Here is a 57671-nt window from a genome sequence, read left to right on the forward strand (position 1 = left end):
GGCCGACATGGCCGAGCTGCTCGGCAAGCCGGACGAGGCGAGCCGCTATCGCGAAGGAGCAACCCAGCTGGCTGGTTACATCAACAGCTGCCTGTTCGATGAGGCCTCCGGCTTCTATTACGACCGCCAGATAGCCCAGGGGGATCTGCCCGACGCCAACAGCTGCGTCGGCAAGCTGTTGACCGCCCGCGGCCGTGGCCCGGAAGGGTGGAGCCCGCTCTGGGCCGAGGTGGCGGACCAGGATAAGGCGGCGCGGGTGCGCGAGGTGATGCTCAATGCCCAGGAGTTCAACACCAAGGTGCCGCTCGGCACGGCGGCGCTGACCAACCCGGCCTATGACCCCGACATCTACTGGCGCGGCCGGGTCTGGCTGGATCAGTTCTACTTCGGGGTGAAGGGGCTGGAGAACTACGGCTATCGCAGCGATGCCCAGACGCTGGTCAACAAGCTGTTTGCCAACGCCGAGGGGCTGGCGGGCAGCGGCCCCATCCGCGAGAACTACAACCCGGAGACCGGCGCCATGCAGGGGGCCAGCAACTTCAGCTGGAGCTCGGCCCACCTCTACATGCTCTACCGCAACTTCCTGAAAACAGAGGGTTGATCCCTCTTTGCAGGAATGAGCCAACAAAAAGGCCTCCGCAAGGGAGGCCTTTCTTATGGCGGCACCGGAGATGGCGACTTACTTGACGGTCACCCGGGCAAACTTGCGCTTGCCGACCTGGTAGACGGCGGTACCGGCACCGATGAGTGCCTTGCCATCTTCCAGCTTCTCGCCGTCAACCTTGACCGCGCCCTGCTTGATCATCCGCAGTGCTTCGGAGGTGGTGGCCACCAGATCGGCATCTTTCAGCAGGTTGGCAATCGCCAGCCCTTCGCCTTCCAGTGCCAGCTCGACTTCCGGCATTTCGTCCGGAATGGCGTTCTTGGAGAAGCGCTGGGTGAAATCTTCGTGGGCTGCTTCGGCCGCCGCTTCGTCGTGATAACGGGCGATGATCTCTTTGGCCAGCCAGATCTTCACGTCGCGCGGGTTGAGAGTGCCGGCAGCGATACCTGCCTTGAACTCTTCGATTTCAGCCAGTGGACGGAAGGAGAGCAGTTCGTAGTAGTTCCACATCAGATCGTCGGTGATGGACATGATCTTGCCGAACATCTCGCCCGGGACATCGTGCACGCCGATGTAGTTGGCAGCGGACTTGGACATCTTCTTGACGCCGTCCAGGCCCACCAAGAGCGGCATCATCAGCACGCACTGGGTCGCCATGCCGGCATCTTTTTGCAGCTCGCGGCCCATCAGCAGGTTGAACTTCTGGTCGGTACCGCCCAGCTCGACGTCCGCCTTCAGCGCGACCGAGTCATAGCCTTGCAGCAGCGGATAGAGGAATTCGTGAATGGCGATGGACTGGCCGTTGCTGTAGCGCTTTTTGAAGTCGTCGCGCTCCATCATGCGGGCTACGGTCTGCTTGGCCGCCAGCTTGATCATGCCGGTCGCGCCCAGCTCGCTCAGCCAGGTGGAGTTGTACTCGATGCGGGTCTTGGCGGGATCGAGGATCTTGAACGCCTGCTCGGCATAGGTGAGGGCGTTGTGCTTGATGGCCTCTTCGGAGAGCGGCGGACGGGTGGCGTTCTTGCCGGAGGGATCACCCACCATGGCGGTGAAGTCACCGATCAGCAGGATCACTTCATGGCCCAGATCCTGGAAGGTCTTCAGCTTGTTGAGGATCACGGTATGACCCAGATGAATGTCGGGAGCCGTCGGGTCCATCCCCAACTTGATGCGCAGCGGGCGCCCTTCCTTCAACTTGGCGACCAGTTCTTCTTCCACCAGAATTTCTTCCGCTCCGCGCTTGATCTCGGCTAGCGCCACCTCGAGCTGGGACATTTTTTGACTCTCCAATCACGATTCCACAGGGCCAGACATATTACTGGAATGGCGGGCCAATTGGAAAGGCGGTAAACTCCGACATTCTTCCCGGCTCAACTTCGTCTGCTTCTCATGGTCATTTGGCACGCCTTCAACTCTCTCCCTCACTGGCACCGAAAAATGGTGCTGATCCTGAGCATCATGGTGATGATGCTGGCGGCCTGGCCGAGCGAACAGGCAGTCGCTACCCGGGTCGATGACAACGGCAACGAGCTGGCCATCGAGCAGCAGGTCGACGAGGAGGCGCGGCTGGCCGAAGCCAAGCCCGTCGCCCCGCCCAAGCCGAGCTACATCACCAAGCAGGTTAAGGTACGCAGCGGTGACAACATGGGGATCATCTTCCAGCGCCTCGGCCTCAGCACCACGGATCTGCACCTCATCGACCAGCTCGAGGGCACGGATACCCTGCGCCTGCTCAAGCCAGGCCAGGAGCTCACCTTCAAGCTCACCAAGGGCGGCAAGCTGCACAGCCTCTACTACCCCCACAGCCTGGAGCAGGCGCTCAAGGTGAGCCGCAAGGCCGACAGCTTCGTGGCCAGACCGGTCAAACTCGAACTCGACACCCGCGAGCAGGTGGCCAAGGGCGAGATCCGCTCCAGCTTCTGGGGCGCAGCCGTCGACGCCGGCATGACCGAGGATCAGATCATGGACTTGGCCGCCATCTTCGGCTGGGACATCGACTTCGCTCAGGACCTGCAGCCGGGCGACAGCTTCCGGGTGGTCTACGAAGAGAAGTACCAGGATGACGAGCGGGTTGCCTCCGGCGACATCCTGGCCGCCGAGTTCATCAACCAGGGCACCGCCTATCGCGCCGTGCTGAACGAGGATGGCAACTACTACACCCCGGATGGCAAGGCGATGCGCAAGAGCTTCCTGCGCGCACCGGTCAACTTCAAGTACATCAGCTCCAACTTCAATCCGCGCCGGCTGCACCCGGTCACCGGCAAGGTGCGCCCCCACAACGGCATCGACTACGTGGCGCCGGTGGGGACCCCCATCATGGCGGCGGGCGGCGGCAGCGTGGTGGCCGCCGGCTACAACCAGTTCAACGGCAACTACGTCTTCATCAAGCACGCTGGCAACTACGTGACCAAGTACCTGCACCTCTCCAAGCGCACCGTCAACAAGGGGCAGCGAGTGAAGCAGGGCCAGACCATCGGCCTGCTCGGCGGCACCGGCAGGGTCACCGGCCCACACCTGCACTATGAGTTCGTGGTGGGCGGCGTGCACAAGAACCCGCGCACCCTCAACCTGCCCCAGGCGGAGTCTCTCAGCGGGCGGGCGCTGGCCAACTTCAAGGCCCAGGCCATGCCCCAGCTGGCCAAGCTGGACAGCCCGGAGCTGCAGCTGGCACAGAACAAGCGGGCCAACGGCGGCAGCTGAGCCACCATGCCAGAGACCCACAAGGAGCAGTCATGAGCGAGCGTTATATAGGCTTGATGTCGGGCACCAGAATACGGCATGGGATCGAGGCCGCTCCCTCTCTCACGTGCGTTTTCCCGCTCTGCAAGTAAGGAAGCCCCATGACTGAACGCTATATAGGCTTGATGTCCGGTACCAGAATACGGCATGGGATCGAGGCCGCCCCCTCTCTCACGTACGTTTTCCCGCGCTGCAAGTAAGGAAGCCTGATGACTGAACGCTATATAGGCTTGATGTCCGGTACCAGCATGGATGGTATCGACACCGTGCTGGTGACGATGGATAGGGAAGCACTTCGAGTAGAGGCGGCGCTGTGCCACCCCTGGCCAGCGGAGACCGCCCACGAGCTGCACGCTCTCTGCACCCCGGGCGACAACGAGATCGACCGCATGGGGGTCGCCGACAACCTGGTCGCCCGCGAGTTTGCCGCCGCCACCCACGCCCTGCTGGCCAAAGCGGGGCTGACTCCCAAAGATATTCGCGCCCTCGGCAGCCACGGCCAGACCATCCGCCACCGCCCCCAGCTCGGCTTTACCCTGCAGATCGGCAACGCGGCCCTGCTGGCGGCGCTGACCGGCATCGATGTGGTGGCCGACTTTCGCACCATGGACATGGCCCTCGGCGGCCAGGGGGCGCCACTGGTGCCCGCCTTCCATCAGGCCTTCTTTGCCCGCCCCGGCGCCCTGCGGGTGGTGCTGAACCTCGGCGGCATCGCCAATATCTCGGTGCTGCCGGGCCAGGCCGATGGCGTCTATGGCTTTGATACCGGCCCGGCCAATACCCTGCTCGACGGCTGGTATCGCCGCCATCACCCCCAGGGAGCCGGTTACGATGCCGGCGGCCAGTGGGCGGCCAGCGGCCGGCTTATCCCTGCACTGCTGGAGCAGCTGCTGGCTCACCCCTACTTTGCCGCCCCCCACCCCAAGAGCACTGGGCGGGAGATGTTTACCCTCGACTGGCTCGATGGCGAGCTGGCCGGTCACGCCCATGCCCCGGCGGATGTGCAGCGCACCCTGCAGGCGCTCACCTGCCACAGCATCGCCCGCCAGCTGCCCACACTGGCGGATGCGCAGAGCCGGCCCGAGTTGTATGTCTGCGGCGGCGGCGCCCATAACACCCCGCTGCTGGCGGAGCTGGCCAGCCTGCTGCCCGGCTGGCGCATCGCCAACACGGCCGAGCTGGGGATCGCCCCCGACTGGATGGAAGGCGCAGCGTTTGCCTGGCTGGCGCAGCGCTTTATCCACCGCCAACCCGGCAACCTGCCGGCTGTCACCGGTGCCAGCCGCCCAGCGATACTGGGTGCTCTCTATCCCGCCTGAGCCAAGCCTGTTCCAGACCCAATAGAGCAGGGCCGTCACGCGACGGCCCTGCTCTATTTCCTGCCTGCTCTGCTCTGCCAGCCCCTCTTGCGAGGGACGTGACACTATTGGTGGCTCACCGCCTCCAGCAGGGTAGTGGCGGCCAGCTTGCCGAGCGGATTGCCGGCCAGCGGGCTGTCACCGGTCAGCAGATTGCGATCCCGGCACACCTCCCCCGAGATGCCGCTGTTGACGATCTCAAATCCCATCCCCTTGAGCCGCTCGCCAAACTTCCAGGTGAGCCGACCCGGCATGTAGCCGATCGCCGGCGTCTGCTCATCCAGCGCATCGGGGAAGGCGCAGATCCGGTAGCCGGCGAAGGTGTGCGGATTGGCCACCGCCAGCAAGGCCGCCGGCCCGTGGCAGAGGGTGATGATGAAACGCTCGTGGGCCATCGCCCACTCCAGCAGCGCCTTGATCTCGGCGCTCTCGGGCAGCCCCATCAGGGCGCCGTGCCCGCCGGGAATGAACACGCCGAGGTAGTCCGAATCAGGGGCCTGCACCTGGGCCAGCAGATCCGCCAGTTTGGCCGGCTGGCGGAATTGCCCCTGGTATTTGCCATAGAGCCCCACCACCGCCTCATCCTCCGTCGGCATGGCCCACCACTCGAACTTGACCGGATTGCCCGACAGGGTGGCCACCTCAAAGGCAAAGCCCGCCTTGTCGAGGTGATACATGGGCAGCAGGGTTTCCACCGGATGGTTGCCGGTAGAGAACAGGGTACCGTTGTCGGTGGGCAGATAGCGCTCATCGGCCCCGATCAGCAGGATCTTCCAGCGACCGCCCAGATAGGGGGCGGGATAATCGGCCCCCGCCAGATCCGACTTGCGCGAAGTGAACTGGCTCAATGAATAGGGGGAAGGGAAAAAGCATTCTGCTCCGCCGGATCCGGGGTCGGTTGCTTGTCGTCAATCAGCTTCTTGGTCATGGGACTCTCTCCATCATGGGTTGACTCGCTCACACAGTATTGGCTGCCAGGGGCCGGGTAAATGCGCCGTGCTCTTCCCTCTGACAGGGCGCTGACGCACGGCGCCCGCGCAGCCAGGTCCTGTTCGCGCCGCTGAAAATATATGGCATATGCAGGGTGGCGTCCTGTCCGCCTGGTTGCCGCATCCGGCAGTGAACGGCGCCCCTCATTTCCATCCGCTCCCACCACCTCAGCTTATTGCCATGCAGATGGGCTGAATGTTATTTCAATGGCCCTATTGCGGCTCACTTCAGGCATATTTTTGGCCTTATGAAAAGCCCTTCACCAGGCCGAAAAATAAATAGCTATGCAAAACCGGGATAATATCCTGCAAGTTGGTCAGAATCATTAACCTGGGATTTACAGCTGGTAACCTGAATTGACGCAAATAAAGGCGCCATCAGCCGCCTGCATGGCAAAAAGTGGGAGCGCCATCACCTTTATTGCTCTTTCTGGTCATGCATTGAATAGCAAAGTGAATATATTTCACTCTGTTGAGCCACCTCATAGAAACCGGATCCCGGTTTGCATCCGCTGGCGAACGCCCCCTAGAATCCTCCCGTCTGAATCATCAAGCCGATTTATTTCTCCCTTATCCGTTTGCACGCGCCGGCGGCACCGGCACAAGGCTTTACACAGTGATGACCATGGTCCCTTGCCCCGTCGCCCTGCGGCGGGAACGGGCAACTGTTGCCGCCATCATGGGTATCGCCCTGCGTGACGCATTCGGCCAGGGAAGAGCAACGCGGCCTGACCCTACATCAAAAACGAAAAAGGAGTATCGCCATGAGTGGTACCATCATCAAGTCAGCCAGAAATACCGCCAATGCACCGCAGGATCTGAGCCCCAGCACCCAGAGCGTGGCGTTCTCCCACTACAACAATATCTCCGCCCAGCTGCCGGTCGACCCGAAAACGGGCGCGCTGGTCGCAGGGGATATCAAGGCGCAGGCCAGACAGTGCCTCACCAATATCAAGGCCATCATCGAGAGCATCGATCATGTGATGGATGACGTGGTCAAAATCACGGTGTTTCTCAAAGAGATTACCGATCTCGACGCGGTCAACGCCGTCTATGGCGAGTTCTTCCCCCACCTGCTGCCGACCCGCACCGTGCTGGCGGTGGCCGGTCTGCCGCTCGGCGCCGCCGTGCAGATGGACGCGCTCATCTCCAACGGTGAAGGCACCTTCCCGCAGGCGCCCTGCCCGCTGCTGAAGCTCTCCCGCAACAGCGACAAGGCGCCGCAGGATCCGCTCTCGACCCATACCGTCGCCTTCTCCCACTACAACAATATCGGTGCCCAGCTGCCGGTCGATGCCGCATCGGGCCAGCTGGTCGCCGGTGGTATCCAGCAGCAGGCTGGCCAGTGCCTGCGCAACATCAAGCACGTGCTGGAGAGCATTGATGTGCCGTTTGACGATATCGTCAAGGTCACCGTCTATCTGACCAGCCTGGCCGATCTGGACGCCGTCAACGAGGTCTACACCACCTTCTTCCCGGACTCCGCCATTGCCCGCGCCGTCGCCTACCTGCCGGCGCGCAGCGTGATCGTGGCCTCCGCCCTGCCGCTGGGCGCCCGGGTGCAGATGGATGCGGTCATCTCCCACGGTGACGGCACCCCGCCACAACTGGTGGAAGACAGACACAATCTGGTGATCAGCGCCCGCAATACCGACAAGGCACCGCGCAGCCCGCTGCACACCCAGACCGTCGCCTTCTCTCACTACAACCATATCGCCGGCCAGCTGCCGGTTGATCTGGCCACCGGCAATATCCTGACCGGTTGTGTCAAGGAGCAGACCGCCCAGTGCCTCGGCCATATCAAGACCATCGTCGAGAGCATCGGCCACGTGATGGACGATATCGTCAAGGTGAATATCCAGCTTGCCAACATCGCGGATCTGGCGGACGTGGATGCCATCTACACCAAATACTTCCCGGCCTATCTGCCGGCCCGCACCGTGATTGGTGTGAGCGAGCTGCCCGCTGGCGCCGTGGTGCAGATTGATGCGGTGATGTCCAACGCCGAAAGCACCCCGCCTTTGGTTTAAAACATTGCTCTAGCATTAAAAATACACCGGCTTAGGCCGGTGTATTTTATATGAAATAATTTGCAAAACTACTCAGTTCAATTTCTATATGGAATCTCAGACAAAGATACAGGCACACTACCTAATGAGCATGTATCTAGCAGTACACAAATGGAATTCTTACAAAACATTTTATTAGGATTGGGTCCAACCTTGATTGAGGTGACAATGCTTCGTGGTTCTATGGAAATTTTCTTTATGGGTTTTATATACGACTCCTTAGCAAGAAAATCTATGTTGTTGCGCTCAAAATTCACTAACCGCCATTCTTTTTCCTCTTTAAATGAGGAGTCTTTAATAAGAGCGCATGCAACATTCAGTCTAGATATCAATGCAGAACCAGCCTCATTAATTGCATCCCAATACGGAAGCTCTGAAGGATCAATACAATTTGATTTGTCATGCTTACCCATTTCAGCAGTTTCATTAAATGTTTTTAAGGCCAAGTCAAAAAGATGCTTAACATAAGCCTCTTGCTCTTCCAATAAATATAAACATGGTAAGAGTTGAAACCCACTACTCTTTAAATTTGATGAGCGAAAACCAATACTTACACCAATACCATTTTTGGTGTAACCCCGCCATTGACTTAAAAGATCTCCTTCTTCAGTAAGGGAAAACGAGAAGGGGGGCTTTTTTAATAAAAGACCATCAATACTATCTAGGCTATTCAAAAAAATTAAAAACGGTGATGATTTATAAATTTCTTTTTGGATTCCAAGCTGTTTTTTGAACAAATCCAAACCTAGTTGATACTCTTTTTCATCATTTAAAAAAAAGAGATCACCCATCCATATCTGTTTATTTTTAATTATTCCTACTAATGCATTAAAATCTGAATAGTGAAAAAGCTCTTCTGGTGGAGTTCTATTCACAATATTCATTATATGTAACATAAACCCTCATGTTGTATATTATAAAATAATTGACATTATAATTACACTCGTTGTTTATAAAGGCAACTATTATAGGTGATTTTCAAGTCAGCTTTTTCGACTTTTATATCCAATAAAAAACGCCCTCCATCTTGCGATGGAGGGCGTTTTATCGTTCCGGCTATTGGGCCAGAGTGGCCCAACGTTCAGGAATTACAGGGGCTGTTACAGGGACTCTGCGGTCGCAACCACGTTTTCCACGGTAAAGCCGAATTCCTTGAACAGCAGCTCGGCCGGTGCAGACTCACCAAAGGTGGTCATACCGATGATCTTGCCGCCGAAACCGACGTACTTGTACCAGTAGTCGGCGATGCCGGCTTCGATGGCCACACGCTTGGTGACGGAGGCCGGCAGAACGGACTCTTTGTACTCGGCAGATTGAGCGTCGAACACGTCGGTGGCCGGCATGGAGACCACGCGCACGGCACGGCCCTTGGCAGTCAGCTGCTCATAGGCGGCAACGGCCAGTTCCACTTCGGAACCGGTGGCGATCAGGATCAGCTCAGGCTTGCCAGCGCAATCCTTCAGCACGTAGCCACCCTTGGCGGTATCGGCCAGTTGCTGGGCAGTACGGTCCATCTGGGCCAGGTTCTGACGAGAGAAGATCAGCGCAGTCGGGCCGTCGGTACGCTCGATGGCGTGCTTCCAGGCGATGGCGGATTCAACCTGGTCACAGGGACGCCAGGTGCTCATGTTCGGGGTCAGACGCAGGGAGGCGATCTGCTCGACCGGCTGGTGAGTCGGGCCATCTTCACCCAGACCGATGGAGTCGTGGGTGTAAACGAAGATGGCGCGCTGCTTCATCAGGGCGGCCATGCGCAGGGCGTTGCGGGCGTATTCCATGAACATCAGGAAGGTGGCGCCGTAGGGGATGAAACCACCGTGCAGGGCGATACCGTTCATGATGGCGGACATGCCGAACTCGCGTACACCGTAGTGGATGTAGTTGCCGGAGGCATCGTCGTTGGTCAGGGACTTGGAGCCGGACCACATGGTCAGGTTGGACGGTGCCAGGTCGGCAGAGCCACCCATGAATTCCGGCAGCAGCTTGCCGAAGGCTTCCAGCGAGTTCTGGGAGGCTTTGCGGGTAGCAATCTTGGCCGGGTTGGCTTGCAGGGTTTCGATGATCTTGGCGGATTCAGCAGCCCAGTTGGCCGGCAGCTCGCCAGCGGTACGACGCTTGAATTCGGCAGCCAGGGTCGGGTGAGCGGCTTCATAGGCGGCGAACTTGGCAGCCCAGTCGGCTTCCAGCTTGGCGCCCTTCTCCTGACCGTTCCACTCGGCAGCGATGTCGGACGGGATAACGAACGGCGCGTGGTCCCACTTCAGGAAGGCACGGGCGGCGGCGATCTCGTCGTTGCCCAGCGGTGAGCCGTGGCAGTCGTGGGAACCGGACTTGTTCGGGGAACCGTAACCGATGATGGTGCGGCAGCAAATCAGGGTCGGCTTGCCGGTCTCGGCCTTGGCGGCTTCGATGGCAGCGTTGATCGCTTCCGGGCTGTGGCCGTCAACGGCGGCAATCACGTGCCAGCCGTAAGCTTCGAAGCGCTTGACGGTGTCGTCGGTGAACCAGCCTTCCACGTGACCGTCGATGGAGATGCCGTTGTCATCCCAGAACGCGATCAGTTTGCCCAACTGCAGGGTACCGGCCAGGGAGCAGGCTTCGTGGGAGATACCTTCCATCAGGCAGCCGTCGCCCATGAAGGCGTAGGTGTAGTGGTCGACAATGTCGTGACCCGGCTGGTTGAACTGCTCGGCCATGGCCTTCTCGGCGATCGCCATGCCGACGGCATTGGTGATGCCCTGACCCAGCGGACCGGTAGTGGTTTCAACGCCCGGCGCGTAACCGTACTCCGGGTGACCCGGGGTGCGAGAGTGCAGCTGGCGGAAGTTTTTCAGATCGTCGATGGAGAGGTCATAACCGGAGAGGTGCAGCAGGGAGTACAGCAGCATGGAGCCGTGGCCGTTGGAGAGAATGAAACGGTCGCGGTCGGCCCACTTGGGGTTGTTCGGGTTATGTTTGAGGTGGCTGCGCCACAACACTTCGGCGATATCCGCCATTCCCATGGGGGCGCCCGGGTGACCGGAGTTGGCTTTTTGAACGGCATCCATACTCAATGCGCGAATGGCATTGGCAAGCTCTTTACGAGAAGGCATCTGTATCTCCTGCGATTGCTTCATTTGATGGCCAAGATTAAGGCGCGTTATTGTCCCAGCAGGGGGCGCGGCGTGCAAATATTATCTGGGCGAATAAAGTGGCTTTGGGAGCTCAATCGCTTTTCTTGACGGGGCAAACGATTGAGTCGTAACCGCTTTACACCCCAAATGGGGTAAAGCGCGGATCTTGTTCGGCCGGGGGGCGGTAAAACCAAAATAGTGCTGGCAATCGAGGGGGGCGCTAACTAAAATGGACGTCCAGATGTAGATACCTCTACAATCATCCTATCATCACCCGGTTATTGCTGCGGCGATAACCCCAGACAAGCTGAGAATCCCATCATGGCAAAGCTGTTTACTTCCGAGTCGGTCTCCGAAGGCCATCCCGACAAGATTGCGGACCAGATCTCCGATGCGGTCCTGGACGCCATCCTCAAGCAAGACACCAAGGCCCGCGTTGCCTGCGAGACCCTGGTCAAGACCGGCATGGTCATGGTGGCCGGTGAAGTAACCACCACCGCCTGGGTAGACATCGAGCAGATCGTCCGCGACACCGTGCGCGACATCGGCTACACCCACTCCGACATGGGCTTCGATGCCGACTCCTGCGCCGTGCTGAATGCCATCGGCAAGCAGTCCCCGGACATCAACCAGGGCGTTGACCGCAGCGATCCGCTGGAGCAGGGCGCGGGCGACCAGGGCCTGATGTTCGGCTACGCCACCAACGAAACCGACGTGCTGATGCCGGCCCCCATCACCTACTCTCACCTGCTGGTGAAGCGTCAGGCTGAAGTGCGCAAGAACGGCACCCTGCCGTGGCTGCGCCCGGATGCCAAGAGCCAGCTGACCTTCGCCTACGACGACGCCGGCAAGATCATCGGTGTGGATGCCGTGGTGCTCTCTACCCAGCACGCCGAATCCATCAGCCACAAGGATCTGGTGGAAGCGGTGCGCGAAGAGATCATCAAGCCGGTGCTGCCGGCCGAGTGGGTCAACAAGGACACCAAATACTTCATCAACCCGACCGGCCGTTTCGTCATCGGCGGCCCGATGGGTGACTGCGGTCTGACCGGTCGCAAGATCATCGTCGACACCTACGGCGGCATGGCCCGTCACGGTGGTGGCGCCTTCTCCGGCAAGGATCCGTCCAAGGTTGACCGCTCCGCCGCCTACGCCGCCCGCTACGTGGCCAAGAACATCGTCGCTGCCGGTCTGGCCGATCGCTGTGAAATCCAGATCTCCTACGCCATCGGCGTGGCCGAGCCGACCTCCATCAGCGTCGAAACTTTCGGCACTGCCAAGGTCGCCGAGGATCTGCTGGTCAAGCTGGTACGCGAGCACTTCGAACTGCGTCCGTACGGCCTGATCCAGATGCTGGATCTGAAGCGCCCGATCTACCAGGCCACTGCCGCCTACGGTCACTTCGGTCGCAACGAATTCCCGTGGGAACAGACCGACAAGGCCGAACTGCTGCGTTCCGCCGCCGGTCTGTAAGCGTCACGCTTGTGGTATAAAGGGGAGCCTGGCTCCCCTTTTGCTTGTCCGCCATTTGCCGAGAACCCGATGTCCGTCACCGCTACCCGCCTCGATCCCGCCCTGCACGATCAGTTGCTCGCCCGCGTCGACGCCTGTTTTGTGCAGGCCGAAGCACGCCTTGGCCGCCCCTTTCCCCGCCCACAAGTCCATTGCAACATGCGCGGCCGGGCGGCGGGGTCGGCGCGGCTGCAAACCTGGGAGCTGCGCTTCAACCCGGCCCTCTATCAGGCCAACCAGCAGGCGTTTCTGGCCGAGGTGGTGCCCCACGAGGTGGCCCACCTGCTGGTCTATGCCCTGTGGGGCGAAGGGCGCGGCAGATCGCGGGTGCTGCCCCACGGCCGCCAGTGGCAATCGGTGATGCGGGAGGTGTTCGGCCTTGAGCCCAGAACCACCCACAGCTTCGATCTGGCGGTCCTGGCGCAGCAGACCATCCCCTATCGCTGCCTCTGCCAGCAGCATCAGCTGTCGGTGCGCCGCCACAACAAGGTGATACGCGGCGAGGCCCGCTACCACTGCCGCCGCTGCAAGCAGCCGCTGGAGCGGGTTGGCTCGTCGCAGTAAGCCAGCCGGTGTCGCGTCCCTGTGCTAGGGTGCCTCTCTGCTTTTTCCGCCAACCATCTCATTGCCAAGGATCACCATGTTTCGTCCCCTGCTCTCTCTCGCCCTGACCCTGCTGGTCAGTCTGCCCCTGCATGCCCAGACCTTTCGCGCCGCCAAACAGGATCTGAACCGCCTCTATCAGGATCATCCGGTTACCTTCTACTGCGGCTGCAAGATTGACTATCAGGGCAAGAAAATGAGCCCGGATCTGGCCAGCTGCGGCTATGAGCCGCGCAAGCAGCCCAAGCGCGCCGCCCGTATCGAGTGGGAACACGTGGTGCCGGCCTGGGAGTTCGGCCACCAGCTGCAGTGCTGGCAACAGGGCGGTCGCAAGAATTGCGGCAAGAGCGACGAGTTCAACCAGATGGAGGGGGACATGCACAACCTCTTCCCCGCCATCGGCGAGGTGAACGGCGATCGGGCCAACTACCGCTTCTCCGACTGGAATGGCACCCCGGATCAATACGGCCAGTGCCGGATGCTGGTGGACTTCAAGAATCGCCAGGTGCAGCCGCCCAAGGGACCGGTACGCGGCCAGATCGCCCGCGCCTACCTCTACATGAGCCAGCAGTATGGGCTGCGTCTCGCGGCGCAACAGCGTAAACTGTTCGAAGCCTGGGACAGGCAGTACCCGGCCGACGGCTGGGAGTGCGAGCGCAACCGCCGCATCGGCAAGCTGCAGGGCAATACCAACCCCTTTATTGAAAAGCAGTGCCGATAACCCCATCTATGGACACAAGGGATTGAAAATCCCTCTTCTTGAACCAGAGACTGACACTGAGCCATGCGCATTCCACGTATCTATGAACCGGCCGCCCTGCAGGTGGGCCAGACCCTCGCCCTGTCGGAAGACGGTGCCAACCACATCGGCCGGGTGCTGCGCATGCAGCCGGGTCAGCAGCTCGAGCTGTTCAACGGCGACGGCAACCAGTACCCCGCCACCATCGCCAATGTGGGCAAGAAGTCGGTGGAGGTGACCATCGACAGCTGCGACACCCGCTCGGTGGAATCCCCACTGGCCATCCACCTCGGTCAGGTGATCAGCCGCGGCGACAAGATGGACTTCACCATCCAGAAATCGGTGGAGCTGGGCGTCACCTGCATCACCCCGCTCTTCTCCGAGCGCTGCGGCGTCAAGCTGCCGGCCGATCGGCTGGAGAAAAAACGCGAGCAGTGGCAGAAGGTAGTGATCAGCGCCTGCGAGCAGTGCGGCCGCAATACCGTGCCCGAGGTGCGCATGCCGATGGAGCTGGACGCCTGGCTGGCGGAAGAGACCCAGGAGCTCAAGCTCAACCTGCACCCGCGCGCCCCTTACAGCATCAACACCCTGCCCGTTCCTGAGCACGGCGTGCGCCTGCTGATCGGCCCGGAAGGGGGCTTGTCGAGCGACGAGATCGCCCGTACCGTGCAGGAAGATTTCAAAGAGATGCTGCTGGGGCCGCGGGTGCTGCGCACCGAAACCGCCGCCCTGACGGCGATTACTGCGCTGCAGTGTCGATTCGGCGATCTGGCCTAACTCCCGGAGCCTGCCAAGGCGGGCTCCTCTACAGAAGGAACAGCGGATGACCATTAAACTCGGCATCGTGATGGACCCCATCTCGGCCATCAACATCAAGAAGGACTCCAGCTTCGCCATGCTCGAAGAGGCGCAAAAGCGCGGCTACGAACTGTTCTATCTGGAGATGAAAGACCTCTACATGGAGGCCGGTCGCGCCTTCGGTACCATGCGTCCGCTCACCGTCAAATATGACTATGCCGACTGGTATAGCCTGGGCGAGGTGGTGGATCAGCCGCTCTCCAGCCTGGACGTGATCCTGATGCGCAAGGATCCCCCCTTCGACACCGAGTTCATCTACGCCACCTATATGCTGGAGCGGGCCGAGGATGAGGGTTGCCTCATCGTCAACAAACCGCAGAGCCTGCGCGACGCCAACGAGAAGCTCTACACTGCCTGGTTTGCCGAACACACCCCGACCACGCTCGTCACTCGCAGAGCCGACAAGCTGCGCGCCTTCCACGCCCAGCACAAGGACGTGATCCTCAAGCCGCTGGACGGCATGGGCGGCGCTTCCATCTTCCGCATGAAGGAGGATGACGCCAACGTCGGCGTCATCATCGAGACCCTCACCGAGCACGGCAGCCAGTACTGCATGGCGCAGACCTATCTGCCCGCCATCAAGGATGGCGACAAGCGGGTGCTGGTGGTGGACGGTGAGCCGGTGCCCTACTGCCTGGCCCGGATCCCGGCCCAGGGGGAGACCCGTGGTAACCTGGCGGCCGGCGGCCGTGGTGAAGCGCGTCCCCTGAGCGAAGCCGACTGGGCCATCGCCCGCGCGGTGGGCCCGACGCTGAAAGAGAAGGGTCTTATCTTCGTCGGCCTCGACATCATCGGCGATCGTCTGACCGAGATTAACGTCACCAGCCCGACCTGCATCCGCGAGATTGAAGCGGCCTTCAACGTGCACATCACCGGCATGCTGATGGATGCCATCGAGCGCCGGCTGGCCAAGGCTTAAGCTGCCCCAGCCACGACCACAGGCGATAAACAACAGAGGCGGCCCCGGGGCCGCCTCTTTTCTATCATGTTTTTGTTCTTTTCTACCTCTGCCCCGTCAACAGCGGAACTGCCCCACCTTCACCTTGAGTTCGCTCGATAGCTGTTCCAGCTCGTGGCAACTCTGGTTCAACTGGGAGGCGGCCTGTGTCGATTCGCTGGCGATGTGGGCGATATTGACCACATTGCGGCTGATGTCCTCGGCCACCTTGCTCTGCTCCTCTGCCGCCGTGGCGATGTGGGTATTCATTTCGTTGATCACGTTGACCGAGCTGACTATCTCGCCAAGCGCCTGACCACAGGCCAGCACGGTACGGTTGGACTGCTCCACTAGATCCAGTCCCAGCTCCATGCTGGACGCCGCCTGGGTGGCCCCCTGCTGCAACTTGACGATGGTCTTGCCGATCTCCTCGGTGGAGCGCTGGGTACGCTGGGCCAGGGTGCGCACCTCGTCGGCCACCACCGCAAAACCCCGGCCCTGATCACCGGCCCGCGCCGCCTCGATGGCGGCATTGAGCGCCAGCAGGTTGGTCTGCTCGGCGATGCCGCGAATGGCGTCCATCACGCTGCTGATATTGCGGCTGTCATCGGCCAGCTGGGTGATCATGGCGGCGGTGTTCTGGATCTGGGACGACAGGCCGGACATGCACTGGATGGCGTCCGCCACTATCTGGTGACCGTGCCGGGCACTCCCATCGGCATGGTGCGCCGCATCGGCAGCGTTGTTGGAGCTGTTGGCCACTTCTGCCACGGTCGCGCTCATCTGGTTCATGGCCGTCGCGGTCTGATCGGTCTCGGCCTGCTGCTGGGCGAAGCGGTGGCGGCTCTCGACACCGATATGGGCCAGCTGGGCCGACTCCCTGGCAAGCTGCTCCGCCATGCCGTTGATCTGGGTGATGAGCTCGCGAAAATGGCAGATCACCTCGTTGAGGGAGTGGGCCAGTCCGCCCATCTCGTCCTTACGCAGCACCGGTGCCAGCTTGCTCAGATCGAGATCCCGCTGCATGCCGCGCAAGATCCCGCCCATGGCAGCCAGGGGCTGGCTGACGCTGCGCCCGGCCCACACCCCGAAGAACAGGATGCAGGCGCCGCCGACCACCAGCAGCAAGATAAACAACCGGTTGAGCTGCACCCTGAGCCCGTTGAGCTCGGTCATGCTCTTCTCGGCCTCCTTCAGCTGATACTCCACCAGGGCGCTGATCCCGTCGCTGACCGGGTCGATCACCCGATAGAGCGGCATGATATGGGCGGCCAGCTGACCCTGATTGCTCCCCTGCATGTCGGCCAGGATCTGCATCACCGCCTCAATCTCCTGGTCTGCCGCCGCAAACAGCCCCTGCATCTGGTCGGCTTCCCGCTGCTCCGCCTGGCTCATCGGCTGACTGCGGTAGCCCTGCCAGATGCGCTTGATATCCTGCTGGGCGGCGCTCATGTCCGCGCGCGATCTGGCGGGGTCAAAGCCCCCCACATTGGCCTTGTTGGCTGCATCGATCACCTTGACCGCGTAGAGATCGGCGATCTGCTTGAGCTCCTTGAGCTGCACCACCTCCCCCTGATACATGGCGTTTATGCCGGTCATCAGCCGGGACATCGCCTGAGTTGCCCCGATGACCAACAACAACAGCGCCAGCAGGGGAACCACACAACCCAGAATCAACTTCTGTCTGATCGAAATACCTTCCATGGCGTTATCTCCATCCTGACTCTGGCGGGGAACCGGTCCGCAAGCGGTAAAAAGCGGTTTTGCCCGCCCCGGCTAACTGCCATAATTGACCCAAATACCTTTGCAATATTTGGCCCATATGCAAACACTGCAAAATCACTTCCTGCTCGCCATGCCGAGCCTCTCCGATCCCTATTTCGAGCGTTCGCTGGTCTACCTGTGCGAACACAGCGAAGAGGGTGCCATGGGGCTGGTGGTCAACATCCCGGTGGACATGTCGCTGGATACCATGCTGACCCAGCTCAAACTGGCGCCGCCTCCCAGTCCAGAGCTCAAGCAGCCGGTGCTGCAGGGAGGGCCGGTACATGCCGACCGCGGTTTCGTGCTGCACAGCTTCCGGCCCGGCTTCAACTCCACCCTGCAGGTGGGGGATGAGCTGATGGTCACCACCTCCAAGGACATACTGGAAACCCTGGGTACCGAGGAAGCACCGGACCACTGGCTGGTGGCGCTCGGTTATGCTGGCTGGAGCGCCGGCCAACTGGAGCAGGAACTGGTCGACGGCGCCTGGCTGGTGATCCCGCCCAATCCGGATCTGGTGTTCAAGACCCCGATCCATCAGCGCTGGCAGCAAGCCGCTGCCAGCATAGGGGTCAACCCCGTCCATCTATCTCGCGACATCGGCCACAGCTGATGCCGTTTGCCACGCATTTTGCGATGCATTTTGAGGAAACAATGCAATGTCATCACGCAGTATCATGGGCTTTGACTACGGCACCAAGAGCATAGGGGTGGCCATCGGTCAGGAGCTTACCGGCACGGCCCAGCCCCTGCGCGCCATCAAGGCCAACGACGGCATCCCCAACTGGGACGACATCGACAAACTGCTCAAGGAGTGGCAACCGGATCTGCTGGTTGTCGGCCTGCCGCTCAACATGGACGGCACCGAGCAGGAGATCACGGTGCGGGCCCGCAAATTCGGCAACCGGCTGCACGGCCGCTTCGGCAAGCAGGTGGAGTTCAAGGACGAGCGGCTCACCACCACGGATGCGCGGGCGCGCCTGTTCGAGCGGGGGGGTTATCGGGCGCTGGAGAAAGGCAGCGTGGACGGAGTCTCCGCCCAGTTGATCCTGGAAGCCTGGATGGAAGAGCAGTACGGTTGACAGACGGGGGAGAGGCAGGTCAATCCTGCCCCTCCCCCATGCCTGCATCAGGCCTTGGCCTGTTGCGAGAGCAGATCCTCCCCTTCTTCACCCTGACCGGCATGCATCATGCGGTTGAGCCAGGGCACCATCAGCGCCATCACCACCGCCACCAGCAGCGTCACCAGCCCAATCTTGCCAAACACGTCCGTGTAGATGGGCAGGGTCTGCAGCGGATCGGTGACCCCTTGCGGCACGGCGGTAAAGGTCGCCACATAGCCCCCCAGCAAGGAGGCCATCGCCTGGGTCAGGAACCACATCCCGAGGATGAAGCCCATCAGTCGCTGCGGCACCAATGCCGCCACCATGGCCAGCCCCAGGGCGCTGATCATCAGCTCTCCCAGACTCTGGAACAGATAAATGAGCACCATGAACCAGGGTGAGGTGAGCCCCTGAGCATCGGCAAACCAGATGCCGGAGGCCGCCGCAGTGAGAAAGCCGAGGGAGCAGAACAGCATGCCCAGGGTGAACTTGAGGGGCATGGTGAGATCGCGCCCCTTGCTGCCCAGCCGGGTATAGATCATTGCCAGCACCGGGCTGCCTACCACCACCCAGAAGGGGTTGAGCGCCTGGAAGCTGATGGGGTTGACGCTCATCCCCAGCATCTCGTGATGCATGTTGTTGATGGCAAAGAAGTTGAGCGAGGTCGGCATCTGGGCGTAGAGCACGTAGAACACCACGGCTTCCAGCATCAGCACGAAGGCCACGTACATCTTGTTGCGGGCCACCGCATCGAGCTTGAAGGCCTCGCGAAAGAAGAAGATCACCACGGCCAGGGTCACCGTCATCAGCACCATGTTGGCGATCACCACGTGGTGCATCAGCCAGGCGCAGAAGAAGACCAGCGCCACCGATCCCAGCAAGACCAGCAGCAGCTTGCCGTAATCAAGCGGCAGATGGTCGGGCTCGGAGCCGATGTCCCTGACCATGTGACGACAGGCGAAGAAGGTCAGCAGCGCGATGACCAGGCCCACCCCGCACAGGTTGTAGGTCACCGTATAGCCGTAGTGATCGGCGATGACCGGTGCCAGCGACAGCGAGATGAGCGAACCGATGTTGATCGACATGTAGAACAGGGTGAAGGCCCCATCCAGCCGGGGATCGCCACGCTCATAGCATTTGGCGAGCAGGCTGGCAGGGTTGGCCTTGAACAGGCAGTTGCCGACCGCGATGGTGCCCAGTGCATAGAAGATGAGGTCGGGATTGTAGATGGACATGCCGGTCATGAAATAGCCGATGACCAGCACGATGGCCCCCAGCACCATGGTGCGCTTGGTGCCCAGCACGTGGTCGCCCACATAGCCGCCCACCGAGATGAGGCCATATACCAGTGCCGAGAAGGCACCGAAAGTGATGAACGACTGCTCCTGTGAAAATCCCAGTTGCTGGACGAAGAACACCGCCAGGATCCCCTGGACGCCGTAATAACCGAAGCGCTCCCAGAGTTCGACGAAGAAGATCATGAAAAAGGGTTTGGGCTGTTGCAACAACCCGGTCGGGGCCGATGGACGCATGCTAACCTACCTGTCTTGGTGTTTTTATTGGTGTGATTGGGCCCCCCGCACGGATAAGTGTGCGCGGGCACCTCTGTCTGTGGTGGTCACCACTGTGCTCGCAGCGGCGGACGGTCAGCTGGCAGGGCTGGGAATAAGCCGGATGGCTCCTGACACGATAAGGTGGGGGATCGGGCGACTTCATGCCCGGCACAATATTCCGCAGGCGTTTGGCAACGGGCTGGCAGCCGTTTGCCCCCGTCATCGACACCGGACACTCTCGCGACAATTGTAAAAGCCGAAAAATCGACAGATGGCATGATAAGACACTGCTATTAGCGCAAACCAATAGCCGATCACACTTCACTTGTTGCAATAGGTAAAGCTTTCTAATGAAACCACATTAGTTTTATTGGTGCAAACGGATCTGTTTTTCCCGCGGCCAACCCTCTATGCATAAAAAAACGCCGGACTGGCCGGCGCTTTTCAATATGGTGTTGGCGACCCGTAGGCCGTCCGCCAAGTGCGGCGGATCAGGGGGCCAGCTGGCTCAAAATGGCATGGGCCGCGCTGATCCTGGCCTCGTTGGGGTAGTTGCGGTTAGCCAGCATGACGATGCCGATCCCTTTGGCGGGCACGAAGGCCACGTAGGCGCCAAAGCCGTTGGTCGAGCCGGTCTTGTTGTAGAGTCGCGCCCCCCCCGTCTCTTGGGACGCGGCAACAGGTTTGACCGGGTTGGCATTGTAAATCACCGCCGAGGAGTTGCCCGCCAGCAGCGTCTGCTCGCTGACGGGATAGGGGTAACTCTCCCAGCCCAGCCCCTGGGTCATCTCGCCTACCGAGTAGCACCCTTGGTGGGTCAGGGAGATGGCCTGCTGCAACGCCTTGTCATCAACCCCGCTGATGTTGGCCTTCACGAAGGCGAGCAGATCCGCCGAGCTGGTCTTGATGCCATAGGCCTCGTCGGCCAGCATGCCGGGATTGACCCTGATGGGCTTGTCCTCTTTCGAATAGCCATAGGCGTAGTCCCCCATGGCCTGCTTCGGCACATCGAGATAGGTGTGGTGCATACCCAGTCCGGGCAGAAGGGTCTGCTCCATCAACTGGGCAAACGGCTGCTGCAGGCTGCTCGCCGCCAGATAGCCGAACAGACCGATACTGGGGTTGGAGTACTGACGATGGCTGCCCGGCTGATAGGCCGGCGTCCACTGGCGATAGTAAGCCTGCATCTGCTCGACCGATTCCACCTCGTCGGGGAATTGCAGCGGCAGCCCGCCGGCACTGTAGGTGGCGAGCTCGGCCATGGTGATGCCATCAAAGGCGGAGCCCTTGAGCCAGGGCGCGTGCCGGCTCACCTTGTCCTCCAGCCCAATCGCCCCCTTGACCACGGCGTAGGCACCCAGGGTGGCGGTATAGGTCTTGCTGACCGAACCAATCTCGAACAGGGTCTGCTCGCTGACCTTCTTCCCGGCCGCCATATCGGCCAGCCCGTAGTTGAAGTAGTGGGCCTGCCCCCCCTTCAACACGGCGACCGCCATGCCCGGGATCCTGTGCTGCTTGAGCATGGGGCGGATGGCGTCATCCACCACAGCGTTCAGCGGATCGACGGGGGCCGCCAGGGAGAGCGGGGCAAGCAGCAGGGTGCCGAGGGCCAGCAGTGGCAGGGATCTGGTCTGTTTCATGGCAAAAATCTCAGTATGTTCAGGAGCTGTCAGCCTAACCGGCCAGCGTGTGCCGAGCATGAGCCTGTGTGAAGTCTGTGTGAAGTCGCCAGCCAAATCATCCAGATTCAATGAGTTATCCATGACTTACCCTCCTTGCCATGCGGCTGGCGTATAAGCTGTAGGGGCGGCATCACACAGGGAGGCGCACGTGCAGACACAACCACAAATAACCCGGCTGCTGACGGCACTGGAGCAGGTGATCCTCGGCAAGCCGTTGCAACTCAAGATAGCGCTGGTGACCCTGCTGGCCCGCGGCCACCTGCTGATCGAGGATCTGCCCGGCATGGGCAAGACCACCCTGGCCCACGCCCTGGCGCAGGTGCTGGGGCTCGACTGCCGGCGGGTGCAGTTCACCGCCGATCTGCTGCCAGCCGATCTGCTGGGGCTGCAGATCTTTGATCCCCACCAGCAGCAGTTTCGCTTTCACCCGGGCCCCGTCTTCGCCCAGGTGCTGCTGGCGGACGAGATCAACCGCGCCAGCCCCAAGGTGCAGAGCGCCCTGCTGGAGGCCATGGCCGAGGGCAAGGTGAGCATAGAGGGAGAGAGCCACCCGCTGCCCTCCCCCTTCTTCGTCATCGCCACCCAGAACCCGGCGGATCAGGCGGGTACCTACCCCCTGCCGGAATCCCAGCTCGATCGCTTCGCGGTGCGCCTCTCCCTCGGTTTTCCCACCCCGGAAGCGGAGCGTCGACTGCTGCGCGGGGCCAGCCAGAGCGCCCCCCTCGAGCGGCAGCTGGACGCCGCCGAGCTGGCCGCCCTGCAGGCCGAGGCGGCGCAGATCCACCTCTCCGATGCCAGCCTCGACTACCTGCTGGCGCTGGTGCAGCAGAGCCGCTTCGACGCCGAACTGCCGCAACCGCTCTCGCCCCGCGCCGCCCAGACCCTGCTGGCGGTGAGCCGGGCCTGGGCCCTGGTGGCGGGCCGCCGCTTCGTCAGCGTGGAGGATGTGCAGGCGGTCTTCCCCTACGTGGCCGAGCACAGGCTCAGGGGCAGCTTTGGGGTGCAGCGTGGCGAAGCCTGCCCGCTGAGCCAGCGCCTGCTGGCCCGGGTCGATCCGGATCGCCCCTGATGAACTGGCGCCAGCGCAGGGCCAGGTGGCAACAAGGCTGGCTGGCCCAGCGCATCCCGCCGACCCGCCAGATCACCCTGCAGGGGCGCTGCCTGTTCATCCTGCCCACCCGGCTCGGCCTCTGCTATCTGCTGGTGATGCTGGCCATCTATCTGCTCGGTACCAACTACCAGAACAACCTGGTGTTGCTGGTGGCCTACGGCCTCGGCAGCCTGTTCATGGTCACCATGTGGCTCACCCACCGCAACCTGCTGGGACTGGCCCTGCTGGGGGGGCCTGCCGTGCTGGGAGAGACGGGCAGCCCCCTGCCCATCCCCATCACGGTGCGCAGCGAACGGCCGCTGCAGGCACTGCAATTCTCCCTCAATGAAGGGCGGCTCTGGCTGGCGCAGGTGGATGCGGTGCCGCAACCCCTGCTCCTGCCGGTGCTGGGCCCCCGGCGCGGACGCCTGCCGCTGGAGAGGCTGCGGGTGGAGAGCCGCTACCCCCTCGGCCTGTTTCGCTGCTGGACGCTGCTGGACCTGCAGCTGGAGGGCTGGCTCGCTCCGGCCCCCGAGTATGGCCCCCTGCGCGGGGAGACAACGACCGATGCGACGGGCAACCGGGGGCAACCCACTCCGGCCTCGATGGGGGACTTCGACATGCTGCGGGCCCACCAGAGTGGGGAGCCGCTGAGCCGGGTCGCCTGGAAGCAGCTCGCCCAGGGACGCGGCCTGCTGGTGAAGCAGTTCTGCGAGCCGGGGCAGGATGATACCCACCTCAGCCTGCCGCGGGTCGGCGGTCGGGAGCTGGAGCAGCGGCTGGCGGTGCTCGCCTGGTGGTGTGACGACTATGCCAAGCGGGGCATTCCCTTCAGCCTGACGCTGGCGGGCCAGACGCTCGGGCCGGACAGCGGCGCCGTCTTTTTGCAGCGCTGCCGGCTGGCGCTGGCCCGCGTCGATGCCGTGGCGTCGCCGCAGGAGACCGACCTCGATGCTGCTCGATAACCGGCGTCTGCTGCCGCTGCTCGCCCTGCTGCAACTGCTGCTGATCCCGGCACTCTGGCCCCAGTTGCAACTCTGGGTGGTGGCCGTTTCACTGCTCACCCTGGGCGTGCGGGCCATGATGCTGTGGTGGGGCTGGCGTCCGCCGCCCGCTGCCGCGCTGGCACTGCTGGCCATGCTGGGCGTGGCGCTGCTTGGCTGGCAGTGGCGCCAGCTCGGCACCCTGCCGGCCCTCATCAACCTGCTCTGGCTCGGCTACGGCCTCAAGCTCATCGAGGTCCGGCGAGAGCGGGATGTGGAGCAGGTGCTGCTGCTCGCCTTCTTTCTCGTCGCGCTGGCGCTGGTGCAACGGCAAAGCATGGGGTGGGCCCTGGCGATGACGGGGGCGCTCTGGCTGGCGGTCACCACCTTGCTGGCGGCTGTGCAGCCTCTCGGCCAGCGGCTGTGGCGCCGGGCCGGGCTCATCCTGCTGCTGGCCATCCCCCTGCTGCTCACCCTGTTTCTGCTGCTGCCAAGGCTGGCGCCACTGTGGCAGATGCCGAGCAGCAGCCGCGCCCTCTCCGGCCTCTCGGAGGAGGTGGCCCCCGGCGACATCAGCGAGCTGGTCAACTCCTCCGAGCTGGCCTTTCGCATCACCTTCGCCGCCGCGCCGCCCCCGCCAAAGGAGCGCTACTTTCCGCTGATGCGCCAGGAGCTGTTCGATGGCCGGCGCTGGTTGCTCAGCAAGCAGGTGCGCCGCTGGCAACAATCCCAATCCGTGCAGATGCTGCCAGCGGCCAACCCGGCGACCCCGCTGCCCGCCGGCAGTTATCAGGTGATCGCCGAGCCCCAGCGCCTGCGCTGGACCCTGGCCCAGGCCAACCCCGAGGTGTTGAGCGGCCCGGTCACCTTGAGCCCCCTCGCCACCCTCTATCGCCAGGATCGGGGGGATGGCCGCGTCAGTTACCGGGTCAGCACGGCCGCCATAGCGCCACCTGCCGATGACACTGCCCGTCGCCTCAACCTGCAGTTGCCCGCCGGTGGCAACCCCAAGGCCCGGGCCCACGCCCTGGCCCTCAAGGCCCGCCATCCGACGCCAGAGGCGCTGGCCGCCGCCCTGCTGGGCGAGTTTCACCAGGGCGACTTCTACTACACCCTGCAGCCGCCGCGGCTGGGACAAGAGGGGGTGGATGACTTTCTGTTCGAGAGCCGGCGCGGCTTTTGCGGTCACTACGCCACGGCCACCGCCTTCGTGCTGCGGGCGGCCGGCATCCCGGCCCGGCTGGTGACCGGCTACCTCGGCGGCGAGTGGAATCCGAGGGGCAACTACCTGGAGGTGCATCAGTTCGATGCCCACGCCTGGGTGGAGTATCTGGATGAGCAGAACCGCTGGCAGCGGCTCGACCCCACCGCCGCAGTGGCCCCTCAGCGCATCGAAGGGGGCATGACGGCGGCCCTTGGCGGTGAGTTCGCCGCCGCCGACCCCCCATCTTTGCAGCGCTATCGCAACTGGGCTTTGCTCAACCAGTTGCGCTGGTGGGGGGCCAATCTCGACTACCAATGGACCCGCTGGGTGCTCAACTATGATGCCGCCAGCCTGTGGCAGCAGCTGGGACAACGCTGGCCGGTGCTGGCCGGCCATACCCACTGGCTGATCCTGGCCGCCCTGTTGGGGGTGGCCAGCCTGGTAGGTAGCCTGCTGATCTGGCGCGGCCCGGCTCCGCTCCCCCTGCGGCTATGGCAGCCTCTGCGCCGGCGCGCCGCCCGCCACGGCTGGCAGCCCTTGGCGGGAGAGAGCCTGGCCAGCTGGTGCGAACGCCTCGCCGGCCTCAGACCCTCTCTCGCGCGGCCGCTGCAACAGGGCGCCTGGCTCTACCGGCGCTGGCGTTATGCCCCCTTGTCGGCGGCGCAACGTCACCGCACCTTGCGCCAGCTACGGCGACGACTCCGTCAGATCTGCCAGCGCTGGGATGCCCACAGCTGACGGCGGTGCAGCGTCAACACACCTTGCACAAGGTGCGGCGACGGCAGCGCCAGATCTGCCGGCACTGGGATGCCCACAGCTGACGGCGGTGAAAACGGTGCCCAAACAAAAGGGGAGCCACTGGCTCCCCTTGTTGTCAGACAACGGCGACTGCGAGGCTTATGCCTGCTTGCTGCTTTGCGCCGGATTGTCCCAGATCCCCTCTTCCAGCTGGCTGCGGATCTCGGGGTACTTGTTGGCATCGAAGGTGGGCACCTTGCCCAGCTTGAGCTGGTCGTTGTAGTCCCGCGCCAGCTTGATGGCCACCCCGGAGAGCAGCAGAATCGCCACCAGGTTGACGATGGCCATCAGCCCCATGGAGACGTCCGCCATGGCCCACACGGTCGGCAGCTCGCCCACCGAACCGAACATCACCATGCCCAGCACGAACATCCGGAACAGCATCAGGCCGCCCTTGTGGTTGTGCTCGAGGAACACCAGGTTGGTCTCGGCGTAGGAGTAGTTCGCTACGATGGAGGTGAAGGCGAAGAAGAAGATGGCCGCCGCGATGAAGATGTTGCCACCGCCACCGATCTGGGAGGAGAGCGCCCGCTGGGTCAGCTCCACCCCGGTGATGCCGGAGCCCGGTTCGAACTGGCCGGACATCAGGATGATGGCGGCAGTACAGGTACAGATGACGATGGTGTCGAGGAACACCCCCAGCATCTGCACATACCCCTGGGAGGCCGGGTGCGGCGGATAGGGGGTCGCGGTCGCGGCGGCGTTGGGAGCGGAGCCCATACCCGCCTCGTTGGAGAAGAGACCGCGCTTGATGCCGTTGATCATCGCCTGGGAGATGGCGTAGCCCAGCGCACCGGAGCCGGCCTGCTCAAGACCGAAGGCGGACTTGATGATGAGGCTGAACACCCCCGGCAGCTCGCTGATGTTCATGGCCACTACGAACAGCGCCATCAGGATGTAGGCCAGCGCCATGAAGGGCACGACCAGCTCGGCGAAACGGGCGATGCCGCGAATGCCGCCGAAGATGATGAGACCGGAGAGCACCACCAGTGCCAGACCGCTGACCCAGTCGGGGATGCCGAAGGCCACGTTCATCGCCAGGCTGATGGAGTTGGCTTGTACTGCGTTGAACACCAGACCGAACGCCAGGATCAGGCAGAGCGAGAACAGCACCCCCATCCAGCGCATGCCGAGCCCCTTCTCCATGTAGTAGGCGGGGCCGCCACGGTAGTTGCCGTCCTCATCCTTGACCTTGTAGAGCTGGGCCAGGGTGCTCTCGACGAAGGCGGTCGCCATGCCGATGAAAGCGATCAGCCACATCCAGAAGATGGCACCCGGGCCACCCAGATAGATGGCCACCGCCACCCCGGCCAGATTGCCGGTACCCACGCGGGCGGCAAGGCTGGTACAGAGGGCCTGGAAGGAGGAGATGCCGGCGTTGTCTGATTTGCGGCTGTTGCGCAAGACGGAGAACATGTGGCCGAAGTGGCGGATCTGGATAAAACCCAGGCGGAAGGTGAAGAAGATGCCGACGCCGATGAGCAGGTAGATGAGCACGGCTCCCCACATCAGGTCGTTAATCATTGCGATCAAGGTGTCCATATTTCTCTCGTTGTTATCACATCCATGGTCAGTCTGCGCTGACCCCTTGCTGTCTGTTTCTGAATTTGCGGTTCACTAAAGGGGCGGAATCTAGCATAGCGAGGGAGTTCAGAATAGTGATCGGGATCACTGCGGAAACAAAAAACGAGCGATCCAGTGCATTAAAGCTTCATTTAACTCGCAAAATTTCAACAAAACTGAGAATCCAATCAATCAGCCGACAAATTAGACCCAAAAGAGCACTTTTTGGCAATTATCTACATAGAGGTAGAGCAAGCAGAGAAGGGGGCAAACCATTACGCAAGCGTTTATCCATCCGGGCAACCAAAACCCCCTTGTTTCGCCAAACGTTTTACACGTAATAAAATTTCAAGAGGCTGATCGGACAATTTTTGTGATCGATGCCACAAAACCGATAATCAACCAAAAAAGTTGTTTTTGGCAGCCGTTAAATTCACTCCGGCAAAAAGGATAAAAGTCGTTTTTTATCAAATACTTTTAACCACTCTTTCCCACTGCGGCCAGGGAGTGGCTGATAAGCATACAGCCCCCCCTATTGCAGGATGAGCCACATCCGTATTAATTAGGCAGGCAATGACGATGGGACACACCCATCGCGCTTTTCTGAGCCTGAGTCGCCGGGATTTTGTAATTTTATTTCAGAACTGTCGTCTCACGCCCGCCACCCCCGAGCCAGCACCCTCAGCAGGAGAGTGCGCCCTCATAAAGAGATGATATTTGCCATGGCCGATAAATTAACCCAGCTGAAAGCCCTGACCACAGTTGTCGCCGACACCGGTGATATCGAAGCCATCAAGCGCTACCAGCCCATCGATGCCACCACCAACCCCTCTCTGGTGTTGAAGGCATCCGAGATCCCCGAATACGCGGCGCTGATCGAAGACGCCATCAACTGGGCCAAAGCCCAGAGCCAGGACAAGGCACAGCAAATCATCGACGCGGGCGACAAGCTGGCGGTCAACATCGGCCTGGAAGTGCTGAAAATCGTCCCGGGCCGCATCTCCACCGAAGTGGATGCCCGTCTCTCCTTCGATACCCAGGCCAGCATCGCCAAGGCCCGCAAACTGATCCGTCTCTACAACGAAGCCGGTATCAGCAATGATCGCATCCTGATCAAGCTGGCCTCCACCTGGGAAGGCATCCGTGCCGCCGAGGTGCTGGAGAAAGAGGGTATCCAGTGCAACCTGACCCTGCTGTTCTCCTTCGCCCAGGCCCGTGCCTGTGCCGAAGCCGGCGCCTTCCTGATCTCCCCGTTCGTGGGTCGTATCCTCGACTGGTACAAGGCCAAGCACAACCGTGACTACACCGCCAGCGAAGATCCGGGCGTGGTTTCCGTCACCTCCATCTACGACTACTACAAGCAGCACGACTACCCGACCGTGGTGATGGGCGCCAGCTTCCGCAACACCGGCGAGATCCTGGAACTGGCCGGCTGCGACCGTCTGACCATTGGCCCGGCCCTGCTGGAAGAGCTGAGCAAGACCGAAGGCGCCGTGGTACGCAAGCTGAACTACACCGGCGAGCGCAAAGCCAAACCGGCTCCGATGACCGAAGCCGAATTCCGCTGGGAACTGAACCAGGACGCCATGGCCCACGAGAAGCTGGGCGAAGGCATCCGCATGTTTGCCATCGACCAGGGCAAGCTGGAAACCATGCTGGCCAGCCGCCTCTGATGAGAGCCGTCATGAGCCGATGAAAACCGGGTTCCCGCAAGGGAACCCGGTTTTTTTATGGGCGCCGGACCCTTGTCATGTGTTCGTCACGAAAACGTTTTATTTTCAATGCCGTTATGTTATACGGATGGTGAAAACGAGAATAACCAAGGAGGGAGCCATGGAAATGTTCAACTTCGAATATGACGATGTAGTTGAGCTCGGTTCACGTAGCCGCGGGACAACGGGAAAGAAACGTAAATGGCGTGAGATTGAGGCGTTGAAAGACAAGCACCGCCTGCAGAAGGAGCTGCAATCCATCGACATCGCCTACGAAGGTCTCTCAGACGAGATCGAACTGTAAAAACAAGGCCCCGGTTAACCGGGGCCTTGTTTTTTTAAGAGAGTGTTCCCCCTCAGGAAGAGAGCGGCAGCGACAGGCGCTTGGCCAGTGCCTGAAAGTGCTGGCTGATCTCGGGCCCGAACAGGGGATCCCCGATGGCGCGGTTCTGCCAGATCTGTTCGAGGTGACGCCAGTCATCCTCGGTCAGCGAATCGCGCAGATGGGGGAAGATGACCCCCTCCTCGTAGTTCATGTGCGCCTCCTGCAGCGCCACGAACTGCTCCAGCTTGGCGGTAAACTGATCGAGCGGGATCACCGCATCCATCAGGATCATCTCCACCATCTCCTTGAGTTCGGCACCGGCTTCCAGCAACTTGGCATGCTCCGCCTGCAGCCGGTTGGCGACGTCCCCCTCCACGACCCGGTACTTGAGGTAGTAGTCATAAATGATGTCTTCCTTCGGATGGTGATACTTGTCCGACACCTCCCTCAGGTAATCCACCACATCGCGGATCAGGAAATAGCTGACCCGCTGTTCGTCGCGAATGGCGGCGAGCTTGTGTTTGAGCAGATCCAGCAACCTGGCGATGTTGAGATGGTCCTTGTGCAGACTGGCTAGCATGGGCACTCCTTGCGCTGAAATGAGACGATCCTGTTTCGAGTATACGGTCATTTATCGCGCCAACTTTGCACTCAATCAAGTCATCTGCAGACAAAACAGCGGGTAACGCACAATGCCGCCCCCCTGTTCATGCCCCCGCTCGCCAGCCGCCGGGCCCCTCAGTCGCAGACCGAGTGCCAGTTGATGGGGCTCATCCCCTGCTGGCTCAGCAGCCGGTTGGTTTCGGAGAAGTGGCCGCAGCCGATGAAGCCGCGATGAGCAGAGAGCGGGCTGGGATGCGGTGCGCTCAGCACGTGATGCCGCTGCCTGTCGATGAAGCGACCCTTCTTCTGGGCATGGGCCCCCCACAGCAGGAAGACCACCCCCTGACAGCTGGCATTGATCTGCTCGATGACCCGGTCGGTGAAGGTCTCCCAGCCCAGGTGTGCATGGGAGTGGGCCTGGCCCGCCTGGACCGTCAGCACGGTATTGAGCAGCAGCACCCCCTGTTTGGCCCAGGACTCCAGAAAGCCGTGACTGGGTGTGACAAAACCCGGCAGGTCCCGCTGCATCTCCTTGTAGATGTTGACCAGCGAGGGGGGCGTGCGCACCCCCGGCAACACCGAGAAGCAGAGGCCGTGCGCCTGATTGGGGCCGTGATAGGGGTCCTGGCCCAGGATCACCACCTTGACCTGATCCAGCTCGGTCAGCTTGAAGGCATTGAACACGTCGGTCGCCGGCGGATAGATCACCTTGCCCGCCTCCCGCTCACTCCTGACGGTCGCCAGGGTCGCCTTGAAATAGTCCTGCTCCTTCTCGGAGCCAATTACATCAGTCCAGGTCTGCACCCCAATCTCCTCATTGAATCTGTCCGGATGGACGCCCTGTTACCCCGTGCAGGGTCACACCGCCTGATGCGGGTCGGCGCGCCACCATCCTCGATGAATACGGCGGTTTTTGCGGCATGCGGCTTGGCCCATTGCGAGCCAGCACGCCGTCATCCTCGCTGAATGCGGCAGGACATGGTGCTGGGCCCAGTGCTGGCATCACCATGCCCTCATTAATGCGGCAAGGGGCTCAGGATAGGGGGCCAGCCCCCGGGACGCAACCTTGGCACCCTCTACCGAGTCCCCTCGCCCCCGAATGGCAACTGCATGGCAACGGTATGACAAGCTCCCGCGCACCCAGCTCTCCCTGCCAGTGTGGGCAGCGGGGTCACGTTGACCGTGGCAATCGGCGGCTCGGCTGAGACAGCCTTATGCCAAGGCAACCTTATATAGATGTGTGAGCACCAGGGAGGGCAAACCTGGCCCAGCCACCTTCACCGCAGGCTTGGCCCTGATGTCCCCCACAAAGGAGATGAGGTCGGTTCATACATGACACAAACCTTAAAACATGTAGTTAAATTACTAGATTTAATTAATAGAAGATGCATAATTCAGATATCTTACATAATCAGAAAAATGACCTCTTTTTGATTAATCTCAATAATTTAATCCTTCCAAGCTCGCGCAAACCGCGTGTTTTTTGATTTAGATCAATTTTCGTAATATTACCATCGTGGTATATATGACCCAACAAAGTAAAGGTGTAAGGCAAGGGCCCTTTAAATCATCCCGGTGGTTTAAATACATCAGGGTAATTTCCTTACAGTTGAATCCGCTTTCCTATGAGGAGTCATACCATGATCAAGGGCATCCAAATCACCCAGTCTGCCAACGCCGCTCTGCTGAACTCGTTCTGGCTGCTGGACGAAGAGAAGCAACAGGCTCGTTGCATCTGCGCCAAAGGCGACACCTTCGCCGCCGATCAGGAAGTCAGCGTCTCTGACCTGGGCCAGTTCGAATACCGTGAACTGCCGGTACAAGCCGAGCCGGCTGTCGAAGGTGGCCAGCACCTGAACGTCAACGTCCTGCGTCGCGAGACCCTGGAAGACGCCATCGCCAACCCGGAAAAGTACCCGCAGCTGACCATCCGTGTCTCCGGCTACGCCGTGCGCTTCAACGCACTGACTCCGGAACAGCAGCGTGACGTGGTGACCCGCACCTTCACCCAGAGCCTGTAAGTCGCTCTGCAGCAACCGGTATCATGAAAAACGGCCCAAACGGGCCGTTTTTTTATGGCTGTAATTCACTCACCCGCATTGGTGGCCTTTGCTCGACAGGCTGGCGGCACACGGCGCAGACATCTGCGGCTCAATGCTGATCCAGCTTGACGGCTTGCGGCGGGTTGCTCAGCGCCTCGTGCATCTGCTGCTCATCGAGCTGATCGCAGTAACGGGCCACCACCAGGGTGGCCACCCCGTTGCCGATGAGGTTGGTCAGGGCGCGGGCCTCCGACATGAAGCGATCGATGCCGAGGATCAGCGCCAGCCCGGCCAGCGGCAGGTGGCCCACCGCCGAGATGGTGGCCGCCAGCACGATGAAGCCGCTGCCGGTCACCCCGGCGGCGCCCTTCGAGGAGATGAGCAGCACCACCAGCAGGGTGATCTGCTGGAACAGGTCGAGCGGGGTGTTGGTGGCCTGGGCGATGAAGATGGCTGCCATGGTCAGATAGATGGAGGTGCCGTCCAGGTTGAAGGAGTAACCGGTCGGGATCACCAGCCCCACCACCGACTTCTTGCAACCGAGCGCCTCCATCTTCACCAGCATGCGCGGCAATACGGATTCAGAAGAGGAAGTTCCCAGCACGATCAGCAGCTCTTCCCGGATATAGGAAATAAAGCGCAGGATGCTGAATCCATTCGCTCTGGCAATACTGCCCAGCACCAGGAAAATAAACAGCAGGCAGGTCATGTAGAAGCAGGCAATTAATTGTCCGAGCTGAACCAGCGAGCCGATACCATATTTTCCGATGGTAAAGGCCATCGCGCCAAATGCCCCAACCGGTGCCAGCCGCATGATCATGTTGATGATCCCGAAAATAACCTGGGAGAAGCTGTCGATGACATTGAATATCACTTTGCCCTTCTCGCCGATATGGTGCAGGGAGAAGCCGAACAACACCGCAAATAACAGCACCTGCAGAATGTTGCCGCTGGCGAAGGCGCCGATCACGCTGCCCGGGATCACGTCCAGCAGGAAGGGGATGATGCCTTGTGCCTTGGCCTGCTCGGCGTAGGCGGAGATGGCGCTGGCGTCCAGCGTGGCGGGGTCGACGTTCATGCCCGCCCCCGGTTGCAGCAGGTTGACCACGCACAGCCCGATGATGAGGGCGATGGTGCTGACCACTTCAAAATAGAGCAGCGCGATGGCGCCGGTTTTACCCACCGCTTTCATGCTCTCCATGCCGGCAATACCGGTCACTACGGTGCAGAATATAACCGGGGCGATGATCATTTTGATTAATTTAACGAAACCATCCCCAAGCGGTTTCATGTCCGCACCGAGGTCGGGATATATATGTCCCAGAATGACCCCGAGGGTGATCGCTAACAACACCTGAAAATACAGGCTGCTGACTATTCTTTTCTGCATTCTTAACGTCCTGTCAATTTAATGAGATGTGTCATGGCAGAAATACGCATGCAGCAATCCGTGACGAAATAGTGTTATTTCGCCCGGTTCGTGCCGTTCCCTCATCACAACAGGGGCTACTTTCCCATGTTAAAAAAAGCAATTAATAGACATCAATCACACAACAGATTTAACAACATTAACACCACGGAAACCTGGCTGTATTTATTCTGTGATTGATTTATGCTGGCCAAAGAAATAAAAACAGGCCGCAAACAAAAATGCCCCGCAGTGGGGGCATTTTTATTGGGCAAGCAAAGCCGGACTTAGATGGAAGTATCGAGCGGCTCGAAGCCCTTGATGAGATCGTCGATGGCCTTCATCTGCTTGAGGAAGCCTTCCAGCTTCTCCAGCGGCAGCGCGCTCGGACCGTCGCAACGGGCAATCTTGGGGTCCGGGTGGGATTCAATGAACAGACCGGCCAGACCGACCGCCATGCCGGCACGGGCCAGCTCGGTCACCTGCTCGCGGCGACCGCCGGAGGCAGCGCCCATGGGATCGCGGCACTGCAGGGAGTGGGTCACGTCGAAGATGACCGGGTAGCCGCCGGTGCTCTTCTTCATCACGCCCAGCCCCAGCATGTCCACCACCAGGTTGTCATACCCGAAGTTGGCACCGCGTTCGCACAGGATCAGACGGTCGTTGCCGCACTCCTCGAACTTGTCGGTGATGTTCTTCATCTGGCTTGGGCTCAGGAACTGCGGCTTCTTGATGTTGATGACGTTGCCGGTGCGGGCCATGGCCTCCACCAGATCGGTCTGGCGCGCCAGGAAGGCGGGCAGCTGGATGACGTCGACCACCTCGGCCACCGGTTTGGCCTGATGGGGCTCGTGCAGATCGGAGATCACCGGCATGCCGAAGGTCGCTTTCAGCTCCTGGAAGATCTTCATCCCCTCTTCCAGACCCGGACCGCGATAGGAGTGGATGGAGGAGCGGTTGGCCTTGTCCCAGCTCGCCTTGAACACGAACGGGATACCCAGCTTGGAGGTCACTTCCACGTACTTCTCGCACACCGCCATCGCCATGTCGCGCGATTCCAGCACGTTCATGCCGCCGAACAACACGAACGGTTTGTCGTTGGCGACGTCGATGCCATTGACCTTGATATTCTTCTGTTCCATCTCAGGCTTCCTTAGGTAAAAGGGCTTGCAGGGCTTGAATCCACATCCGGCCGCGCTGCCCAAAGCAGCGCGGTCTCGATACTCGTCGGTTGCATCTCCCAGGCCTTGCATGTAACGGCATGGGACTCTTCATTCGGCCAGGGCCTCGCCATGCAGCGGGGCCGTTACCCGCCCCTCAGTGGAGGGGCTTGGGGCTCAGATCCAGGGCGGCCAGCTGGGCCTTGAGCACGTCGGCCACCGGATCGTCCGGGCACTGTTCAATAAAGTATTCAAAATCGTCGGCGGCAAAACGCGGGCAGTCGAGCTGCTCGTAGATGAAGCCGCGATCCCGCGTCTCCAGCGGGTCGCCGGGCTTCATCCGCAGCAGCAGTTCGCTGCAGCGCAGCGCCTCGGTCATCCGGTCTTCCCGCAGCAGGGCGCCCTTGCTGACGTTGAGCAGCCGCTCGATGATCTCCCACTGGCCGGCAGGCTGCAGGTGATCCGAGCTGAGGGTGGCCAGATTGCCGAGGGCCCCGCGCAGCAGCAGCTCGATGTGGTGCAGGCTCAGCTCGTCGCCAGTGAAGGGGTCCACATAGACCTCTCCCTCGCTACCGGCAAAACTCACCAGGAAGTGGCCGGGGAAGCAGATCCCCTCCACGTCCAGCCCGAGCTTGCGCCCCAGCTGAATGATCAGGATGCCAAGGCTGACCGGAATGCCCTGCTTGCGGGCCAGAACCTCGGCCAGATCGCAGTTGGCCACCGAGAAGTAGTCCTGCCAGTCGCCGTGAAACCCTAAGGTCTGATAGAAGCCCTGCAGCAGCTGGCGGCGCACTTGGTCGCAATCCCCTTCCTCGATGGCCTCGTCCAGCCAGGCGTCGAGCCGGGCCAGCTCAGCTGTCCCGCGACCGCTGATGCCATGGATCTCGTCGCTCACCGACAGCGCCAGCTCGGCGATGTCATGGGCTTCGAAATCAGTCCATTCGTCTACGCGTATCATCGTCATCATCCTTAACCGAACAGGCTGGCCTGCTTGTAGACGGCCAGCTTGGCGATGAAGAAGACCCAGCCGAGGGCTCCCAGAAACGCAAACCAGCGGATGCCGTTACTGCGGGCCAGGCGCAGAGCCATCATGGCCAGAAAGGCCACCACCAGGATGGCGGTCAGCTTTTCGCTGAGCCAGGGGGTGGCGTTGTTGAGCGGGTTGAGATCCAGCACCATGCACAGCAGCACCCCGGAGAGCACCACCAGGCCGTTGAGCCAGCCGCTCAACCTGAGGGTGCGGGCGCTGGCGGCGCGGTTCGAGCCGGTCTGCAGCCAATAGAAGCGCAACATGAACATCAGCACGGCCAAGCCTATCAGCAGCAGGTGCAGATGTTTGATAGCAAAATACATAACGTGTCCTTGAACAAAGGCAGGCCCGGCCTGCCCGTCATCATCACTGAGCCAGCCGCCCCAGGGTCACCCGCTCGTTATCGCCGTAATCGCGCACGGTTTCCACCTGAAGGTAGCCCTGTTGCAGCAGGAGTTGACGCACCGCCTCTCCCTGTTGCCAGCTATGCTCCAGCAACAGCCAGCCGCCCGGCAGCAGATGGGCCGGCGCGCCCGCCACGATCAGCCGGATATCCGCCAGCCCCTGCTCATCCGCCACCAGGGCGGAGCGGGGTTCGAAGCGTACGTCCCCCTCATCGAGGTGCGGATCCGCCCCGTCGATGTAGGGCGGGTTGGAGACGATCATCGCAAAGCGCGGCGCCTTGCTTGACAAGGGATCGACCAGCGGCTCAAACCAGCTGCCATCGCGCACCTCGATGGGCAGACTAAGGGCGGCGCTGTTGGCACGGGCCAGGGCCGCCGCTGCCGGCATCCTGTCCACCGCCCATACATCGGCATCCGGTCGCTCCGACTTGAGCGCTAGAGCAATGGCGCCGGTGCCGGTGCCCAGATCCAGCACGGCGCAGGGGCCTGCTGGCAGCCGTGCCAGCGCCTGCTCGACCAGCACCTCGGTATCGGGGCGCGGGATCAGGGTAGCCGGGCTCACCTTGAGCGGCAGCGACCAGAACTCCCGCTCGCCGATCAGGTGAGCGATGGGTTCGCCATTGAGACGGCGTTCGAGCCAACCCTGCAAGGTCGCCTGCTGGGCGGCATCGAGCTCGCGCTCCGGCCAGGTCATCAGGTAGCTGCGCCGGCACTCCAGCAGATGGCAGAGCAGCGCATCGGCATCGGCACGGGGGGATTCCCCCCCGGCCAGGGTCGCCATGATGTGGGCGCGAGCCTGCTGGATCTGCATCAGTTGCTCTCGGCCAGGGAGGCGAGCTGATCGGCCTGGTACTCCTGGATCATCGGGCTGATGACGCAGTCCAGGTCCCCTTCCATGATCTCGCCGAGGCGATAGAGGGTGAGGTTGATGCGGTGCTCGGAGAGGCGCCCCTGCGGGTAGTTGTAGGTGCGAATACGCTCGGAGCGATCCCCCGACCCCACCAGATTGCGGCGGGTGCTCTGCTCGGCGGCGCGGTGGCGCTCATCCTCGGCCGCCTGCAGGCGGGCGGAGAGCACCGACATCGCCTTGGCGCGGTTCTTGTGCTGGGAGCGCTCATCCTGGCACTCCACCACCAGGCCGGTGGGCAGGTGGGTGATGCGGATGGCGGAGTCGGTCTTGTTGACGTGCTGACCACCGGCCCCGGAGGCGCGGAAGGTGTCGATCTTCAGCTCCGAGGGGTTGATCTCGATCTGCTCGGCTTCCGGCACTTCCGGCAGCACGGCGACGGTACAGGCGGAGGTGTGCACCCGGCCCTGGGATTCGGTTTCCGGCACCCGCTGCACCCGGTGACCACCGGATTCAAACTTGAGGCGGCCGTAGACGTGCTCGCCCTCCACCTTGGCGATCACCTCCTTGTAGCCGCCATGCTCGCCGTCGTTGCAGCTGACGATGGAAACCCGCCAGCCCTGGCGCTCGGCGTAGCGCGAATACATGCGAAACAGATCGCCCGCAAAGATCGCCGCCTCGTCACCACCGGCGCCGGCGCGGATCTCCAGGTAGCAGTTGTTGTCATCCTTGGGGTCGCGCGGCAGCAGCATCACCTGCAGCGCCTGCTCCTGCTCCTCGAAGGTCGCCTTGGCCAGCGGCAGCTCCTCCTGCGCCATCTCGCGCAGGTCGGCATCATCCTCTTCGAGCATCTGGCGGGTGGCGTCCAGGTTCTCTTCGGCCTGGCGGAATTGCTGGAAAGCATGAACGATATCTTCCAGCTGGGCATATTCCCGGGTCAGGGCGCGGTAGCGATCCTGATCCGAGGCCACGTCCGGCTCGCCGAGCATGGCCTGTACTTCTTCGTGGCGCTCGATGAGGCCTTCCAGCTTTCTGATCAGTGACGGGTTCATAAATCTTGTGTTCTCGATGGAGGACGGGACGACCGGCTGGTCGCCCCAAAACTATGACTCTTGTGACAACCCCAGCACCTGGCGCAACTGGGCCAGCTGGTGGTGATCCCCCTGGGCCGCGGCATGGCGCAGGGCCTGGGTCGGTGCGTGGATCAACTTGTTGGTGAGGCGGTGGGCCAGCGCCTTGAGCGCCTGCTCGGCATTCTCGCCCTGCTGCAGGGCCAGCAGGGCGCGCTGCAGCTCTTCGTCGGCCACCTGTTGGGACTGGTGGCGGTAATCGCGGATGAGATCCACCGAGTGCTGGCTGCGATACCAGCCCATGAAGTCGTCGCGCTCTTCCTGCACGATGAGCTCGGCCTCGGCGGCGGCCCGTTTGCGGGTCTCGAGATTCTGCTCGATGATGCCCTGCAGGTCGTCCACCGTGTAGAGATAGGCGTCCGAGAGCTCGTCCACCTCCGCCTCGATGTCGCGGGGCACCGCGATATCCACCAGGAACATGGGCTTGAAGCGGCGGGCCTTGAGGGCGCGCTCCACCATGCCCTTGCCGATGATGGGCAGGGGGCTCGCGGTAGAGCTGATGACGATGTCCGCCTCGTGCAGATAGTCCGGGATCTCTTCGAGCGTCATCACCTGGGCGCCGAACTCCTCGGCCAGCAGCTGGGCCCGCTGCAGGGTGCGGTTGGCCACCATCATCTGGGTGACGTTCTGCTCGCGCAGGTGGCGGGCCACCAGTTCGATGGTCTCGCCGGCGCCGACCAGCAGCACCTTGGTCTGGGAGAGATCGGAGAAGATCCGCCGCCCCAGGCTCACCGCGGCAAAGGCCACCGACACGGCGCTGGCACCAATCTCGGTATCGGTACGCACCCGCTTGGCCACCGAGAAGGATTTCTGGAACAGCCGCTCCAGCGATCCCTTCACCGCCTCGGACTGCTGGGCATGGGCGTAGGATTGCTTGATCTGCCCCAGGATCTGCGGCTCCCCCAGCACCAGGGAGTCGAGCCCGCAGGCCACCCGCATCAGGTGACGGACCGCCTCCTCGTCCTGATGCTGGTAGATGGCGGAGACCACCTCGGCCGCATCCAGACCGTGGAAACGCTGCAGCCACTGCAACACCTGCTCGCCCTGCCCCTGCGCCAGGCTGCAGTAAAGCTCGGTGCGGTTGCAGGTCGAGACGATCACCGCCTCGCTTACACCGGGTTGGGCGACCAGCTCACGCAAGGCGCGATCGATGCAGTCCGGGCCGAAGGCGACCCGCTCCCGCAAGGCGACACTGGCGGTGTTGTGGTTGATTCCGAGGGCAAGCAAACTCATGAGTGGGCGTGGATCGTATCTGTGCGCTGGGAGTAAAGGCTGCCAATTGTACGAGAAAGGGTAAGTCTTTAAAAGCAATACGGCCGCCCCGTATACTGTGGCAAATCACCTTTTCCGGAGCATGACCTTGTTGTTGCGTCTTTTCACCCTTGGCTGCCTGCTGTTGCTGGCCGGTTGCGCCACTACCCAACCCCAGCGTGATCAGGTCAACTGGCAGCAGGAACGTACCCGCCTCGAGCAGCTCAGCCACTGGCAGCTGTCGGGCAAGATGGCCATCATCACCGCCCAGCAGAAGGGCAGCGCCCGGGTCAACTGGCAGCAGGATGGCGACGACTACCGCCTCAACCTCACCAGCCTGATCGGCACTCACATCCTCGAGCTCTCCCGCAGCAAGGGCGAGATCACCCTGATCGACAACGAGGGCAACCCGCACCAGAGCCAGGATGCCGAGGCGCTCATCTATCAGCTCACTGGCTGGAACATTCCGGTGGCTGGGCTGCCGGAGTGGATCAAGGGCTTGCCGGGCCAGGCCGAATTCGAGCTCAACCCCGACCGCAGTCTGGCCAGCGTGCGGGACGGTCAGTGGCAAATCGTCTATGGCGACTACCGGGATCAGGACGGCTACCGCCTGCCGCACCTGCTCACCATGACCGGCCAGGGCAGTCGCCTCAAGCTGCAGATCAACCTGTGGACCATAACCCGCTGATGGCGGCCATCGACAAGGACTCCCCCATGAGCGCCATGCGCTGGCCGGCTCCGGCCAAACTGAATCTTTTTTTGCACGTCAACGGCCGTCGCCCGGACGGCTACCACGAGCTGCAGACCCTGTTCATCTTCCTCAACCACGGCGACTGGCTCGAGTTCGAGCCGCTCACCGATACCGACTTGCTCACCCTGAGCCCGGCCATTCCCGGCGTGCCCGACGAGCAGAACCTGATCATCCGTGCCGCCCGCCTGCTGCAGGCGAAACTGCCAAACCCGCAGGGAGCCCATATCCGGCTGGAGAAGGTGCTGCCCATGGGCGGCGGCATCGGCGGCGGCTCGTCGGACGCCGCCACTACCCTGGTCGCCCTCAACCACCTGTGGCAGGCGGGCTTGAGTGAAGACAAGCTGGCCGAACTCGGCGTCCAGCTGGGCGCCGACGTGCCGGTGTTCGTGCGCGGCAAGGCGGCCTTTGCCGAGGGGGTCGGTGAGCGACTGCAGCCGGTCGAGCTGCCGAGTGCCTGGTATCTGGTGCTCAAGCCCGATTGCCATGTGGCGACCGCCGCCGTGTTTCAGGATCCGGACCTGCCCAGAGATACCCCGAAAATGGCATTGCACAATCTGCTGGAAGGGGAGTGGAAAAACGATTGCGAATTGCTGGTGAAAAAGCGCCACCCCGAGGTTGCCAATGCGCTCGGCTGGTTGCTAGAATACGCGCCGTCAAGAATGACGGGCACAGGAGCCTGCGTCTTTGCTCAGTTTGAAGACGAAGTGGCTGCTCGGGAAGTGTTGGCAAAAGTGCCGAAAGGATGGGATGGGTTTGTCGCCAAGGGCGAGAACATATCACCACTCTTCGCTGCATTGCAACAAGTCAGTGATTGGGGTATCGCCAAGCGGTAAGGCAGCGGGTTTTGATCTCGCCATTCCTAGGTTCGAATCCTAGTACCCCAGCCATCTCCTGAACATCGAACAGGGTATATCGATTCACCTGCCGCAGCAGTCTTGCCGGGAGTGCACACTCCCCCTCGCCGGTTGCAGCACCCATCGTTACCCTCTCGTTGTCGGGAGGTCACTGGTCATCATGGATGACGGGGCGTCGACCAGCACGACGCTCAACCGACTTGCCACATGCAACGTAGGCACCTGGCCTGAAAGCAGCCTATAGTGGTCTGACCCGTCAACTTGATAAATCGTTTGCCCCAAAACGATAAGGGTCTGAATAAGACTCCCCACATACTGGATGCAACCCCGAGGTTTCAAACCGTGCCTGACATGAAGCTGTTTGCTGGTAACGCAACGCCGGAACTAGCCCAGAAGATCGCAGATCGCCTGTTTATCAAACTCGGCAATGCTGCCGTAGGTCGCTTTAGCGACGGCGAGATCAGCGTACAGATCAACGAGAATGTACGTGGTGGCGATATCTTCATCATTCAATCCACCTGTGCCCCGACCAACGACAATTTGATGGAATTGATCGTGATGGTGGATGCTCTGCGTCGTGCTTCAGCTGGCCGTATTACTGCCGTTATCCCCTACTTTGGTTATGCCCGTCAGGACCGCCGCGTCCGCTCCGCCCGTGTTCCCATCACCGCCAAGGTCGTCGCCGACTTCCTCTCCAGCGTCGGTGTGGATCGCGTGCTGACCGTTGACCTGCATGCCGAACAAATCCAGGGCTTCTTCGACGTCCCGGTCGACAACGTGTTCGGCAGCCCGGTGCTGCTGGAAGACATGAAGTCCAAGAACCTCGAATCCCCCGTGGTCGTGTCGCCGGACATCGGCGGCGTGGTACGTGCCCGTGCCATCGCCAAGCTGCTGGACGATACCGACATCGCCATCATCGACAAGCGTCGTCCCCGCCCGAACGTCTCCCAGGTCATGCACCTGATCGGTGACGTGGCTGGCCGCGACTGCATCATCGTCGACGACATGATCGACACCGGCGGCACCCTGTGCAAAGCCGCAGAAGCCCTGAAAGAGCGCGGCGCCAAGCGTGTATTCGCCTACGCCACTCACCCGGTCTTCTCCGGTTCCGCCGTGGAGAACATCAAGAACTCCGTGATCGACGAACTGATCATCACCGACTCCATCCCGCTCACCGCGGAGATGAAGGCGGTCGACAAGGTCAAGCAGCTGACGCTCTCTTCCGTGCTGGCCGAAGCCATTCGCCGCATCAGCAACGAAGAGTCCATCTCTGCCATGTTTGAGCATTGATAGACCCTGTTGTGACAAAAACCGCCAGCTGGCGGTTTTTGTCTTTTTAGTCCCAGTTACACCCGGTACTGCCCTGCCCCGTCGCAGGTTAAGGATTGTTCCATGAATCGCTTGCGCCCGCTGCTGCTCCTTGCCTTCTGCAGCTTCCTGTTCGCCTGTCAGCCCGGCAATGAAGGCCAGCCCTTCGTGCTGACCCTGGCTCACATGAACGACACTCACTCCCAGTTTGACCCGGTCAACGCCGAGCTGAAGGGGCCCATCTTTGGCAAGCAGGGGGAAACCGACACCCTCTACACCCGCTTCGGCGGCTATCCGCGCCTGCTCACCATGGCGAAATCCTTCCAGGCCGATGCGCTGGCCAAGAACCAGCCGATCCTGCTGCTGCATGGCGGCGATGCCTGGCAGGGTAGCGGCTACTTCAAGCTAAACGAGGGGATGGCCAACGCCGAGCTGCTGAGCCAGTTCGGCCTCGACGCCATGGCCCTTGGCAACCACGAGTTCGATCTTGACAACCAGAAGCTCGCCCGCTTCATCCAGGGGGTCAACTTCCCGGTGCTGGCCGCCAACCTGGATACCCGCGACGATCCGGATCTGCGCCACGCCGCCAATCTCAAGCCGTTCGTCATCTACGCCTTCGACGGCAACCAGAAGAGCCCGGTCAGCGATCTCAACAACCTGCCCCAGGGCAAACAGCTGGTCGCCGTGATGGGGCTGGTGCTGGAGGACATGGCCAACATCTCCCCCAACGTCGGCAAGCTGCGCTTTGGCAACGAAATCACTTCGGCCCAGGCGACGGTGGACCTGCTGCGCCAGCACGGTATCAACCAGATCGTGGCGCTCACCCACATCGGCAACCAGCGGGATCTGGCGCTGGCGGCCAAGGTGAACGGCATCGACGCCATCGTTGGCGGCCACTCCCACAGCCTGCTCGGCGATTTTCGCAACATCGGCTGGGGCAACACCGGCGAGTACGCCCAGCTGGTCACCAACCCGGACGGGGTCGGCATGACCTGCGTGGTGCAGGCCGGCTCCTATGCCCAGGCCATCGGACTGGCTCAGGTGAGCTTCGATGCCCAAGGCCGGGTCATCGCCTGCAAGGGCCAGAATCAGTTGCTGGCCAGCCGCGACTTCTTCGCCGATCCCGCCCGCAAGCAGGCACTGGACGAGGCCAGCAGCAAACAGGCAGCCAAGTTCATCGACGCCCAGCCCAACCTGGTGACCGTGGATGAGGATCCCCGCCTGCGCGGCATCATCGACAGCCACTACAAGCCCGCCCTCGAGCAGGCCTTCGGTCCCGTCATCGCCACCCTGCCGGCCGCCCTGCAAAATGCCCGTCGCCCCGGCGACAACGGCAGCGACAGCCATGGCTCCGACGTCGCCCCGCTGGTGGCCGAGGGTCAGTACTACTGGGCCAATACCCCAGCGGTGCAGGCGCTGACCGGCGGCCCGGTCCACTTCGCCCTGCTGGCGGTGGGCGGCGTGCGCGCCGATCTGCCGGCCGGCGAGCTGCGCGAAGGGGATGCGGCGCTCACCCTGCTGCCGTTCAAGAACCAGCTCTCGGTGCTCACCCTGACCGGCGCCGACGTGCGCGCCCTCTTGACCGAGACCATCACTGCCACCCTGCCCGCCAGCGCCCACGCCGGCAAGTTCCCCTACGGTGGTCACCTGCGCTATACCTTCACCGAGACCACACCGGGCAAGCGCGGCGCCCTGACCCAGCTGCAGTGGCAGGACGCTGACGGCCAGTGGCAGGATCTGGTGGATGCGACACGCTACCGGGTGGTGATGAACGCCTACAGCGCCAACGGCAACGACGGCTGGCAGGCGCTGGCCCGCGCCCAGGCACAGCACGCCGAGCGCCAGGATCTCGCCTGGCAGGATGGCAAGTTGACGGCGTTCCCGGTCGAGCGGGTGGAGCAGAGCGGCGATCAGCTGAGCGCCCGCTATGCCGCCGGCCATCAGCTTGACTGCAAGGCAAGCGGCATGGATTGCGGCACCGACGCCGCCTCCTTCGTGCAGTATGTGCGCGAACAGCGCCCGACCCTGACGGCACTGGCGGAAGAGACGGTCACCCTGGTGCGGGCCGCCCAGTAAGTCGGCTCTGCCACCGGCAAGCCACACCACGGGCCCCACGCAGGGGCCCGTTTTGCTGCCGTTGGCCACCGGTTCTCCCGCTTTTCCCCGGCACTGGCCGAGCTTTGGTTGAGTGATCGCCAGTCGGCGGCTAGAATATTGCGTCCCATTGCCCTGGGCAGTCGGCCCATTGCAAGCAGCGAGTGAAGAAATCAAGCGTGACAAGCCAAATCAAACTGATCGTGGGTCTGGGCAATCCCGGCCCGGAATATGCCAAGACCCGCCACAACGCCGGGGCCTGGTATGTGGAGCAACTGGCTCGCTGGCACAATGTCAGCCTGCGCGAAGAGCCCAAGTTCTTCGGCCACACGGCCCGCATTCAGGTGGAAGGTCAGGATGTGCGTCTGCTCATCCCGAACACCTACATGAATCTCTCCGGCAAGGCCGTGGCGGCGCTGGCCCGTTTCTACCAGATAGAACCGGAAGCCATGCTGGTGGCCCACGATGAACTGGACCTGCCCCCCGGCATCGCCAAGTTCAAGCAAGGTGGTGGTCACGGTGGTCACAATGGCCTCAAAGACATCATCGCCAGGATGGGCAACAACAATAACTTCTTCCGGCTGCGCCTCGGGATAGGCCATCCCGGCGCCAAGGAGCTGGTGGCTGGATTCGTCCTGACCAAGGCCCCAAGCAGTGAACAGAGCCTGATCGAGGCCGCATTGGATGAGTCCCTGCGCGCCACCGATATCCTGTTCAAGCAAGACATGACCAAGGCCATGAATCGCTTGCACAGCTTCAAGGCCGAAAAAGTCTGAATACAGATGCCTGACACGCGTCAGGCTCGCACAATATGACAGGGTCGCCCAAGAACCTGTCCACGCACTGTGACGAGAGGTCGTCAGCAAGGTAAAGCGCAGCGCAGGAACCGGAGCGTATAGTCATACGTGAGCGCTCTTGGTTTCACATAAGCGAGCAGCACATGAGCCTTGATCACAGCCTCGCAGCAAGAGCGTGGACAGGTTCTGCGGCCCTCACACAGCATCCATCACGTAAGGTAACAATCCATGGGTTTTAAATGCGGTATCGTGGGCCTGCCCAATGTAGGCAAATCCACCCTGTTCAACGCGCTGACCAAGGCCGGCATCGAAGCCGCCAACTTCCCGTTCTGCACCATCGAGCCGAACACCGGCGTGGTACCGATGCCGGATCCCCGCCTCGATCAGCTGGCGGCCATCATCAATCCGCAGCGCGTTGTGCCTACCACCATGGAATTCGTGGACATCGCCGGCCTGGTGGCCGGTGCCTCCAAGGGTGAAGGTCTGGGCAACCAGTTCCTGGCCAACATCCGTGAAACCGAGGCCATCGGTCACGTGGTGCGCTGCTTTGATGACGAGAACATCGTCCACGTCGCCGGCAAGGTCTCCCCGGCCGACGACATCGAGGTGATCAACACCGAGCTGGCCCTCTCCGACCTGGATGCCTGCGAGCGCGCCATCAACCGCCAGTCCAAGCGCGCCAAGGGCGGCGACAAGGATGCCAAGCTGGAAGTGGAAGTGCTGGAGAAGATCAAGGTGGCGCTGGAAAACGGCCAGATGATCCGCGGCATGAAGCTGGACAAGGATGAGCTGGCCGCCGTCAGCCACCTCAACTTCCTGACCCTCAAACCCACCATGTACATCGCCAACGTGGCGGAAGATGGCTTCGAGAACAACCCCTACCTCGACAAGGTGCGCGAAATCGCCGCCGCCGAGAACGCGGTTGTGGTGGTCGTCTGCTGCGCCATCGAGGCTGACATCGCCGAGCTGGACGATGCCGACCGCGCCGAGTTCATGGCTGACCTTGGCATCGAAGAGCCAGGCCTGAACCGGGTGATCCGCTCCGGTTACGAGCTGCTCAAGCTGCAGACCTACTTCACCGCCGGTGTGAAAGAGGTGCGTGCCTGGACCATCCCGGTCGGTGCCACCGCTCCGCAGGCGGCCGGCAAGATCCACACCGACTTCGAAAAAGGCTTTATTCGTGCCCAAACCATCGCCTTCGAAGACTTTATCACCTACAAGGGTGAGCAAGGTGCCAAGGAAGCGGGCAAGATGCGCGCCGAAGGGAAAGAGTACATCGTCAAAGATGGCGATATCATGAACTTCCTGTTCAACGTCTAATCCCATGAGAGGCCAGCATTTGCTGGCCTCTTTTTTAACTGGCCAAGGCTCGTATCTGCTGGCAAATGTCGTAAAAAAAACCAGATTGTTGGGCTTTTGCACGACAGCGACCAATAACTCGCCAAACGCACCCAAATTCGGTTTTTCAAACAAAAAAAGGGTTGACGCCCCAGAGCCAGATACGCATAATTCGGCCCGCACAGTGACGAGGCAACGAGGCACTGGAAGCAAGGTTGGCTATGTAGCTCAGTTGGTTAGAGCATCGCACTCATAATGCGGGGGTCACAGGTTCGAATCCCGTCATAGCCACCATCTCTAGTTGGGGTATCGCCAAGCGGTAAGGCAGCGGGTTTTGATCTCGCCATCCCTAGGTTCGAATCCTAGTACCCCAGCCATTATTTCAGTTGTCGGCATTCAAGTGTCGGTGACAGGTCAAGGGAAGCAGTGATGGGTGTTGAACTCGTCAATGTGCCTAGGTTCAAATCCTGGTATCCTGGCCACTGTTAGAAGATGTTTGATAGACTCTGTCAGGCATCGCAGTTGGGGCATCGCCAAGCGGTAAGGCAGCGGGTTTTGATCTCGCCATACCTAGGTTCGAATCCTAGTGCCCCAGCCATTTTTAAAAGATGTTTGATAGTCTCTGTCAGGCATCGCTGTTGGGGTATCGCCAAGCGGTAAGGCAGCGGGTTTTGATCTCGCCATCCCTAGGTTCGAATCCTAGTACCCCAGCCATTATTCTGTTCTCTTCCACACCGTGGTTGACAACAAACGGCTATGTAGCTCAGTTGGTTAGAGCATCGCACTCATAATGCGGGGGTCACAGGTTCGAATCCCGTCATAGCCACCATTTTTGAAAACGTTCCTTCAATCATCTGATTGCAAAGAACACTGTTGGGGCATCGCCAAGCGGTAAGGCAGCGGGTTTTGATCTCGCCATACCTAGGTTCGAATCCTAGTGCCCCAGCCATTTTTGCTTGTATTCGACGCGAGTCGTGCACAAGACGGCTATGTAGCTCAGTTGGTTAGAGCATCGCACTCATAATGCGGGGGTCACAGGTTCGAATCCCGTCATAGCCACCATTAATCCTGCGGAAGTGGCGAAATTGGTAGACGCACCAGATTTAGGTTCTGGCGCCCTAGGCGTGAGAGTTCGAGTCTCTCCTTCCGCACCATCAAAAGCAGTACCAAACAGACCAGCTCAGGCTGGTTTTTTTGTATCCGGCATTTGCCACTCTTCTTCCCCTCCCCATGCCATCGCACGTCTGCAATACCTCCCATGTATCAACGGCTGCGTCTTGTGCTCTCCTCTACGACGGCGCTGATGCTGGGCTCCCGCTTTATTCATCCCTCTTCATGTCAGAGTATTACGGGCAATAAAAAGGCGGCCCGCAGGCCGCCATGTCGTTTGCTGTCGTCAGAACGGGAAGAACCAGGGAATGGCGATGACGCTCACCACCATCACCAACAGGGTGAAGGGGACGCCGATGCGCACGAAATCCACGAACTTGTAGTTGCCGGGGCCCAGCACCAGGGTGTTGACCGGCGAGGAGACCGGCGTCATGAAGGCCGCCGAGGCGGCGATGGCGATGGTCATGGCAAACGGATAGGGGGAGATCCCCATCTGCTGCGCCGTGCCCAGCGCAATCGGCGCCATCAGCACCGCCGTCGCGGTGTTGGAGATGAACAGCCCTATGATGGCGCACAGGGCGAACAGACTGGCCAGCATCACCCGCGGCCCCATCTCCCCTACCGCCGAGATCAGCGCGCCGACGATGAGATCCACCCCGCCGGTCTTTTGCAACGCCAGCGCGAAGGGCAGCATGCCGACGATGAGGATCAGGGTCGGCCAGTGGATGGACTTGTAGGCGCTCTCCATGTCGATGCAGCGGAATTTGCCCATCAGCAGGCAGGCGATCAGCGCCGCGATCACGTTGGGCACCGGATCGGTCACCATCAGGGCGATCATCACCCCGAGGCAGATGAGGGCGTGAATGGCCTGGCTGCGGGCCGGCGCCATCTCGTCCACCTCGGCCGGCAGCCCCAGCAGCAGGAAGTCGCGGCTGTGAGTCTGCAGCAGACGGATCAGGCTCCAGTTGCCCACCACCAGCAGGGTATCCCCCAACTGCAGCGCCTCGTCCACCAGCTTGCCGCCAAGCGCCTCGCCGGCGCGGCGAATGCCCACCACGTTGAGCCCATAATGGGAGCGAAACGCCACCTCGCGGATGCTCTTGCCGAGCAGGCGGGATTCGGGGATAAGCGACACCTCCGCCATGCCCACCTCCCGCGCCTGATCGGAGAAGTATTCGCCGCGCAGGATCATGGGCTCGAGCCGCGCCTCGCTACAGAACTCGCGCACGTCCACCTCGGGGTCGGACATGTCAATGAGCAGCACATCCTTGGCCTGAAACTCGGTCACCCCGGAAACGGTCACCATCACCCGCCGAAACTTGCGCCAGCGCTCCACCCCGATGACGTTGGCCCCGTAGCGGGCTCGCAGTTGCAGCTCGTCCAGGGTCTGGCCGATCAGCGGTGAATCGGGCCGGATCGCCAGCCGGCGCGCCCGGCCGGCCAGCCGGTAGTCGCGAATGAGATCGCGCATGGTGCTGCGGCCGATCTGCTTGCTCTTGCCCTCTTCCCCTTCACGCACCAGGGAGGTGCGCATCAGCAGCATGTAGAGGATCCCCATCCCCAGGATAATGACCCCCATGGGGGTGAAGCCGAAGAAGCCGAAACCGTGGATGTTATGGCGCATCAGCTCGCTGTTGACCACCATGTTGGGCGGCGTCGCCACCAGCGTCATCATGCCGCTGATGAGGCCGGCAAAGCCGAGCGGCATCATCAGCCGGCCGGCCGGGATCCCCATCCGGTTCGCCACGCTCAGCACCACCGGAATGAAGATGGCCACCACCCCGGTGCTGCTCATCACGGCCCCGAGCAGGGCGACCGCCACCATCAGCAGTACCAGCAATCGGGTCTCGCTGCTGCCAGCCACCTTCACCAGCGTATCCCCCACCTGATAGGCGATGCCGGTGCGCACCAGCCCCTCCCCCACCACGAACAGGGCGGCAATCAGGATGACGTTGGGATCGCTGAACCCCGCCAGCGCCTCCGGCAGGGTCAGGGTGCCACTCAGCACGAACAATATGATGATCAGCAAGGCAACCACATCCATGCGGACCTTGTTGCTCACAAACAGATAAATGGCGCCCACCAGCATGCAGAGGACCCAGACCAACTCGGAATTCACACTTGCTCCTTTTGTTCAGCTCCACCCCGGCCGGAGCGGATTCCATCAGACCACAGCTTATTTCTCCCCGATTTGTTACATATCAATAAAGGGGCAGGGCATCATCGCATATCAGGGCGCCATCGGGGGCCTAAAGTTGCCCCTGCTGTTTGCCCATTCTTTGAGGTGGCTCGGCCCGGGTCGGACAAAAGTCCTGCCAGCCTCCCCCCGTCGCCCCTAGAATAGGCCCGGTTAACGCCCCCAATTTTCAAAGGAAACGAAAATGAGCATATTCGAGTGGTTCAGCATCAATCACACCCTGGTGACCATACCGCTGGGCGGTGGTTACGCCATGTCGTGGATTGAAGCCGTCGGCACCCTGTTCGGGCTGGCCTGCATCTGGTGCGCCAGTCAGGAGAAGACCATCAACTACCTGTTCGGGCTCATCAACGTCAGCCTGTTCGCCATCATCTTCTTCCAGATCCAGCTCTACGGCCTGTTGCTGCTGCAGCTGTTCTTCTTCTGCGCCAACGTCTACGGCTGGTACGCCTGGACCCGCCCCGCCAACGAGCAGGGTGACAGCCTGCAGATCCGCTGGCTGAGCAAGTCCAAGCTGATGATGACCGCCGCCCTGAGCGTGCTGGCCATCGCCCTGCTGACCCTGTTTATCGACCCAGTGTTCGCCACCCTGGCCCGCACCTCGGTCGCCCTGCTCAACCTGTTCGGGGCCGGCCTGGCTACCCCTGAGCCCTCCCCCGACGCCTTCCCCTTCTGGGATGCCAGCATGACGGTGCTCTCTGTGGTGGCCCAGATCCTGATGACCCGCAAATACGTGGAGAACTGGATCCTCTGGGTGGTCATCAACATCATCAGCATCGGTGTCTATGCAGCCCAGGGCGTCTACGCCATGTCGCTGGAGTACCTGATCCTGCTGTTCATCGCCGCCAACGGCACCCGCCTCTGGATGCTGGCCGCCAAACGCCCCCAGCAGGAAGCGATCGCATGAGCCTGCTGCCCCATCTACAATGCCGCCCGGATCAGATTGCCGAGCGGGTGGTGCTGTGCGGCGATCCGGCCCGGGTCGATCGCATCGCCAGTCAGCTGCAAGGGTGCGAGTCGCTCGGCCAGAACCGGGAGTTTCGCCTGATCAACGGCCATCATCAGGGGCTGCCCGTCACGGTCTGCAGCACCGGCATCGGCGGCGCCTCCGCCGTCATCGCGCTGGAGGAACTGGTGCAGGCGGGCGCCCGCTCGCTCATCCGGGTCGGCTCCGCCGGCGCCCTGCAGCATGAGATCGCGCTGGGGGATCTCATCGTGGTGGAGGGGGCGGTGCGCAGCGAAGGCGCCTCGCTGGCCTACCTGCCCCCCGAGTACCCCGCCTGCGCCGACATCCGCCTGCAGGCCGCCCTGCTCGCCCATCTCGGCGCCAGTGGCCAGCCTTACTGGCACGGTCTGGTGCGCTCCCACGACAGCTTCTACCGGGATGACGAGCAGGACGTCTGCCGCTACTGGCACGCCCGTGGCGTGCTCGGGGCGGACATGGAGACCGCCTCCCTGCTCGCCGTGGGACGCCTGCGCAAGGTGCGGGTGGCCGCCGTGCTCTGCAACGTGGTTGCCTTCGAGCAGGACGTGCAAGCGGGGGTGAGCGACTACGCAGCCAGCGAAGCCGCCATGATGACCGGCGAGCGGCTGGCCATCGCCGCCGCCCTCCACGCCCTGACGCAATAGACCGGGTCTGCCGGGGCCGCAACGGCCCCGGCAAAACGTTAAGCCCGGCACATTCAGAGGCGCCGGGGCTGGCATCCCGCCTGCGCTCTTGCTAGCCTCATGGCCCTCGTCAAGCCGGGCCTTCACCATGCAGCAACAACCCTATCCGCTCGGTCGCTTTCACGCCGAGCTTGCCGCACTCGAACCGTGCTTTGCCGCGGCGCTGGCAGACTGCACCCTGTTTTCGCGCCGCTATCTGCCAGGCGAGCCCATCATGCGCCAAGGGGAGCGGTGCGAGCAGCTCTATCTGGTGGCGCAGGGGCGGATTTCCCTCAACAGCGCGGTCCACTCAGGGCGATTGTTTCAACTCGGCGAAATCGAGTGCCATAGCCAGATATTCGGCGAGATGGAGTTCTTCAGCGCCACCCCGGTGCAGTGGAGCGTGGTGGCCGAGACCGAGCTGGACGCCGCCGTCATCTGCGCCGACAAGCTGGCCAAACGGCTGCTGGCCGAACCCAAGCTGACCCTCTTCTTCGCCGCGGCGCTTGCCAGCGACTATCTGGATACCCTGGACATCACCACCAGCCGGCTGCTGCACCCCATCGCCTACAACATCGCCTTCGAGCTGTGGCGCGAGCGCCAGCGCACACCCATGCTCGGCTCGCGCAAGCGGGCCCACGAGGCGGCGCGCTTTGGCACCACCGAGCGGGTCTATCGGCGCGCCCTCAAGGAGCTGATCGAACAGGGCATAGTCGCCGACGGCAGCGACGGCCCGGTCATCGCCGATCTGGCCAGGCTGCGCGCCTACCTCGACCTTTGATTTCCATTCACCCCATTTCGATTCACCCTGTCAGGAGAGTGCCATGTCTACCCATCCCGAGTTCACCTTCTTCAGCCGCTTCGTCGCCGATATCCAGGCCGGCCGCAAGACCATCACTATCCGCGACGAGAGCGAGGCCAACTGGCAGCCCGGCCAGCGGCTGGCCCTGTTCACCAACCCGGAGCACCAGCCCTTTGGCACCATAGAGGTGCTCTCGGTCAAGGCGGTCGCCTTCGATGAACTAAACGACGAGCACGCCCGCCAGGAGAACATGACCCTCCCCGAGCTCAAACAGGTGATCCGCGACATCTACCCCGCCCTGCCGCCGCTCTATGTCATTGAATTCAAACTGCTTGATTGAGCCGGATTTGGTCTTTGCCGAGCGATGTGTTAATAGTGTCCTCTTTTGAATCAGGGAGGTGACCCGAGTGTTTGAGATAGCAAGCCTGCGAGAGGGCATGATGCACGGGGTCGAGCTGTTCCAGCTGCTGCTGGAGATCATCTCCATCGCCTGTGTGGTGATAGGGCTGGGCAAGACCCTCTGGCTGGCGGCGCGGGTGCGGGATCACGAGCCCGGCTTTCCCCATATCCGGCTCTGTTTCGGCAGCTGGCTCATTCTGGCGCTGGAGTTCCAGCTCGCCGCCGACATCCTGGCCACCACGGTGGCGCCGAGCAAGGAGGAGCTGATCCGCCTCGCCATCATCGCGGTGATCCGCACCTTCCTGAACTACTTCCTCGGCAAGGAGCTGGAAGCACAAGCGGAACGCCAGCAAGACAAGGCTGAGCGCCAGCAGGAGCAGCGCAGCGAGCAGGCCAAGGCGGCCCAGTAGCCCGTTACCTTGCACTGTATCAGCAAGAAGTGCCTGCCATCCCGACCACAACCGTGGCTCGGGATGGCCCAGTTGTGACCCTCCCCTCACTTTTGGCAATCAGCCAACTATGGAACCCTTTTCAAACCTTCCCCCGCTCTGTCGAGGGCCCGCGCATCTGCGTAAGATAAACCATCGCTTCCCCCAACCGGCACAGCTGATGAACCCGCGACCTCTCCACACACCCGACATCGACCTCGATAGTTGCGTTATCTACCAGATCTACCCCATGAGCTTTCAGGACAGCGATGGCGACGGCATGGGCGACATCAACGGCATTCGTCAGCGCCTCGGTTATCTGGCCACCCTGGGGGTCGATATGCTGTGGCTCACCCCCATTTATCGCTCCCCCAAGCGGGACAACGGTTACGATGTGGCGGACTACCGCACCATCGACCCCGCCTTCGGCACCCTGGCCGAGATGGAGCAGCTGATAGCCGAGGCGGCCGCTCACGGCATCGGCATCATGATGGATATCGTCGCCAACCACACCTCCACCGAGCACGAGTGGTTTGTGCAGGCACTGGCCGGCGATCCCCGCTATCAGGGCTATTACGTGTTTCGCGATCAGGCCTTCGTCGACGCTCACCCCATCACCTCGATTTTTGGCGGCAGCGGCTGGCAGTACGTACCGGCGCTTGATCGCTACTACCTGCACAACTTCGATGCGAGCCAGGCCGATCTGGACTGGGACAACCCGGCGGTGCGCGCCGAAATGGCGGCGGTGATCAACTTCTGGCTGGGCAAGGGAATCAAGGGATTTCGCTTCGATGTGATCGACATGGTGAGCAAGGAGTGGAACCGGCTTGCCATGAGCAATGGCCCGCGCCTGCACGACTATATCCGCGAGCTCAATGCCGAGAGCTTCGGCGGCCAGGGGATCATCACGGTGGGGGAGACCTGGGGAGCGGATCTCGCCCATATGCAGAACTATTCGAGCCCCGATGGCAGCGAGTTCAGCATGGTGTTCAACTTCGAACATCTGGGGCTCGGCAGTGACAAGTGGTCATCCCGCTTCGACCCCCTCACCTTCAAACGTGCCATGGCCCGCCACCAGCAGGGGCTGCACGGGCGAGGCTGGAACAGCCTCTTTCTCGGCAACCACGACCTGCCCCGCGCCGTCTCCCGCTTTGGCGATGACAGCCCCAAGTGGCGGGAAACCAGCGCCAAGCTGTGGGCCATGGTGCTGCAGCTGATGCAGGGCACTCCCTTCATCTATCAGGGCGAAGAGCTCGCCATGACCAACCGCCACTGGCAGCCGGACGAGCTGCGCGACGTGGAGGCGATCAACTACCGCGCCAGCCAGGCGGAGCTGGATCCTGCCGAGCTGAGTCGGCGGCTCGATGCCATCGGCCGCGACAACGCCCGCACCCCGATGCAGTGGGACGCCGGCCCCTACGCCGGATTCAGCACGGCCACGCCCTGGATTGCCCTCAACGCCAATCACCTCGAGATAAATGCCACCGAGCAGCTGGCCCGCCCCGACTCGCCGTTCCACTGCCATCGCCAGCTCATCGCCCTGCGCAAGGCTCACCCTGTCGTTCGCCACGGCGACTTTGAGCTGCTTGATGGGGACGACCCAGATCGCATCAGCTATCGCCGCTGCTGGCGGGATCCGGCAAGCGCAGAGCGGCACACCCTGCTGCTGCTCGCCAACCTCACCGAGCGCCCCCTGGTCATGCCGCACCTTGACCAGGTGGAGGCAGGTGCCACCCTGCTGATGAGCAACTACCCGGGGCAACCCGCCGCCATCTTTGCCCCCTATCAGGCGGCCGCCTGGCTGCTGCCAACAAGGGAGTAACGGGCAGCGCTATCCCTCGCGCCATCCTCCGCTATGGAGGGTGGCCCCTGCCCTCTGATGATTCCCCTCCCCTGGGCGGTCGATGCGCCCCGGCGATTTACTCACTTAAAAACTTCGCATTTTCAGGCCCGCACCGCCTTGCCAGGCAATATCCAACCACCGCTTGCTATCGACAATTGAAATAGTTCAACACCCTGTTTTTATTGGCAATAAACCCCATCAAAAACAACGTTTTTATCATCAAGCGGCGATATTAAACGCTGTTTAGTCAGGGTTAAAAGTCAATTCAGATTTGCCCCCTTGTGGTTCTTCGCCGGCTCCTTATGGTTTCCATCCGAAGCGTGCGGCACGGCGCCGCACGCCGACGTTCAGGCTCGCGGGCACTCTCCCGCCATAACAACAGGAAATCATCATGCGCAAAACCGGCGTGGCACTCGCCATCTCCACCCTCTTCTGGTTCCACTCGGCCATGGCGGCCCCTCTGATCTTCCCGGACGATCCGACCCTCACCGACAGCCAGCACTCCCCCGCCCTCTCTCGCAGTTTCCAGCTGGCCCAGGACGATCTGGGCAACCGGATCCACCAGCTTCACCTGCCCCTCCAGACCGAGCCGGAACTGGTGGCGGAGCTGGAGCTGATCGGCAGGGAGCAGGGCTTTTCGGTCAGCACCCACGCTGACATGTACACCTGGACCGAGGACAACATGTGGTTGTCGCGCGATGGCGCCCTCATCTTCCGGCCCCGGGCGCCACTGGCCGACAAGGACAGCTACCACGCCTTCGTCACCGCCCTGACCAGGCAGAGCCCGGAGGCCGAACAGGAGGGCCACCACAGCCTCGGCAGCCAGGCCTCCCAGGGGCTCAACGAGAGCATGCTCTCCCAGGCCAACACCTTCGCCGAGGCGCAGGGGCGCGAGCTCATCCCCACCTTCTCCATCATCGATGGTGGCAACATGCTGACCGGCCAGCGGGCCGACGGTACGCCCTATGCCCTCATTGGCCGCGACGCCCTGCTGCAGACCACCCTGCACCACAGCCGGCTGGACAGTGAGCGCATCGCCACCCAACAGGAGAAGATGGAGCGCGACGGCGAGTTTCGGCTGCAACTCAGCGAAGAGGAGTGGCTGGGCAGCCCCTATACCTTCCAGAAGGGCCATGATACCGAGGTGGACCTCATCTTGCTGGAGGCGGCCAACCTGCTGCCGCAGGGGCTGGATGAGCCGCAGCGCCGCGCCTTTGCCAGAACCGCGCGTGCCAAGGCCGAGCTCGCCAAGTACGAAGTGGATGGGCCAACCCGGGAGGCGGCGGAGCAGCGGATGTTTCTGAGCCCGCAGCAAGGGGAGCGGATTGCCGAGCGCTATCGCGCCATCCATGGCCAACCGCTGCCGGCCTCCTTCGATCTGCTGACCCGCCTCAAGCAGGAGTACGCCAGCCTGGTGGTGACTGCCGAGCTTCACTCCGAGTTCAATGATGAGCAGATAGCCCAGGCGCTGCCGACGCTGGCGGCCGATGCCGCCACTCTGGCCCGGCTGGGTCACATGTTGCAGGCCGGCGGCTACCAGCGAACAGGGTTGGCTGGCGCCGAGCAAGATCATCAGACCCGCCGCTTCCTCGCCATGATGGCCATCAGCCAGCGCCTGATGGCGCAGGAGCTCCAGGTGGCCGAGCGGGATCTGGTGATCCTGGCCCAGCCCGGTTTCCACCTCGACATGGCCATGCGCCCGCTGGCCGACGGTCGCATCCTGCTCAACGATCATGCAGCCAGCGCAGCGCTGGTCGAACAGGTGCTGACCGAGAACGGCAGCCTGAGCGAGAACGAGCGACAGGAACTTGGCCAGAGCGTGACCAACCTGCGCCAGCAGAGCGAGCGCTGGCACAAGATCCACGCCCTCATCCGCCAGCAGTTGCGCGATGCCGGCCTGGCCCCCATCGCCACCCCCGGCGTGTTCAGCGTGGGCAAGCGGCCGGTGAACTGGATGAACGGCATCATGGGCACCCGCCAGCAGCCCTTCTACATCACCAATGCCGCCAGCATCGCCCCCCTCAATCAGGCATTTGCCGCCTGGCTTCAACACGAGGTGGCCGGGCTCACCCCCTATTTCGTGGGTCAGGCTGCCAGCAACAATCGGGAGGAGTTCAACCAGGCGGAGGCCCTGCTGCGCAGCAGCGGCGGGCTGGATTGCATCACCCTGCACCACGAGTAGGGCAACCCCCTCTCACGGGCCGGCAATGCATCTGGCTGGTCCATTCCCCGAGGCCAGATCCAAGGGAAATAGTGGTGGCAGAGAGCCGCCAAGATGATTCAAAAGGGCTCCTTTGGGAACCCTTTTTTGATACTGATGAGCGTTACCCTCCGCACCATGACCCTGTCATCCCGGTCGTGAAACACTCTCGCATCGCCCGACGGCGCAAATTAATTTGCCTCTTGATTATTTATTGACGAGCCCGGATCGACCCGTTTTGCGGCCGATCCAGTTAATCGAATTACCCTCAACAACCATCCCGCCCGCCCCTCTGCCGGCTTGTCACCGTCACCGGCCGTGAGCCGCCATCCCGCGCCGCTGCTGCCTTCGGCCTGATTATTTATCCCGTTTGTTCCGCGTTAATTTCCACTCTTACTATGACGACGACCTATCCATGGCCGGCTGATCGCAGCGGTCATTCACACTGGCATAGCAAGTGGGCAATTCATGATCACCACAGACGGAAACAACGCGGTCGCCTCGGTGGCCTACCGCACCAGCGAAGTCATCGCCATCTATCCCATCACCCCCAGCTCCAGCATGGCGGAGCAGGCGTCGGCCTGGTCGAGCGAGCGGGGCCTGAACCTGTGGGGCGACGTGCCTCGCGTGGTCGAGATGCAGTCGGAAGGAGGCGCCATCGCCGCCGTCCACGGCGCGCTGCAGACCGGCGCGCTGGCGACCTCGTTTACCTCGTCCCAGGGCCTGCTGC

Annotated in this window: 49 protein-coding genes and 9 tRNA genes (2 of these 58 only partly in view); 40 read left to right on the forward strand and 18 right to left on the reverse strand. The window is 61.7% G+C overall.

What is annotated here, in order from left to right; genetic code table 11:
* Positions 1 to 601: the end of an alpha-glucosidase gene (ygjK, locus tag R2E40_RS16445; protein WP_318163922.1), read on the forward strand. It extends 1880 nt beyond the left edge of the window; only the last 601 of its 2481 coding nucleotides appear in the window; the start codon falls outside the window, past its left edge; its stop codon occupies positions 599 to 601.
* A 78-nt stretch (positions 602 to 679) separates the two neighbouring features.
* Here the strand turns inward: ygjK and tyrS are convergent, their stop codons facing one another.
* Positions 680 to 1879, reverse strand: a complete 1200-nt coding sequence (gene tyrS, locus R2E40_RS16450) for a tyrosine--tRNA ligase (RefSeq protein WP_318163923.1) — start codon at positions 1877 to 1879, stop codon at positions 680 to 682.
* 114 nt (positions 1880 to 1993) lie between these two features.
* On the opposite strand from tyrS, the gene R2E40_RS16455 reads away from it, so the two are divergent.
* Entirely contained in the window at positions 1994 to 3304 is a 1311-nt protein-coding gene (locus tag R2E40_RS16455) for a peptidoglycan DD-metalloendopeptidase family protein (protein WP_318163924.1), read from the forward strand.
* Positions 3305 to 3552: 248 nt separating this feature from the next.
* A complete protein-coding gene (locus R2E40_RS16460) occupies positions 3553 to 4662 on the forward strand; it encodes an anhydro-N-acetylmuramic acid kinase (RefSeq protein ID WP_318163925.1) in 1110 nt (369 codons plus the stop codon).
* Between the two features lie 104 nt (positions 4663 to 4766).
* Here R2E40_RS16460 and hchA read toward each other — a convergent pair whose 3' ends face one another.
* A complete protein-coding gene (gene hchA / locus R2E40_RS16465) occupies positions 4767 to 5549 on the reverse strand; it encodes a glyoxalase III HchA (RefSeq protein ID WP_318163926.1) in 783 nt (260 codons plus the stop codon).
* A 905-nt stretch (positions 5550 to 6454) separates the two neighbouring features.
* On the opposite strand from hchA, the gene R2E40_RS16470 reads away from it, so the two are divergent.
* On the forward strand, positions 6455 to 7720 hold the full coding sequence (locus R2E40_RS16470; RefSeq protein ID WP_318163927.1) for a RidA family protein: 1266 nt from the start codon (positions 6455 to 6457) through the stop codon (positions 7718 to 7720).
* 77 nt (positions 7721 to 7797) lie between these two features.
* Here R2E40_RS16470 and R2E40_RS16475 read toward each other — a convergent pair whose 3' ends face one another.
* Both R2E40_RS16475 and tkt read right to left on the reverse strand, forming a co-directional pair.
* A complete protein-coding gene (locus R2E40_RS16475) occupies positions 7798 to 8655 on the reverse strand; it encodes a DUF2971 domain-containing protein (protein WP_318163928.1) in 858 nt (285 codons plus the stop codon).
* A 204-nt stretch (positions 8656 to 8859) separates the two neighbouring features.
* Entirely contained in the window at positions 8860 to 10851 is a 1992-nt protein-coding gene (gene tkt, locus R2E40_RS16480; protein ID WP_017409159.1) for a transketolase, read from the reverse strand.
* 342 nt (positions 10852 to 11193) lie between these two features.
* Here tkt and metK point away from each other — a divergent pair, with 342 nt between their 5' ends.
* The 5 genes from metK to gshB all read left to right on the forward strand — a co-directional run bounded on the left by metK (position 11194) and on the right by gshB (position 15503).
* The gene (gene metK, locus R2E40_RS16485) at positions 11194 to 12345 is read left to right on the forward strand and encodes a methionine adenosyltransferase (protein ID WP_011706910.1); all 1152 of its coding nucleotides are present in this window, start codon (positions 11194 to 11196) and stop codon (positions 12343 to 12345) included.
* 69 nt (positions 12346 to 12414) lie between these two features.
* Positions 12415 to 12948 (forward strand): SprT family zinc-dependent metalloprotease, encoded by a 534-nt coding sequence (locus R2E40_RS16490; RefSeq protein WP_318163929.1) that lies wholly within the window; start codon positions 12415 to 12417, stop codon positions 12946 to 12948.
* Between the two features lie 76 nt (positions 12949 to 13024).
* Positions 13025 to 13708 carry an endonuclease gene (locus tag R2E40_RS16495; protein ID WP_318163930.1) on the forward strand — a complete coding sequence of 228 codons (684 nt, stop codon included), beginning with the start codon at positions 13025 to 13027 and terminating at the stop codon, positions 13706 to 13708.
* 63 nt (positions 13709 to 13771) lie between these two features.
* Positions 13772 to 14503, forward strand: coding sequence for a 16S rRNA (uracil(1498)-N(3))-methyltransferase (gene rsmE, locus R2E40_RS16500; RefSeq protein ID WP_017778459.1), 732 nt, complete (start codon positions 13772 to 13774; stop codon positions 14501 to 14503).
* Positions 14504 to 14549: 46 nt separating this feature from the next.
* Positions 14550 to 15503, forward strand: coding sequence for a glutathione synthase (gene gshB / locus R2E40_RS16505; RefSeq protein ID WP_318163931.1), 954 nt, complete (start codon positions 14550 to 14552; stop codon positions 15501 to 15503).
* 96 nt (positions 15504 to 15599) lie between these two features.
* Here gshB and R2E40_RS16510 read toward each other — a convergent pair whose 3' ends face one another.
* The gene (locus R2E40_RS16510; protein WP_318163932.1) at positions 15600 to 17225 is read right to left on the reverse strand and encodes a methyl-accepting chemotaxis protein; all 1626 of its coding nucleotides are present in this window, start codon (positions 17223 to 17225) and stop codon (positions 15600 to 15602) included.
* Between the two features lie 118 nt (positions 17226 to 17343).
* On the opposite strand from R2E40_RS16510, the gene R2E40_RS16515 reads away from it, so the two are divergent.
* Together R2E40_RS16515 and ruvX are read left to right on the forward strand one after the other, a co-directional pair.
* Positions 17344 to 17898: a YqgE/AlgH family protein gene (locus R2E40_RS16515; RefSeq protein ID WP_162516571.1), complete on the forward strand. Its 555-nt coding sequence runs from the start codon at positions 17344 to 17346 to the stop codon at positions 17896 to 17898.
* Positions 17899 to 17944: 46 nt separating this feature from the next.
* The gene (ruvX, locus tag R2E40_RS16520; RefSeq protein WP_011706917.1) at positions 17945 to 18367 is read left to right on the forward strand and encodes a Holliday junction resolvase RuvX; all 423 of its coding nucleotides are present in this window, start codon (positions 17945 to 17947) and stop codon (positions 18365 to 18367) included.
* Between the two features lie 47 nt (positions 18368 to 18414).
* Here the strand turns inward: ruvX and dtpB are convergent, their stop codons facing one another.
* Together dtpB and ampC are read right to left on the reverse strand one after the other, a co-directional pair.
* Positions 18415 to 19920, reverse strand: coding sequence for a dipeptide/tripeptide permease DtpB (gene dtpB, locus R2E40_RS16525; protein ID WP_011706918.1), 1506 nt, complete (start codon positions 19918 to 19920; stop codon positions 18415 to 18417).
* Between the two features lie 512 nt (positions 19921 to 20432).
* On the reverse strand, positions 20433 to 21581 hold the full coding sequence (gene ampC, locus R2E40_RS16530) for an FOX/MOX family class C beta-lactamase (protein WP_318163933.1): 1149 nt from the start codon (positions 21579 to 21581) through the stop codon (positions 20433 to 20435).
* Positions 21582 to 21771: 190 nt separating this feature from the next.
* On the opposite strand from ampC, the gene R2E40_RS16535 reads away from it, so the two are divergent.
* From R2E40_RS16535 to R2E40_RS16545, 3 genes are read left to right on the forward strand one after another with little or no spacing between them, the layout of a single operon-like run.
* A complete protein-coding gene (locus R2E40_RS16535) occupies positions 21772 to 22692 on the forward strand; it encodes an AAA family ATPase (protein ID WP_318163934.1) in 921 nt (306 codons plus the stop codon).
* Complete coding sequence (locus R2E40_RS16540) at positions 22692 to 23678, forward strand: DUF58 domain-containing protein (protein ID WP_318163935.1); 987 nt, start codon at positions 22692 to 22694, stop codon at positions 23676 to 23678. Before R2E40_RS16535 ends, R2E40_RS16540 begins: the two co-directional genes overlap by 1 nt.
* Positions 23665 to 25638 (forward strand): DUF3488 and transglutaminase-like domain-containing protein, encoded by a 1974-nt coding sequence (locus R2E40_RS16545; protein ID WP_318163936.1) that lies wholly within the window; start codon positions 23665 to 23667, stop codon positions 25636 to 25638. Before R2E40_RS16540 ends, R2E40_RS16545 begins: the two co-directional genes overlap by 14 nt.
* Positions 25639 to 25797: 159 nt before the next feature.
* On the opposite strand, the gene R2E40_RS16550 is transcribed toward R2E40_RS16545, so the two are convergent.
* Positions 25798 to 27240 (reverse strand): alanine/glycine:cation symporter family protein, encoded by a 1443-nt coding sequence (locus R2E40_RS16550; protein WP_049046172.1) that lies wholly within the window; start codon positions 27238 to 27240, stop codon positions 25798 to 25800.
* Between the two features lie 743 nt (positions 27241 to 27983).
* Here R2E40_RS16550 and tal point away from each other — a divergent pair.
* Both tal and R2E40_RS16560 read left to right on the forward strand, forming a co-directional pair.
* Positions 27984 to 28934 (forward strand): transaldolase, encoded by a 951-nt coding sequence (gene tal, locus R2E40_RS16555; RefSeq protein ID WP_016351598.1) that lies wholly within the window; start codon positions 27984 to 27986, stop codon positions 28932 to 28934.
* 160 nt (positions 28935 to 29094) lie between these two features.
* A complete protein-coding gene (locus R2E40_RS16560) occupies positions 29095 to 29277 on the forward strand; it encodes a DUF3545 family protein (protein ID WP_016351599.1) in 183 nt (60 codons plus the stop codon).
* 52 nt (positions 29278 to 29329) lie between these two features.
* Here the strand turns inward: R2E40_RS16560 and R2E40_RS16565 are convergent, their stop codons facing one another.
* Both R2E40_RS16565 and ung read right to left on the reverse strand, forming a co-directional pair.
* Positions 29330 to 29878 carry a hemerythrin domain-containing protein gene (locus R2E40_RS16565; RefSeq protein ID WP_011706927.1) on the reverse strand — a complete coding sequence of 183 codons (549 nt, stop codon included), beginning with the start codon at positions 29876 to 29878 and terminating at the stop codon, positions 29330 to 29332.
* Positions 29879 to 30036: 158 nt separating this feature from the next.
* Positions 30037 to 30705 carry a uracil-DNA glycosylase gene (gene ung, locus R2E40_RS16570; RefSeq protein WP_219279757.1) on the reverse strand — a complete coding sequence of 223 codons (669 nt, stop codon included), beginning with the start codon at positions 30703 to 30705 and terminating at the stop codon, positions 30037 to 30039.
* Positions 30706 to 31541: 836 nt separating this feature from the next.
* On the opposite strand from ung, the gene grcA reads away from it, so the two are divergent.
* Complete coding sequence (gene grcA, locus R2E40_RS16575; RefSeq protein ID WP_011706929.1) at positions 31542 to 31922, forward strand: autonomous glycyl radical cofactor GrcA; 381 nt, start codon at positions 31542 to 31544, stop codon at positions 31920 to 31922.
* 130 nt (positions 31923 to 32052) lie between these two features.
* Here the strand turns inward: grcA and R2E40_RS16580 are convergent, their stop codons facing one another.
* The 7 genes from R2E40_RS16580 to hemA all read right to left on the reverse strand — a co-directional run bounded on the left by R2E40_RS16580 (position 32053) and on the right by hemA (position 39155).
* On the reverse strand, positions 32053 to 33333 hold the full coding sequence (locus R2E40_RS16580) for a dicarboxylate/amino acid:cation symporter (protein ID WP_029304184.1): 1281 nt from the start codon (positions 33331 to 33333) through the stop codon (positions 32053 to 32055).
* 305 nt (positions 33334 to 33638) lie between these two features.
* Positions 33639 to 34493 carry a 3-deoxy-8-phosphooctulonate synthase gene (gene kdsA, locus R2E40_RS16585; RefSeq protein ID WP_011706931.1) on the reverse strand — a complete coding sequence of 285 codons (855 nt, stop codon included), beginning with the start codon at positions 34491 to 34493 and terminating at the stop codon, positions 33639 to 33641.
* A 175-nt stretch (positions 34494 to 34668) separates the two neighbouring features.
* Positions 34669 to 35469: a SirB1 family protein gene (locus R2E40_RS16590; RefSeq protein WP_011706932.1), complete on the reverse strand. Its 801-nt coding sequence runs from the start codon at positions 35467 to 35469 to the stop codon at positions 34669 to 34671.
* Positions 35470 to 35480: 11 nt separating this feature from the next.
* A complete protein-coding gene (locus R2E40_RS16595) occupies positions 35481 to 35864 on the reverse strand; it encodes a SirB2 family protein (RefSeq protein WP_016351602.1) in 384 nt (127 codons plus the stop codon).
* A gap of 43 nt (positions 35865 to 35907) precedes the next feature.
* On the reverse strand, positions 35908 to 36756 hold the full coding sequence (prmC, locus tag R2E40_RS16600; protein ID WP_318163937.1) for a peptide chain release factor N(5)-glutamine methyltransferase: 849 nt from the start codon (positions 36754 to 36756) through the stop codon (positions 35908 to 35910).
* On the reverse strand, positions 36756 to 37844 hold the full coding sequence (gene prfA / locus R2E40_RS16605; protein WP_042065631.1) for a peptide chain release factor 1: 1089 nt from the start codon (positions 37842 to 37844) through the stop codon (positions 36756 to 36758). The genes prmC and prfA overlap by 1 nt, the downstream gene beginning before the upstream one ends.
* 51 nt (positions 37845 to 37895) lie before the next feature.
* Positions 37896 to 39155 (reverse strand): glutamyl-tRNA reductase, encoded by a 1260-nt coding sequence (gene hemA / locus R2E40_RS16610; protein WP_016351604.1) that lies wholly within the window; start codon positions 39153 to 39155, stop codon positions 37896 to 37898.
* Positions 39156 to 39276: 121 nt separating this feature from the next.
* On the opposite strand from hemA, the gene lolB reads away from it, so the two are divergent.
* From lolB to R2E40_RS16685, 15 genes are all read left to right on the forward strand, one after another.
* On the forward strand, positions 39277 to 39861 hold the full coding sequence (gene lolB, locus R2E40_RS16615) for a lipoprotein insertase outer membrane protein LolB (protein WP_042065628.1): 585 nt from the start codon (positions 39277 to 39279) through the stop codon (positions 39859 to 39861).
* Positions 39862 to 39887: 26 nt separating this feature from the next.
* Positions 39888 to 40757: a 4-(cytidine 5'-diphospho)-2-C-methyl-D-erythritol kinase gene (ispE, locus tag R2E40_RS16620; RefSeq protein WP_080769036.1), complete on the forward strand. Its 870-nt coding sequence runs from the start codon at positions 39888 to 39890 to the stop codon at positions 40755 to 40757.
* Positions 40737 to 40811, forward strand: a tRNA-Gln gene (locus tag R2E40_RS16625). Before ispE ends, R2E40_RS16625 begins: the two co-directional genes overlap by 21 nt.
* Positions 40812 to 41120: 309 nt before the next feature.
* Positions 41121 to 42068 (forward strand): ribose-phosphate pyrophosphokinase, encoded by a 948-nt coding sequence (locus tag R2E40_RS16630; RefSeq protein ID WP_005298464.1) that lies wholly within the window; start codon positions 41121 to 41123, stop codon positions 42066 to 42068.
* Positions 42069 to 42170: 102 nt separating this feature from the next.
* The gene (locus R2E40_RS16635) at positions 42171 to 44162 is read left to right on the forward strand and encodes a bifunctional metallophosphatase/5'-nucleotidase (RefSeq protein WP_318163938.1); all 1992 of its coding nucleotides are present in this window, start codon (positions 42171 to 42173) and stop codon (positions 44160 to 44162) included.
* Positions 44163 to 44359: 197 nt separating this feature from the next.
* Positions 44360 to 44956: an aminoacyl-tRNA hydrolase gene (pth, locus tag R2E40_RS16640; protein ID WP_042065624.1), complete on the forward strand. Its 597-nt coding sequence runs from the start codon at positions 44360 to 44362 to the stop codon at positions 44954 to 44956.
* Positions 44957 to 45205: 249 nt separating this feature from the next.
* Entirely contained in the window at positions 45206 to 46297 is a 1092-nt protein-coding gene (gene ychF / locus R2E40_RS16645) for a redox-regulated ATPase YchF (protein ID WP_016351608.1), read from the forward strand.
* 235 nt (positions 46298 to 46532) lie between these two features.
* Positions 46533 to 46609 (forward strand) — tRNA-Met (locus R2E40_RS16650).
* Positions 46610 to 46617: 8 nt separating this feature from the next.
* Positions 46618 to 46692: transfer RNA gene (locus R2E40_RS16655), tRNA-Gln, on the forward strand.
* A gap of 146 nt (positions 46693 to 46838) precedes the next feature.
* Positions 46839 to 46913: transfer RNA gene (locus R2E40_RS16660), tRNA-Gln, on the forward strand.
* Positions 46914 to 46954: 41 nt separating this feature from the next.
* Positions 46955 to 47029: transfer RNA gene (locus R2E40_RS16665), tRNA-Gln, on the forward strand.
* Positions 47030 to 47067: 38 nt separating this feature from the next.
* Positions 47068 to 47144 (forward strand) — tRNA-Met (locus R2E40_RS16670).
* Between the two features lie 45 nt (positions 47145 to 47189).
* Positions 47190 to 47264 (forward strand) — tRNA-Gln (locus R2E40_RS16675).
* A 36-nt stretch (positions 47265 to 47300) separates the two neighbouring features.
* Positions 47301 to 47377: transfer RNA gene (locus R2E40_RS16680), tRNA-Met, on the forward strand.
* Between the two features lie 8 nt (positions 47378 to 47385).
* Positions 47386 to 47469 (forward strand) — tRNA-Leu (locus tag R2E40_RS16685).
* 242 nt (positions 47470 to 47711) lie between these two features.
* On the opposite strand, the gene R2E40_RS16690 is transcribed toward R2E40_RS16685, so the two are convergent.
* Positions 47712 to 49544, reverse strand: coding sequence for an SLC13 family permease (locus R2E40_RS16690; RefSeq protein WP_042064917.1), 1833 nt, complete (start codon positions 49542 to 49544; stop codon positions 47712 to 47714).
* A gap of 262 nt (positions 49545 to 49806) precedes the next feature.
* Between R2E40_RS16690 and pnuC the strand changes: the two genes are divergently transcribed.
* The 8 genes from pnuC to nifJ all read left to right on the forward strand — a co-directional run.
* Positions 49807 to 50529 carry a nicotinamide riboside transporter PnuC gene (gene pnuC, locus R2E40_RS16695; RefSeq protein ID WP_318163939.1) on the forward strand — a complete coding sequence of 241 codons (723 nt, stop codon included), beginning with the start codon at positions 49807 to 49809 and terminating at the stop codon, positions 50527 to 50529.
* Positions 50526 to 51251, forward strand: a complete 726-nt coding sequence (locus tag R2E40_RS16700) for a nucleoside phosphorylase (protein ID WP_318163940.1) — start codon at positions 50526 to 50528, stop codon at positions 51249 to 51251. The genes pnuC and R2E40_RS16700 overlap by 4 nt, the downstream gene beginning before the upstream one ends.
* A gap of 127 nt (positions 51252 to 51378) precedes the next feature.
* Positions 51379 to 52050 (forward strand): Crp/Fnr family transcriptional regulator, encoded by a 672-nt coding sequence (locus R2E40_RS16705; protein WP_270827324.1) that lies wholly within the window; start codon positions 51379 to 51381, stop codon positions 52048 to 52050.
* A gap of 43 nt (positions 52051 to 52093) precedes the next feature.
* Complete coding sequence (yqfB, locus tag R2E40_RS16710) at positions 52094 to 52411, forward strand: N(4)-acetylcytidine aminohydrolase (RefSeq protein WP_139388725.1); 318 nt, start codon at positions 52094 to 52096, stop codon at positions 52409 to 52411.
* A 67-nt stretch (positions 52412 to 52478) separates the two neighbouring features.
* Entirely contained in the window at positions 52479 to 52880 is a 402-nt protein-coding gene (locus R2E40_RS16715; RefSeq protein ID WP_016351614.1) for a DUF1622 domain-containing protein, read from the forward strand.
* A gap of 199 nt (positions 52881 to 53079) precedes the next feature.
* Positions 53080 to 54720, forward strand: coding sequence for an alpha-glucosidase (locus R2E40_RS16720; RefSeq protein WP_042064922.1), 1641 nt, complete (start codon positions 53080 to 53082; stop codon positions 54718 to 54720).
* 412 nt (positions 54721 to 55132) lie between these two features.
* The gene (locus R2E40_RS16725; protein ID WP_318163941.1) at positions 55133 to 56923 is read left to right on the forward strand and encodes a hypothetical protein; all 1791 of its coding nucleotides are present in this window, start codon (positions 55133 to 55135) and stop codon (positions 56921 to 56923) included.
* A 486-nt stretch (positions 56924 to 57409) separates the two neighbouring features.
* A protein-coding gene (nifJ, locus tag R2E40_RS16730; RefSeq protein WP_318163942.1) for a pyruvate:ferredoxin (flavodoxin) oxidoreductase crosses the window boundary here: on the forward strand, positions 57410 to 57671 show its start. Its footprint extends 3284 nt past the window's final position; only the first 262 of its 3546 coding nucleotides appear in the window; its start codon is at positions 57410 to 57412; its stop codon lies beyond the right edge, outside the window.

This window comes from Aeromonas sp. CD (assembly GCF_033349375.1).
Taxonomy (GTDB): Bacteria; Pseudomonadota; Gammaproteobacteria; order Enterobacterales; family Aeromonadaceae; genus Aeromonas; species Aeromonas hydrophila.

Excerpts from the sequence above, each read along its gene's own strand:
- tyrS (WP_318163923.1), bottom strand. The coding sequence starts at position 1,879 with ATGTCCCAGCTCGAGGTGGCGCTAGCCGAGATCAAGCGCGGAGCGGAA.
- R2E40_RS16455 (WP_318163924.1), top strand. The coding sequence starts at position 1,994 with ATGGTCATTTGGCACGCCTTCAACTCTCTCCCTCACTGGCACCGAAAA.
- R2E40_RS16460 (WP_318163925.1), top strand. The coding sequence starts at position 3,553 with ATGACTGAACGCTATATAGGCTTGATGTCCGGTACCAGCATGGATGGT.
- R2E40_RS16470 (WP_318163927.1), top strand. The coding sequence starts at position 6,455 with ATGAGTGGTACCATCATCAAGTCAGCCAGAAATACCGCCAATGCACCG.
- R2E40_RS16475 (WP_318163928.1), bottom strand. The coding sequence starts at position 8,655 with ATGTTACATATAATGAATATTGTGAATAGAACTCCACCAGAAGAGCTT.
- tkt (WP_017409159.1), bottom strand. The coding sequence starts at position 10,851 with ATGCCTTCTCGTAAAGAGCTTGCCAATGCCATTCGCGCATTGAGTATG.
- metK (WP_011706910.1), top strand. The coding sequence starts at position 11,194 with ATGGCAAAGCTGTTTACTTCCGAGTCGGTCTCCGAAGGCCATCCCGAC.
- R2E40_RS16490 (WP_318163929.1), top strand. The coding sequence starts at position 12,415 with ATGTCCGTCACCGCTACCCGCCTCGATCCCGCCCTGCACGATCAGTTG.
- R2E40_RS16495 (WP_318163930.1), top strand. The coding sequence starts at position 13,025 with ATGTTTCGTCCCCTGCTCTCTCTCGCCCTGACCCTGCTGGTCAGTCTG.
- rsmE (WP_017778459.1), top strand. The coding sequence starts at position 13,772 with ATGCGCATTCCACGTATCTATGAACCGGCCGCCCTGCAGGTGGGCCAG.
- gshB (WP_318163931.1), top strand. The coding sequence starts at position 14,550 with ATGACCATTAAACTCGGCATCGTGATGGACCCCATCTCGGCCATCAAC.
- R2E40_RS16510 (WP_318163932.1), bottom strand. The coding sequence starts at position 17,225 with ATGGAAGGTATTTCGATCAGACAGAAGTTGATTCTGGGTTGTGTGGTT.
- R2E40_RS16515 (WP_162516571.1), top strand. The coding sequence starts at position 17,344 with ATGCAAACACTGCAAAATCACTTCCTGCTCGCCATGCCGAGCCTCTCC.
- ruvX (WP_011706917.1), top strand. The coding sequence starts at position 17,945 with ATGTCATCACGCAGTATCATGGGCTTTGACTACGGCACCAAGAGCATA.
- dtpB (WP_011706918.1), bottom strand. The coding sequence starts at position 19,920 with ATGCGTCCATCGGCCCCGACCGGGTTGTTGCAACAGCCCAAACCCTTT.
- ampC (WP_318163933.1), bottom strand. The coding sequence starts at position 21,581 with ATGAAACAGACCAGATCCCTGCCACTGCTGGCCCTCGGCACCCTGCTG.
- R2E40_RS16540 (WP_318163935.1), top strand. The coding sequence starts at position 22,692 with ATGAACTGGCGCCAGCGCAGGGCCAGGTGGCAACAAGGCTGGCTGGCC.
- R2E40_RS16545 (WP_318163936.1), top strand. The coding sequence starts at position 23,665 with ATGCTGCTCGATAACCGGCGTCTGCTGCCGCTGCTCGCCCTGCTGCAA.
- R2E40_RS16550 (WP_049046172.1), bottom strand. The coding sequence starts at position 27,240 with ATGGACACCTTGATCGCAATGATTAACGACCTGATGTGGGGAGCCGTG.
- tal (WP_016351598.1), top strand. The coding sequence starts at position 27,984 with ATGGCCGATAAATTAACCCAGCTGAAAGCCCTGACCACAGTTGTCGCC.
- R2E40_RS16560 (WP_016351599.1), top strand. The coding sequence starts at position 29,095 with ATGGAAATGTTCAACTTCGAATATGACGATGTAGTTGAGCTCGGTTCA.
- R2E40_RS16565 (WP_011706927.1), bottom strand. The coding sequence starts at position 29,878 with ATGCTAGCCAGTCTGCACAAGGACCATCTCAACATCGCCAGGTTGCTG.
- grcA (WP_011706929.1), top strand. The coding sequence starts at position 31,542 with ATGATCAAGGGCATCCAAATCACCCAGTCTGCCAACGCCGCTCTGCTG.
- R2E40_RS16580 (WP_029304184.1), bottom strand. The coding sequence starts at position 33,333 with ATGCAGAAAAGAATAGTCAGCAGCCTGTATTTTCAGGTGTTGTTAGCG.
- kdsA (WP_011706931.1), bottom strand. The coding sequence starts at position 34,493 with ATGGAACAGAAGAATATCAAGGTCAATGGCATCGACGTCGCCAACGAC.
- R2E40_RS16590 (WP_011706932.1), bottom strand. The coding sequence starts at position 35,469 with ATGATACGCGTAGACGAATGGACTGATTTCGAAGCCCATGACATCGCC.
- R2E40_RS16595 (WP_016351602.1), bottom strand. The coding sequence starts at position 35,864 with ATGTATTTTGCTATCAAACATCTGCACCTGCTGCTGATAGGCTTGGCC.
- prmC (WP_318163937.1), bottom strand. The coding sequence starts at position 36,756 with ATGCAGATCCAGCAGGCTCGCGCCCACATCATGGCGACCCTGGCCGGG.
- prfA (WP_042065631.1), bottom strand. The coding sequence starts at position 37,844 with ATGAACCCGTCACTGATCAGAAAGCTGGAAGGCCTCATCGAGCGCCAC.
- hemA (WP_016351604.1), bottom strand. The coding sequence starts at position 39,155 with ATGAGTTTGCTTGCCCTCGGAATCAACCACAACACCGCCAGTGTCGCC.
- lolB (WP_042065628.1), top strand. The coding sequence starts at position 39,277 with ATGACCTTGTTGTTGCGTCTTTTCACCCTTGGCTGCCTGCTGTTGCTG.
- ispE (WP_080769036.1), top strand. The coding sequence starts at position 39,888 with ATGAGCGCCATGCGCTGGCCGGCTCCGGCCAAACTGAATCTTTTTTTG.
- R2E40_RS16635 (WP_318163938.1), top strand. The coding sequence starts at position 42,171 with ATGAATCGCTTGCGCCCGCTGCTGCTCCTTGCCTTCTGCAGCTTCCTG.
- ychF (WP_016351608.1), top strand. The coding sequence starts at position 45,206 with ATGGGTTTTAAATGCGGTATCGTGGGCCTGCCCAATGTAGGCAAATCC.
- pnuC (WP_318163939.1), top strand. The coding sequence starts at position 49,807 with ATGAGCATATTCGAGTGGTTCAGCATCAATCACACCCTGGTGACCATA.
- R2E40_RS16700 (WP_318163940.1), top strand. The coding sequence starts at position 50,526 with ATGAGCCTGCTGCCCCATCTACAATGCCGCCCGGATCAGATTGCCGAG.
- R2E40_RS16705 (WP_270827324.1), top strand. The coding sequence starts at position 51,379 with ATGCAGCAACAACCCTATCCGCTCGGTCGCTTTCACGCCGAGCTTGCC.
- yqfB (WP_139388725.1), top strand. The coding sequence starts at position 52,094 with ATGTCTACCCATCCCGAGTTCACCTTCTTCAGCCGCTTCGTCGCCGAT.
- R2E40_RS16720 (WP_042064922.1), top strand. The coding sequence starts at position 53,080 with ATGAACCCGCGACCTCTCCACACACCCGACATCGACCTCGATAGTTGC.
- R2E40_RS16725 (WP_318163941.1), top strand. The coding sequence starts at position 55,133 with ATGCGCAAAACCGGCGTGGCACTCGCCATCTCCACCCTCTTCTGGTTC.